Annotated in this window: 49 protein-coding genes and 1 pseudogene (2 of these 50 running past the window's edge); 21 read left to right on the forward strand and 29 right to left on the reverse strand. The window is 64.9% G+C overall.

Annotation, left to right across the window (positions count from 1 at the left end):
* A protein-coding gene (ptsP, locus tag SA190iCDA_RS22625; protein ID WP_070886168.1) for a phosphoenolpyruvate--protein phosphotransferase crosses the window boundary here: on the reverse strand, positions 1–1,425 show its beginning. The gene continues 1,449 nt to the left of window position 1, outside the view; the window shows 1,425 of its 2,874 coding nt (coding positions 1–1,425); its start codon is at positions 1,423–1,425; its stop codon lies beyond the left edge, outside the window.
* 151 nt (positions 1,426–1,576) lie between these two features.
* Here ptsP and cra point away from each other — a divergent pair, with 151 nt between their 5' ends.
* The gene (cra, locus tag SA190iCDA_RS22630) at positions 1,577–2,566 is read left to right on the forward strand and encodes a catabolite repressor/activator (RefSeq protein ID WP_070886167.1); all 990 of its coding nucleotides are present in this window, start codon (positions 1,577–1,579) and stop codon (positions 2,564–2,566) included.
* Here cra and SA190iCDA_RS22635 read toward each other — a convergent pair.
* Entirely contained in the window at positions 2,563–4,614 is a 2,052-nt protein-coding gene (locus SA190iCDA_RS22635; RefSeq protein ID WP_070886166.1) for an AsmA family protein, read from the reverse strand. The genes cra and SA190iCDA_RS22635 overlap by 4 nt on opposite strands.
* Positions 4,615–4,756: 142 nt before the next feature.
* Here SA190iCDA_RS22635 and SA190iCDA_RS22640 point away from each other — a divergent pair, with 142 nt between their 5' ends.
* Complete coding sequence (locus SA190iCDA_RS22640) at positions 4,757–5,539, forward strand: TatD family hydrolase (protein ID WP_070886165.1); 783 nt, start codon at positions 4,757–4,759, stop codon at positions 5,537–5,539.
* Here the strand turns inward: SA190iCDA_RS22640 and ampE are convergent.
* The 3 genes from ampE to SA190iCDA_RS22655 all read right to left on the reverse strand — a co-directional run bounded on the left by ampE (position 5,536) and on the right by SA190iCDA_RS22655 (position 9,361).
* Positions 5,536–6,372, reverse strand: coding sequence for a regulatory signaling modulator protein AmpE (ampE, locus tag SA190iCDA_RS22645; protein WP_070886164.1), 837 nt, complete (start codon positions 6,370–6,372; stop codon positions 5,536–5,538). The genes SA190iCDA_RS22640 and ampE overlap by 4 nt on opposite strands.
* A complete protein-coding gene (ampD, locus tag SA190iCDA_RS22650) occupies positions 6,369–6,932 on the reverse strand; it encodes a 1,6-anhydro-N-acetylmuramyl-L-alanine amidase AmpD (RefSeq protein ID WP_070886163.1) in 564 nt (187 codons plus the stop codon). Before ampD ends, ampE begins: the two co-directional genes overlap by 4 nt.
* 131 nt (positions 6,933–7,063) lie before the next feature.
* Complete coding sequence (locus SA190iCDA_RS22655; RefSeq protein WP_070886162.1) at positions 7,064–9,361, reverse strand: DUF1631 domain-containing protein; 2,298 nt, start codon at positions 9,359–9,361, stop codon at positions 7,064–7,066.
* Between the two features lie 290 nt (positions 9,362–9,651).
* Here SA190iCDA_RS22655 and nadC point away from each other — a divergent pair, with 290 nt between their 5' ends.
* Positions 9,652–10,500 (forward strand): carboxylating nicotinate-nucleotide diphosphorylase, encoded by an 849-nt coding sequence (gene nadC, locus SA190iCDA_RS22660; protein WP_070886161.1) that lies wholly within the window; start codon positions 9,652–9,654, stop codon positions 10,498–10,500.
* A 46-nt stretch (positions 10,501–10,546) separates the two neighbouring features.
* Here nadC and trpC read toward each other — a convergent pair whose 3' ends face one another.
* From trpC to SA190iCDA_RS22695, 8 genes are all read right to left on the reverse strand, one after another.
* Positions 10,547–11,383, reverse strand: a complete 837-nt coding sequence (gene trpC / locus SA190iCDA_RS22665; RefSeq protein ID WP_070886160.1) for an indole-3-glycerol phosphate synthase TrpC — start codon at positions 11,381–11,383, stop codon at positions 10,547–10,549.
* Complete coding sequence (gene trpD, locus SA190iCDA_RS22670) at positions 11,380–12,426, reverse strand: anthranilate phosphoribosyltransferase (protein ID WP_070886159.1); 1,047 nt, start codon at positions 12,424–12,426, stop codon at positions 11,380–11,382. Before trpD ends, trpC begins: the two co-directional genes overlap by 4 nt.
* Complete coding sequence (locus SA190iCDA_RS22675) at positions 12,423–13,019, reverse strand: aminodeoxychorismate/anthranilate synthase component II (RefSeq protein WP_070886158.1); 597 nt, start codon at positions 13,017–13,019, stop codon at positions 12,423–12,425. Before SA190iCDA_RS22675 ends, trpD begins: the two co-directional genes overlap by 4 nt.
* 692 nt (positions 13,020–13,711) lie before the next feature.
* Positions 13,712–13,864 (reverse strand): bacteriocin immunity protein, encoded by a 153-nt coding sequence (locus SA190iCDA_RS23600; RefSeq protein WP_205881600.1) that lies wholly within the window; start codon positions 13,862–13,864, stop codon positions 13,712–13,714.
* A gap of 239 nt (positions 13,865–14,103) precedes the next feature.
* Entirely contained in the window at positions 14,104–14,643 is a 540-nt protein-coding gene (locus tag SA190iCDA_RS22680) for a glycoside hydrolase family 104 protein (RefSeq protein ID WP_070886156.1), read from the reverse strand.
* 59 nt (positions 14,644–14,702) lie between these two features.
* Complete coding sequence (locus SA190iCDA_RS22685; RefSeq protein WP_070886155.1) at positions 14,703–15,839, reverse strand: glycoside hydrolase family 5 protein; 1,137 nt, start codon at positions 15,837–15,839, stop codon at positions 14,703–14,705.
* A gap of 123 nt (positions 15,840–15,962) precedes the next feature.
* Positions 15,963–16,322 (reverse strand): putative holin, encoded by a 360-nt coding sequence (locus SA190iCDA_RS22690; protein ID WP_070886154.1) that lies wholly within the window; start codon positions 16,320–16,322, stop codon positions 15,963–15,965.
* Positions 16,323–16,730: 408 nt separating this feature from the next.
* Positions 16,731–17,087, reverse strand: coding sequence for a hypothetical protein (locus tag SA190iCDA_RS22695; RefSeq protein WP_070886153.1), 357 nt, complete (start codon positions 17,085–17,087; stop codon positions 16,731–16,733).
* A 187-nt stretch (positions 17,088–17,274) separates the two neighbouring features.
* On the opposite strand from SA190iCDA_RS22695, the gene SA190iCDA_RS22700 reads away from it, so the two are divergent.
* On the forward strand, positions 17,275–17,931 hold the full coding sequence (locus tag SA190iCDA_RS22700) for an XRE family transcriptional regulator (protein WP_070886152.1): 657 nt from the start codon (positions 17,275–17,277) through the stop codon (positions 17,929–17,931).
* Positions 17,932–17,985: 54 nt separating this feature from the next.
* Positions 17,986–18,327 carry a pyocin activator PrtN family protein gene (locus tag SA190iCDA_RS22705; RefSeq protein ID WP_070886151.1) on the forward strand — a complete coding sequence of 114 codons (342 nt, stop codon included), beginning with the start codon at positions 17,986–17,988 and terminating at the stop codon, positions 18,325–18,327.
* Here the strand turns inward: SA190iCDA_RS22705 and SA190iCDA_RS22710 are convergent.
* Positions 18,306–18,968: a GntR family transcriptional regulator gene (locus SA190iCDA_RS22710; RefSeq protein WP_070886150.1), complete on the reverse strand. Its 663-nt coding sequence runs from the start codon at positions 18,966–18,968 to the stop codon at positions 18,306–18,308. The genes SA190iCDA_RS22705 and SA190iCDA_RS22710 overlap by 22 nt on opposite strands.
* 288 nt (positions 18,969–19,256) lie before the next feature.
* Here SA190iCDA_RS22710 and SA190iCDA_RS22715 point away from each other — a divergent pair, with 288 nt between their 5' ends.
* Genes SA190iCDA_RS22715 through SA190iCDA_RS22735 form a run of 5 tightly spaced genes read left to right on the forward strand, consistent with a single transcriptional unit; the run spans position 19,257 to position 25,438 of the window.
* Positions 19,257–20,486: an NRAMP family divalent metal transporter gene (locus SA190iCDA_RS22715; RefSeq protein WP_070886149.1), complete on the forward strand. Its 1,230-nt coding sequence runs from the start codon at positions 19,257–19,259 to the stop codon at positions 20,484–20,486.
* A 16-nt stretch (positions 20,487–20,502) separates the two neighbouring features.
* Complete coding sequence (locus SA190iCDA_RS22720) at positions 20,503–21,273, forward strand: LamB/YcsF family protein (RefSeq protein ID WP_070886148.1); 771 nt, start codon at positions 20,503–20,505, stop codon at positions 21,271–21,273.
* Entirely contained in the window at positions 21,270–22,076 is an 807-nt protein-coding gene (locus SA190iCDA_RS22725) for a putative hydro-lyase (protein ID WP_070886147.1), read from the forward strand. The genes SA190iCDA_RS22720 and SA190iCDA_RS22725 overlap by 4 nt, the downstream gene beginning before the upstream one ends.
* A gap of 9 nt (positions 22,077–22,085) precedes the next feature.
* Positions 22,086–23,699: a 5-oxoprolinase/urea amidolyase family protein gene (locus tag SA190iCDA_RS22730; RefSeq protein WP_070886146.1), complete on the forward strand. Its 1,614-nt coding sequence runs from the start codon at positions 22,086–22,088 to the stop codon at positions 23,697–23,699.
* A complete protein-coding gene (locus tag SA190iCDA_RS22735; protein WP_070886145.1) occupies positions 23,696–25,438 on the forward strand; it encodes an acetyl/propionyl/methylcrotonyl-CoA carboxylase subunit alpha in 1,743 nt (580 codons plus the stop codon). The genes SA190iCDA_RS22730 and SA190iCDA_RS22735 overlap by 4 nt, the downstream gene beginning before the upstream one ends.
* Positions 25,439–25,743: 305 nt before the next feature.
* On the opposite strand, the gene trpE is transcribed toward SA190iCDA_RS22735, so the two are convergent.
* The 12 genes and pseudogenes from trpE to SA190iCDA_RS22800 form a co-directional block, all read right to left on the reverse strand.
* Entirely contained in the window at positions 25,744–27,222 is a 1,479-nt protein-coding gene (gene trpE, locus SA190iCDA_RS22740) for an anthranilate synthase component I (RefSeq protein ID WP_070886144.1), read from the reverse strand.
* A 64-nt stretch (positions 27,223–27,286) separates the two neighbouring features.
* A pseudogene (locus SA190iCDA_RS22750) lies at positions 27,287–28,186 on the reverse strand (phosphoglycolate phosphatase).
* On the reverse strand, positions 28,183–28,857 hold the full coding sequence (rpe, locus tag SA190iCDA_RS22755; protein WP_070886142.1) for a ribulose-phosphate 3-epimerase: 675 nt from the start codon (positions 28,855–28,857) through the stop codon (positions 28,183–28,185). Before rpe ends, SA190iCDA_RS22750 begins: the two are co-directional and overlap by 4 nt.
* 175 nt (positions 28,858–29,032) lie before the next feature.
* The gene (locus tag SA190iCDA_RS22760) at positions 29,033–30,412 is read right to left on the reverse strand and encodes a hypothetical protein (RefSeq protein WP_070886141.1); all 1,380 of its coding nucleotides are present in this window, start codon (positions 30,410–30,412) and stop codon (positions 29,033–29,035) included.
* A 141-nt stretch (positions 30,413–30,553) separates the two neighbouring features.
* The gene (locus tag SA190iCDA_RS22765) at positions 30,554–31,702 is read right to left on the reverse strand and encodes an iron-containing alcohol dehydrogenase (RefSeq protein ID WP_070886207.1); all 1,149 of its coding nucleotides are present in this window, start codon (positions 31,700–31,702) and stop codon (positions 30,554–30,556) included.
* Between the two features lie 178 nt (positions 31,703–31,880).
* Positions 31,881–33,248 (reverse strand): sigma-54 interaction domain-containing protein, encoded by a 1,368-nt coding sequence (locus SA190iCDA_RS22770; RefSeq protein ID WP_070886140.1) that lies wholly within the window; start codon positions 33,246–33,248, stop codon positions 31,881–31,883.
* 161 nt (positions 33,249–33,409) lie between these two features.
* Positions 33,410–34,237 carry an ABC transporter permease gene (locus SA190iCDA_RS22775; RefSeq protein ID WP_070886139.1) on the reverse strand — a complete coding sequence of 276 codons (828 nt, stop codon included), beginning with the start codon at positions 34,235–34,237 and terminating at the stop codon, positions 33,410–33,412.
* A 158-nt stretch (positions 34,238–34,395) separates the two neighbouring features.
* Entirely contained in the window at positions 34,396–35,643 is a 1,248-nt protein-coding gene (locus SA190iCDA_RS22780) for an ABC transporter permease (RefSeq protein WP_070886138.1), read from the reverse strand.
* A gap of 114 nt (positions 35,644–35,757) precedes the next feature.
* Positions 35,758–36,792, reverse strand: coding sequence for an ABC transporter substrate-binding protein (locus SA190iCDA_RS22785; RefSeq protein WP_070886137.1), 1,035 nt, complete (start codon positions 36,790–36,792; stop codon positions 35,758–35,760).
* Between the two features lie 44 nt (positions 36,793–36,836).
* Entirely contained in the window at positions 36,837–37,946 is a 1,110-nt protein-coding gene (locus SA190iCDA_RS22790; protein ID WP_070886136.1) for an ABC transporter ATP-binding protein, read from the reverse strand.
* 217 nt (positions 37,947–38,163) lie between these two features.
* The gene (locus SA190iCDA_RS22795) at positions 38,164–38,793 is read right to left on the reverse strand and encodes a response regulator transcription factor (RefSeq protein ID WP_070886135.1); all 630 of its coding nucleotides are present in this window, start codon (positions 38,791–38,793) and stop codon (positions 38,164–38,166) included.
* 12 nt (positions 38,794–38,805) lie between these two features.
* On the reverse strand, positions 38,806–41,208 hold the full coding sequence (locus tag SA190iCDA_RS22800; protein WP_070886134.1) for a PAS domain-containing sensor histidine kinase: 2,403 nt from the start codon (positions 41,206–41,208) through the stop codon (positions 38,806–38,808).
* A gap of 134 nt (positions 41,209–41,342) precedes the next feature.
* On the opposite strand from SA190iCDA_RS22800, the gene SA190iCDA_RS22805 reads away from it, so the two are divergent.
* A complete protein-coding gene (locus SA190iCDA_RS22805) occupies positions 41,343–42,317 on the forward strand; it encodes an alpha/beta hydrolase family protein (RefSeq protein WP_070886133.1) in 975 nt (324 codons plus the stop codon).
* A gap of 3 nt (positions 42,318–42,320) precedes the next feature.
* Here the strand turns inward: SA190iCDA_RS22805 and SA190iCDA_RS22810 are convergent, their stop codons facing one another.
* From SA190iCDA_RS22810 to SA190iCDA_RS22820, 3 genes are read right to left on the reverse strand one after another with little or no spacing between them, the layout of a single operon-like run.
* A complete protein-coding gene (locus SA190iCDA_RS22810) occupies positions 42,321–43,079 on the reverse strand; it encodes a TerB family tellurite resistance protein (protein ID WP_070886132.1) in 759 nt (252 codons plus the stop codon).
* Positions 43,079–43,750 carry an N-acetylmuramate alpha-1-phosphate uridylyltransferase MurU gene (gene murU / locus SA190iCDA_RS22815; protein WP_070886131.1) on the reverse strand — a complete coding sequence of 224 codons (672 nt, stop codon included), beginning with the start codon at positions 43,748–43,750 and terminating at the stop codon, positions 43,079–43,081. Before murU ends, SA190iCDA_RS22810 begins: the two co-directional genes overlap by 1 nt.
* A complete protein-coding gene (locus SA190iCDA_RS22820; protein ID WP_070886130.1) occupies positions 43,747–44,772 on the reverse strand; it encodes an aminoglycoside phosphotransferase family protein in 1,026 nt (341 codons plus the stop codon). Before SA190iCDA_RS22820 ends, murU begins: the two co-directional genes overlap by 4 nt.
* A 124-nt stretch (positions 44,773–44,896) precedes the next feature.
* Here SA190iCDA_RS22820 and SA190iCDA_RS22825 point away from each other — a divergent pair, with 124 nt between their 5' ends.
* The 10 genes from SA190iCDA_RS22825 to SA190iCDA_RS22870 form a co-directional block, all read left to right on the forward strand.
* On the forward strand, positions 44,897–47,683 hold the full coding sequence (locus SA190iCDA_RS22825; RefSeq protein WP_070886129.1) for an LPS-assembly protein LptD: 2,787 nt from the start codon (positions 44,897–44,899) through the stop codon (positions 47,681–47,683).
* A complete protein-coding gene (locus tag SA190iCDA_RS22830) occupies positions 47,658–48,959 on the forward strand; it encodes a peptidylprolyl isomerase (RefSeq protein WP_070886128.1) in 1,302 nt (433 codons plus the stop codon). Before SA190iCDA_RS22825 ends, SA190iCDA_RS22830 begins: the two co-directional genes overlap by 26 nt.
* Positions 48,960–49,051: 92 nt before the next feature.
* Positions 49,052–50,068, forward strand: coding sequence for a 4-hydroxythreonine-4-phosphate dehydrogenase PdxA (gene pdxA / locus SA190iCDA_RS22835; RefSeq protein WP_070886127.1), 1,017 nt, complete (start codon positions 49,052–49,054; stop codon positions 50,066–50,068).
* A 92-nt stretch (positions 50,069–50,160) separates the two neighbouring features.
* The gene (rsmA, locus tag SA190iCDA_RS22840; RefSeq protein WP_070886126.1) at positions 50,161–50,973 is read left to right on the forward strand and encodes a 16S rRNA (adenine(1518)-N(6)/adenine(1519)-N(6))-dimethyltransferase RsmA; all 813 of its coding nucleotides are present in this window, start codon (positions 50,161–50,163) and stop codon (positions 50,971–50,973) included.
* Positions 50,974–50,987: 14 nt separating this feature from the next.
* Positions 50,988–51,368 (forward strand): Co2+/Mg2+ efflux protein ApaG, encoded by a 381-nt coding sequence (gene apaG / locus SA190iCDA_RS22845; RefSeq protein WP_070886125.1) that lies wholly within the window; start codon positions 50,988–50,990, stop codon positions 51,366–51,368.
* 267 nt (positions 51,369–51,635) lie between these two features.
* The gene (locus tag SA190iCDA_RS22850; RefSeq protein WP_070886124.1) at positions 51,636–52,460 is read left to right on the forward strand and encodes a symmetrical bis(5'-nucleosyl)-tetraphosphatase; all 825 of its coding nucleotides are present in this window, start codon (positions 51,636–51,638) and stop codon (positions 52,458–52,460) included.
* Positions 52,457–52,786 (forward strand): thiosulfate sulfurtransferase GlpE, encoded by a 330-nt coding sequence (gene glpE / locus SA190iCDA_RS22855; protein WP_070886123.1) that lies wholly within the window; start codon positions 52,457–52,459, stop codon positions 52,784–52,786. The genes SA190iCDA_RS22850 and glpE overlap by 4 nt, the downstream gene beginning before the upstream one ends.
* Before the next feature lie 461 nt (positions 52,787–53,247).
* Positions 53,248–55,170 carry a PrkA family serine protein kinase gene (locus SA190iCDA_RS22860; RefSeq protein WP_070886122.1) on the forward strand — a complete coding sequence of 641 codons (1,923 nt, stop codon included), beginning with the start codon at positions 53,248–53,250 and terminating at the stop codon, positions 55,168–55,170.
* 99 nt (positions 55,171–55,269) lie between these two features.
* Positions 55,270–56,541: a YeaH/YhbH family protein gene (locus SA190iCDA_RS22865; RefSeq protein ID WP_070886121.1), complete on the forward strand. Its 1,272-nt coding sequence runs from the start codon at positions 55,270–55,272 to the stop codon at positions 56,539–56,541.
* Positions 56,538–56,567, forward strand: the 5' portion of a protein-coding gene (locus tag SA190iCDA_RS22870) for a SpoVR family protein (RefSeq protein WP_070886120.1). It continues 1,533 nt past the right edge of the window; the window shows 30 of its 1,563 coding nt (coding positions 1–30); it begins with the start codon at positions 56,538–56,540; the stop codon falls past the right edge of the window. Before SA190iCDA_RS22865 ends, SA190iCDA_RS22870 begins: the two co-directional genes overlap by 4 nt.

Raw genomic sequence — 56,567 nt, forward strand, 5'->3', positions numbered from 1 at the left:
CGCCTGGTGAGTGACGAAAATATCTCGGATGCTGGCCTCTTCGCTGCGCTCGACCAAGCGCTGGATTTCGCCATCGATGTGCTGCAGGGCGGCGTCCAGGCGCTGGCGCTCGGCCGCCACGCCCTCACCACGCTCGGGGTAGTCGAGTTTCGGCATGCGCCGCACGAACGCCGGGCCACTGGCGATACCGGGCGAGGCCGCCACGGCATGCACACGCGAGCCGGCAACCGGGGCGACCACGGTGTCCGCGATCGGCGCCTCGGGGGCCGGCTCGGCGATGTTCTCGGCGTGCTCCGGCAGTGGCTCGACGTCCTCGCCCAGGCCGGCCCGCACCGCCGTTTCGATGGCCGGCAGCGCCTGCTCGGCGATGGCCGGATCGGCGCTGAATTCCAACACCTGACCACGCCGCGCGCCAAGAGCCAGCAACTTGCTCAGGCTTTTCGCCGATACGGTCGCATCCGCGCCATCGGCCAAGCGCACGCGAACCTCACCGTCGAACCCCTGGGCGATTTCGCTCAGCGTCTTGGCCGGGCGCGCGTGCAGACCGTGGGCATTGGCCAGGGTAATGCGCAGGCTCGGCCAATCGGCCGGCAGCTCGGCGCCCAGCGCCTCGAGCACGCCGCGGCTGCTGGTGGCCTGGGTCAATACATCGCCCTGCCCGGCGATCAGCAGGTCACACAGGCGCTCGAGCACCTGGCGGTGCCCCTCGCCCAGACAGGCCAGGCAGAACAGACCGGCCACCGGCTGGTCGCCACGCTGCAGCGGCTGCGCCGGGGTGACGAAGGCCAGGCCCGGACGCTCGACGCCCTGCTCGCTGCTCAGCCACCACAGCCCATTACCCAGCGGCAACGGCTCGGCCTGCACCAGGCTGGCGGCGAAACCGGCCGCCGAGCAACCGGCCTTCTTCAATAAACGCGCGCCTTGCCAGGTCAGCTCGTCGAGGTCCTCGGCTGCAACGCCCAGGTTCACCAGTTGCGCATCCAGGGCCAGCTCCGGCGCGGCGCCCTGTAGCAAGGCGAGAATCGCCTCGGCATCCGGCGCCTCGCGCAGCGCCTGACTCAGATCGCCCTCGCCCAGCGCGCGGGTGAGCAGCTGCAGCAGGTGCAGATGCTCGTCGGAACGCGCGGCAATGGCGATGGCCAGGTACACCCGCTGGCCGTCACCCCAGTCCACGCCTTCGGGAAACTGGATCAGCCGCATGCCGGTCTGGAACACCTGGTCGCGGGTTTCCGGGGTGCCGTGGGGGATGGCGATGCCCTGCCCCAGATAGGTCGACCCCTGACGCTCACGGGCCTGCATGCCATCCAGATATCCGGCGGCCACCAGGCCGTCGGCGACCAGGTTGTCGGCAAGCTGGGCCAGCGCCTGCTGCTTGTCGACGGCCTGGCGGCCCATCTGGATTTGCGAAGGGTGTAGTTCGAGCATGACGCTTCTCCTCAAGCAAGACCGGCTGCAGACGGGCTTGGCGGACATTCTTGTTAGCTTAGTCGACTCGTTTGCTGAATCGTTTCATCTAGCACTGGCACGTTACCTGATAATGGGTAATCCTTGAAGGCCCGGCAGAGGAGACAGCCACTTGAAGTTGACCGATATTGCCCGCCTGGCCGGTGTTTCCGTGACCACGGCCAGCTACGTGATCAATGGCCAGGCCGCCAGGCGGCGTATCAGTGCGGCCACCGTGCAGCGCGTGCTGGAAATCGTGGAGAAGCACGACTACCGCCCCAACACCCAGGCCGCCGGTCTGCGCCGTGGGGAAAGCCGCTGCCTGGGCTTCATCCTCCCGGATCTGGAAAACCCCAGCTACGCGCGCCTCGCCAAGTTGCTGGAACAGCGTGCCCGGGCAGCCGGCTACCAGTTGCTGATCGCCAGCTCCGACGATCAGCCGGACAGCGAACGCCAGCTGCTCGAATTGTTCCGCTCGCGCCGCTGCGACGCCCTGATCGTCGCCAGTTGCCTGCCCCAGGACGCCGCCGACTACCGTCAGCTGGTCGCCGCCGGCACTCCGGTGGTCGCCGTCGACCGCGCCCTGGATCCCGATTACCTGTATTCGGTGGTCAGTGATGACCGCCAGGCCGGCGAACAGCTGACCCGTAGCCTGGTGCAGGCGGGGCAGCGGCATGCGGCGCTGATCGGCGCGCGCCTGGAACTGCCGATCAGCCAGGCCCGCGAGCAGGGTTTTCGGGATGCTCTGGCCGGCTTCGAAGGCCTGATCAACGTCAGCCACGCCGAGCAGTTCAGCCGCCAGTGGGGCTACCGGCAAATGAAGCAGCTGCTGGCCAGCGATGGCCTGCCGGACGTGTTGGTAACCACCGCCTACGTATTGCTGGAAGGGGTGCTCGATGCGCTGTACGAACACCCCGAACTGGACAGTCGCAATCTGCGCCTCGGCACCTTTGGCGATGCGCAATTGCTCGACTTCCTGCCCCTGCGCGTGAACGCCATCTCCCAGCAGCACGAGCGCATCGCCGAGCGGGTGTTCGACCGGCTGCTCGATGCCCTGGACGGCAGCTACCACCCGGGCCTGGATGCCATCGAGCGGTGCCTGAAGATCCGCTTCAGCCCCTAGCCCCCCTGGCGGATCTGCTGCAGCAGCGGTTCGCACTCGTTCGGCTGGTCGCCACTCGGGGCCACCAGCGCCACCAGGCCGGCGGCTGGCGCCACCAGCGCGCCCAGAGCCAGCATGCCGGCACCCCGCAAGGCCAGCGGGCCGGCCTTCACGCCGGGGTTGGGGTTCTTGAAGGTGCCGCGTACGTACAGCGGCGAGCGCAGCGAGAAGATCCGCAGCCCCTTCGATTCGGGGGTAATGGTCAGGTCGAGTTGCTCAGTGCCGAAATTCACCGTGCCGTCGACGCCGATCAGCGCATTCTCGGTATCGATCACCATCAGTTGCGGGCGCATGACGCCCTGCTTGATGTCCAGGTTGGCGGCGGCGCAGTTGATTTCCACCTCGTTGTCACCGAACAGCCGGCCGACCAGGTAGTTCCCGACGTTGAGGCCGGCGATCTCCATCAGGTTACGGCTGACCCGACCGTCGTTGATCAGCAGTTTGACCTGCCCGTTGGCACCGCCCAGCAGGGTCGCCACCGAGTTGCCGGTACCACTGATGGCGGCATCGCCATTCAATGCGCCGAGGCTGCTCTGCATCACCTCGACATTGGGAAACAGCTGGCGCAGACGGAAATTGCGCGCGCGCAACTGGGCCTGGGCCCTGAGCGGCGCGGCGCTGCCGTCCAGACGCAGGGTGGAATCCAGCCGGCCACCCGCCACCCCGAAACGTAGCGGCTCCAGGCTGAGCCTGCCGTCATTGAGCACCACATGGGTAAACAGGTCGGTGAAGGGCAGTTGCTCGCTGTGTACGATGCGCTTGCCCGTGAAGCTGACGTCGGCATCCATGTCGCGCCAGCGCTCGGTGCGAAATTCCTCGACCGGCAGCGCCTTGTTGGCCGGCTGGACGCTGGTCGCGCCACGCTGCTTCTTCTCGGCGTTGGAGTCGGCGCCGATCAGCGGTGCCAGATCGGCGAAACGCAGCTGGTCGGACACCAGAGTTCCGGACAGTTTGGGGCGCGGCTTGCGGGCCACGAAGGTGAGGTCCCCATGAATGTCGCTGTCACCGATGCGCCCGTTGAACTTCTCGTAGCGAAACAGCGGGCCGTCCGGGTCCTGCAGCTGGGCGATCAATCGCCCGTCAGTGGAGTAGGCCGGGGTATCCGGTAACGTCACGCCAGTCAGCGGATACAGGTTGCCGAGGCTGACGCCCGACAGACGCAGGCGCAGGTCCAGGGCGCCCAGGTTCTTCGGGTCGGTCAGGGTGCCGGCCACCTGCACCCGGGTGGTGCCGGCGCGCACATCGGCCTGTACGGGAAATGGCAAGCGGGCGTCCTGCAGGGCCAGCAAGCCGCCGATACGACCGCTGCCGCTGAGCGCCTGCTCCTTGTAACGCCCCTTGGCCTGCCAGGCAAAGGCGTAATCCTGGGGCTGGGCAGCACCCTCGTCCGTCTGGCTGGCGGACTTGCCGACGATCTCGGCAAAGGCGATGGGCTCGCCGAGCGGCTCGACCTGCAGGTTCACGCTGGCCTGGGAAACCTGATCGTCGACACTGACCCGGGCCTTGTCGAAGCCGATGGTGCCGATGTCCATCACCCAGGGCGAGGCCGGTTCCTCTTCCGGCTGCTCTTGCTTGCCGAGATCGAAGGTCCAGTTGGCCCGCCCGTCGGCCAACCGCTCCAGGGCGGCGTCGGCGCCGGTCAGATGAATGCGCGGGATGGACAGGGTCTTCCACAGCAGCGGCACTGGCGACAGGCTGGCCTCGACACGCTCCAGGTAAACGAACTGCTCGCCCTTGGCCCACTCGGGATTGCCCAGGCTAAGCTGCTCGGCGGAAACATGGGGCCAGGGCATCCAGGCACGCAGGCCAGGCTCGTCGGGCTCGCGCTGCCAGGCGACGGCCAGATTGCCCTCGATCACGAAGGGCCGATTGAGTGCTTCGGAAACCCGCGCATTGATGGTCGGCTTGAGCAGGTTCCAATCGAAAAGCACCAGAAACAGCATCAGCGCTGCAATCAACAGCAGAAGACTGGCAAGGCACCAGCCAAGTATCTTGCGAAGGCGCATCATGCGGCGGCCCCTTTTTATCAGCGATCCCCACAACCGCCGTCCCTGATCGTTCGACTGGCCAATGCCAGGAATGACTCACAGAATGTTGTCACGCAGGTGTACAAACCTGCCGTTCATACAACCTCGACACCGGGCAGGCACCATGCAACTGATCGACACCCACACCCATCTCGACTTCCCAGACTTCGACGCGGACCGCCCCCAGGTGCTGGCCGCCGCTCGCGCCCTCGGCATCGAAAAGCTGGTGATACTGGGCGTCGAGCACGGCAACTGGCAGCGCCTGTGGGATCAGGTGCTGGTGCACGAGGGGCTGTACGCCGCCTTTGGCCTGCATCCGGTGTATCTGGACAGCCATCGGCCATACCACCTGCATGCACTGGAACAATGGCTGGAGAAGCTGCAGGGTCATGAGAAGCTGTGTGCGGTGGGCGAATTCGGGCTGGATTACTACCTGCCGGAGCTGGATCGGCAGCGCCAGCAGGTGCTCTTCGAGGCGCAGCTGGTACTTGCCCAGCGCCTCGAATTGCCCGTGCTGCTGCACGTGCGGCGCGCCCATGCCCAGGTGATCGCCACCCTCAAACGCTTCAAGCTGCAGCGGGCCGGCATCATCCACGCCTTCGCCGGCAGCTACGAGGAAGCCCGGGAATACATGAAACTGGGTTTCAGGCTGGGATTGGGCGGCGCAGCCACCTGGCCCCAGGCCAAGCGCCTGCGCCAGGTCGTGCCGCGTCTGCCGCTCGACGCCGTGGTGCTGGAAACCGACTCACCGGACATGGCGCCGGCGACCCATCCCAACATCCGTAACAGCCCGGTGCACCTGCTGGCGATCTGCCGTGAGCTGGCCACACTGTTGGCGGTGGAGCCAGAGGTGCTGGCCGCCGCCAGCAGCCGCAATGCGGCAGCACTGTTCGGCTGGCTGGATTAGAAGAACAACGTCCACAGTGCGATAGCGGCGTACCAGAGGATGGCCGCGCGCACCAGCAACTGCCACAGGCCGTCCAGCGTCGTCACGCCCGCCTCGCCGAGCACCGGTTCCGGCGTTTCGGCAGCGGCACGCGCCGCGCCGACTGCCAGTTGCGCAGCCGAGATGTCCCAGCTCAGCACTTCGTGCAACAGCGCGCGGCTGACCGCGATGAAATTGCCGACCAGCGCGAAGCTGGCTGCCAACACCCGCACCGGCAACCAGTCGAAGGCATGCCGTAGCTGGCCGGCGCGCTCGCGCAGTGCCTCGGACTGACCGTTCTCGACGATCAACGCCAGCAAGCGATAGGCCAGCGCGGCGAGCGGCCCCAGCAGCACATACCAGAAGATCACCGCGAAAAAGCTCTGATAGGCCTGCCAGACCAGGTAGGTCTGCACGTTCGGCAGCAGCGTCGCTTCACCGTCGGCCTGCACGCCCAGGTCGCGCTGGGCGACCAGGTAGGCCGCTTCGCCATCGCCGCGCCGCCAGCTGTCGCGAAACGGCCCGAGTGCCGCCAGCACATCGCCCCGGCCCAGGCTGTAGATCACCACCAGCAGATGGATCGGCAACAGCAACCAGCCGTACGCCAGGGGCGCCAGCAATTTAAGGACCGCCGCCAGAATCAGCAGCGGCACACCCACCAGCAGCGCGATGGCCAGCCAGGGCGAATCGCTGGTGGTACCGCCGCGCTCCATTCGCGCCAGGGCACGCAGCCAGGGTTCATCCTGCTGGATACGCTGACGCCAGGCGGAAAACTTCTCCACCCACAGCACCAGCAGCAACACCAGGAAACTCATGATGCCTCCTTATCAGTCATCAGTGACGAGCGCAGCCGCGCCCAGTCGAATGCCGGCCCGGGGTCGGTCTTGCGGCCCGGGGCGATATCGCTGTGCCCACAGATGCGCGCCAGGGTGATGGCCGGATAGGCCGCCTGCAGCGCTTGCGTCAGCTGCGTCAGGGCAGCGTACTGCGCGTCCGTGAACGGTAGATGATCCGTGCCTTCGAGCTCGATGCCCAGCGAAAAATCGTTGCAGTTCTCGCGCCCCTCGAAGCAGGACACACCGGCGTGCCAGGCCCGATCCAGGCAGGATACGAATTGCACCAGGGTGCCGTCGCGCTCGATCAGAAAGTGCGCTGACACCGTCATGCTGGCGATCTCCGCGAAGTAGGGGTGCGCCTCAGCCTGCAGCCGGTTGGTGAAGAACGCCTGCACCTGGCCGGTACCGAACTGACCCGGCGGCAGGCTGATGTTGTGAATGACCAGCAGGGAAATCTCGCCCTGCGGACGTTCGTTGAAGTTGGGCGAAGGACAGTGCTGAATCCCCTGATACCAGCCGTCTTCGAGTGGCTTGCGCATAGGTGCTCCTCGAACGAGCGCACACTCTAGGGGCTGTCGACGTTTCAGCGCAAGCCGCGTTGCAGCGACCACAACGACTCACGGCCCTGGCGGGCCGTGAGAAAATAACGGGTCAAACGAGCAACCGGGGTTCAGGCGCCCTTGAGACGCCGCAGGTTGCCGATCACCGACTCCAGGGCGCGGTCGAACAGCAGCGCATCGTCGAGCAGCCGCACCGCGTTGCGGCGGAACTCCACGGCCAGGCCCATGCGGGTCTTCTCGAGCACCTTCATGCCGGTACGGTTGACGAAGATGTACTTGCCGGTCGGCTTGATGATCGCCGCCAGTTTGCAGCGCAGCTTGTGCTCGTCGTCTTCCTGGAATTCGACCCAGCTGCCGACCCGCAAGCTATCGACGTGCAGCAGCGATTCATCGTCGTCGGCCAGGACCGGCTCGTCTTGCGGCTCGCTGCGCGGCTGACCCGGCGCTTCGAGCACGATCTCCTCAACGATCTCGACCATCGCCGATATGCCGCCGTCCTCTTCCGGTTGCAGGTCCAGCAATGGCAGCTCGATACCGACGGCAGAAAGCGCCGAGCGCTGCACTTCATCGGACTCGGTCGGCGCAGCGCGCTCGACGTCGGGGATGGCGCGCTTGAAGCGCTGAAAGGCCTGCACGTGGAGGGCTTCGAGCTGGCTGAAGAATTCACTGGTGGAGAACGGGTCGAACGCCGCGCTGGCCATGCCTTCGCGCAGCGCCTTGAGCAGGCCGGGCACCAGTTCCAGCAGGCGCAGGCGCGCCTCCGGATTGTCGTGGGGTTCCACGCTCCAGATCAGCTCGTCCATGGTGGCGAGGGTGCTCTGCCACTGCTCGGAGCCGGTACCGTGCTTGAGGCAGGTCAGCATCATGACCTTGCTCCAGGCCTCGCGCAGCAGACGCACCACCACCTCGGGCAGGGTCTTGCCGAGCAGGCGATCGTTCAGTGCCTGCTCCACTTCGCGGCGCGCCATCTCGGCGCGTGCACTGCCCTCTTCGGCGTCGCGAGTGCGCTGTTCGAGCAACTCGCTGCGGCGGCGTTCGTCACCGGTGAACGCCAGGAAATCGGCCAGCAACTCGGAGAAGATCGCCGGATCATCGGTGAAATCGTTGAGCAGACGCCCCACGACCTGCTCGATCTTCTGATAGAGGCTGTCGCGCTGATTGCTGTCGTGGTCACCCCAGCCAAGCGCGGCGGTGGCGATCTCGTTGAGCAGACGGCGCGCCGGGTGGCTGCCGCGGCTGAAGAAAGTCTTGTCGAGCACCGCGACCTTGAGCATGGGGATCTGCAGGCGGGCAATCAGCGCCTTCAGCGAATCCGGCAGGCTGCGGTCGTCGAGGATGAACTCGAACAGCATCGACACCAGGTTGATGACGTCTTCATCGACCTCGCCCACCACCCGCACACGGCCGCTCTTGGCGCTGGCGCGGGTCAGCAGGTGCTCGAGCTGAGCACGCAGGTCGACATCCGTGGGCGCCTGGATCGGCGCACGCTGCTGCAGATGGGAGAGCAGACGCATCAGGTCGTTGGTGGAAATCGGCATCGCATTGGCCGGCGCCTGGCGCCGCGGCGCCACGCCCTCACGGGTTTGCGACAGCAACTCCTGCAGCGCGCCGAACACCTCGCGCACCTCGTCGTCGACGAACCCGGCAGAGCGCTCGAAACCATCCACCGGATCACTGCGCTCGGGGCGGCCATGGGCGGATGCGCGGCGGGCCGCCACGGCCTTCAGCTCCGGCAACACGCCGGCTTCGATCAGCACCCCATTGGAGTCGCTGTACAACTGGTCGAGGCCACTGAGCACGTACTTCTCGAACAGTTTGAGGATGATCAGCTTGACCTTGATTTCCACGCCCAGACCGCTGCAGGACTCGAGGAACAGCTCGCTGAGCGAGACCGGGCCGAGGGGGTTGGACTTGTCGTCGAGCTTCTTGCTGACAATGGCATTCAGCCGCGTGGTCAGGTGAGTGAGCGCCACCTGGTCACGGCTCAGTACCTTGGCGATCATCGAGTCCAGCGCGACGGTTTCTTCCAGCTCGTCGTTCTGCACCAGAGACAGGCTGTCGAAGGATACGGCATCCAGGGTCGGCGTCTTGCCGACCACGTGCTGGTTCAGGCTGGCGAAGGACTCGAAGACCCGTTGCAGGAAACCGCGCTCGATGCCCTTGCGCTTGAGGCGCAGGTCGCGCATGGCTTCGAAAAAGGCGTTTTGCTCGGCATTGCTGGTGGCGCGATCCGCCATGTCGAACAGGGTGTCGTCGGCATTGTCGAACAATGCCTGCAACGCCTGCTTGAGCTGGGTGGCAGCACGGTCGCGAACCTGAATGAGCGATGCAGGCAACCTGGCGGCCGCCGGGTGGGCCGTTTCAGGAACCATCTTGTTCAGATGCACTACGTTGGCATCGGTCTTCATCAGGATCTCCTGCGCAGAGCGCTGGCGAAGCAAACTGAAACAGGAATGCGAGCACCGCTTCAACGTCAAGAGTATGACGTCAACACTTCTGTATTAAAACATATCGGATTGCTACAGGAGATGCCAAAGCTATTTCCTGCAGATATGAAATGCATCACAGCCCACCCGACGGGCTGCCGGCGAACTGCCCATGTGACCGATCGTTACAGGCAGGGTTCATTTTTACCCGATGAACGTAACAGTGGCAGTCGCAGCCCTTATACTCGCCGCCTCAGCCAATCGGAGGCGCCATGCCGAATTTACTGCTCGCCGAGCTTCGTGCCGAAATCGAGGCCAATGTCCGCCGCAGCCTGCGCGAAGACATTGGCAGTGGGGACATCACCGCCCAGCTGATTCCCGAGTCGCGCCTGGCCAATGCTAGCGTGATCACCCGTGACGGCGCGGTGATCTGCGGCACAGCCTGGGTCGATGAGGTGTTTCGCCAGCTCGATGCCCGGGTCGCCGTGCACTGGCAGGTGCAGGATGGGCAGCGGGCCGAACCCAACCAGGCGCTCTTCCACCTCGAGGGGCCGGCGCGCGCACTGCTCAGTGGTGAGCGCACGGCGCTGAATTTCCTGCAGACGCTGTCGGCTGTCGCCACACGCTGCCAGCACTACGCCGATCTGGTCGAAGGCACCGCGGTGAAGCTGCTCGACACCCGCAAGACCCTGCCCGGCCTGCGCCTGGCGCAGAAATATGCGGTCACCCAGGGCGGCTGCCACAATCACCGCATTGGCTTGTTCGACGCCTTCCTTATCAAGGAAAACCATATCGCGGCCTGCGGCGGGATCGCGGCAGCGGTGGCGAGCGCACGGACCATCGCGCCGGGCAAACCGGTCGAGGTGGAGGTGGAAAGCCTGGACGAACTGCAGCAGGCCCTCGCCGCCGGTGCCGATATCGTCATGCTCGACGAGCTGTCGCTGGACGACATGCGCCGCGCGGTGGCCCTCACCGCAGGCCGCGCCAAGCTGGAGGCTTCGGGCGGGATCGACGACAGCACCCTGCGCGGCATCGCCGAGACCGGCGTGGACTACATTTCCATCGGCACCCTGACCAAGGACGTCAAGGCGGTGGACCTGTCCATGCGCCTGTCGCTGTAACCATCACAGCGAATGAAAAACGGCGCCTCGAGGGCGCCGTTTTTTATCAGTCCACGTCCGGGCTGCCGAGCAGCCGCTTGCGTTCGGGAAAGAACAGGCGCTCCAGCTCGGAGCCCGGGTTCTCGGCGCGCATGAAGGCTTCGCCGACCAGGAAGGCATACACCTCGCTGATCTCCATCAGCTCCACATCGGCGCGGTTGAGGATGCCACTCTCGGTGACCACCAGGCGATCACGGGGGATGCGCGGCAGCAGGTCGAGGGTGGTTTCCAAACTGACCTCGAAGGTGTGCAGGTTGCGGTTGTTCACGCCCACCAGCGGCGTATCGAGCACATTGAGTGCACGCTCGAGCTCGTCGCCGTCATGCACTTCCACCAGCACATCGAGGTCGAATGCCTTGGCGGTCGCTGCCAGCTCGCCCATCTGCACATCGGACAACGCGGAGACGATCAGCAGCACGCAGTCGGCGCCCAGCGCCCGGGCCTCGACGATCTGGTAAGGGTCGATCATGAAATCCTTGCGGATCACCGGCAACGAGCAGGCGCTGCGGGCTTGCTGCAGGTAGCGGTCGGCGCCCTGGAAGAAATCGATATCGGTAAGAATCGACAGGCAGGTGGCGCCGCCCTCCTCATAACTGCGGGCAAGGTCCGCCGGCACGAAGTTCTCGCGCAGCACGCCCTTGCTCGGTGACGCCTTCTTGATCTCGGCGATCACCGCCGGCTGTTTGCTCTTGGCCTGCTCGATCAGCGCATTGGCGAAACCACGTACCGGGTCGGCAGCACGGGCGTCGCGCTCGACCTCGGCCAGGCTGACCACGGCGCGACGGGCCGCCACTTCTTCGGCCTTGCGGGCAAGGATGTTTTCCAGAACGGTGGGAATGCTCACCCTTCATTCTCCTGTTTGAATACCGCGGTAAAGGACACCAGCTCTTCCATCTTTTCCCGAGCCAGGCCGGTGTGCAGGGCGTCGTGGGCCAGGCTCATGCCGTCATGCAGGGTGTCGGCGTGATCGGCCGCATAGAGCGCCGCGCCGGCATTGAGCACGATGATCTCGGCGGCCTTCTGGCCGGCCTCGCTCTTGCGGCGGCCCAAGGCATCGCGAATCAGTTCCAGGGACTGCTCGGCGCCCTCGACGGTCAGGCCGATCAGGCTCTGGCTCTTGATGCCGAAATCCTCGGGCTGGATGCGATACTCGCTGACCACGCCACTCTTCAGCTCGGCGACGAAGGTCGGCGCCGCCAGGCTGATCTCGTCGAGACCGTCCTGGGCGTGCACCACCAGCACGTGTTCGCTGCCCAGGCGCTGCAGCACCTCGGCCATCGGCCGGCACAATGCCTGGCTGAACACGCCGACCACCTGGTGTCTGGCGCCGGCCGGATTGGTCATCGGCCCGAGCATGTTGAACAGCGTGCGCAAACCCAGCTCGCGACGCGGGCCGATGGCATGCTTCATGGCGCCATGGTGGGACGGGGCGAACATGAAGCCGACGCCGACGGTCTCTACGCAGCGCGCCACCTGCACCGGAGTGAGCCCCAGGTAGATACCGGCAGCTTCGAGCAGGTCGGCGCTGCCGCTCTTGCCCGACACCGCGCGGTTGCCGTGCTTGGCCACCTTGCCGCCCGCTGCCGCGACGACGAAGGCCGCGGCGGTGGAGACGTTGAAGATGTTCATACCGTCGCCACCGGTGCCGCAGGTGTCCACCAGGCGCTCGGCGGCGATCTCCACCGGCGAGGCAAGTTCGCGCATCACGCTGGCGGCGCCGACGATCTCGTCGATGGTTTCGCTCTTCATGCGCATGCCCATCAGGAACGCGCCGATCTGCGCGTCGGTGCACTGGCCGGTCATGATTTCGCGCATCACATCGCGCATTTCCTCGGTGCTCAGGTCGAGCTGGGCGACGATGCGGTTGAGGGCTTCCTTGATGTTCATGGGCGCACGCCTCCGGTCTGCTTGAGGAAGTTGGCAAACAGTTCGTGGCCTTGCTCGGTCAGGATCGATTCGGGATGGAACTGCACGCCCTCGACGTTCAGGGTCTTGTGGCGCAGGCCCATGATCTCGTCGACGGTGCCGTCCTCGTGCTGCGTCCAGGCGGTTACCTCGAGGCAGTCGGGCAGGGTCTCGCGCTTGACCACCAACGAGTGGTAGCGGGTCACGGTCACCGGCATCGCCAGGCCGGCGAACACGCCCTTGTTCTCGTGAAATACCGGGCTGGTCTTGCCATGCATCACCTGGCGTGCGCGTACCACGTCGCCGCCATAGGCCTGGCCGATGCTCTGGTGGCCCAGGCAGACGCCGAGGATCGGCAGCTTGCCGGCGAAATGCAGGATGGCCTCGATGGACACGCCCGCTTCGGTTGGCGTGCAGGGGCCGGGGGAGACGACGATGCGCTCGGGCCCCAAGGTCTCGATCTCGGCGATGGTCAGCTCGTCATTGCGGATGACGTGGACATCGGCACCCAGTTCGCCCAGGTACTGCACCACGTTGTAGGTAAAGGAATCGTAGTTGTCGATCATCAGCAGCATGTTGGATTTAACCCTTTGATGGACTGCTCTTGAGCCAGTCGCCCCGGTTTCGATATCCCCTCCTGTCTTCCAGGCTTCTACGGCTGGGAGAATGTCTGTTGAGGGTTCGAGCAGGGCAGAGAGAATCGTCCGGCTGGGCCGGAGAAAAGATCAGGCGCGCCAACGCCAACGGGCGTGGGCTTTGATGAGGCGCATCAGAAGGGTGCTGCTGGCGTTCACGAAGGAGGTCTCGCGTTTATCTTGCAGCACAGTAGCCCAGCAGAGCCTTGGCGTGCAACTGGCACAGCGCTCTGGACAGACAAGAGATCAGCGCTTTACGTCAGCTGAACCACACGCCGTTATTGGCCGACCTCGCTACCTCCTGGCAGACGCTCGGGGGCTTGCCGGTGCTGTCCAGGCGCAGCCGCGGACAACGCAGCTGCTGCTCGACCTGCTGGAGCACAGCGTGTAGAGCGCCATCCCCTACACCTGCCGCTTGCCGTGGTGATCGAGTAGAACGATCCGCACGCCCTGAGCGGGTCAGGCGCTGGCAACGTCAATGAGCCGCAGAGCGGGCCGGTGCCGGACGGACTCAATACACATAACGTCTCATCATGTCGCGGCCGCTCATGCCCTGCTCGAAAGGCGAGGCCAAGATTAAGTGGAGCCTTCGCAAAGGCTCCTAGACCTATAACATTTAGCGTTGAGGCGAACTACTCGCTCTTGAACAACGGTTTGCCATTGGCAGCTCGCCACTCCTTGATCTCCTGCAAAACACCCTCAGGTGTATCAGGGCGGGTAGCAGGAGGATAAAACAAAAGATCTGTGCCGCTAGGATGATCAGCGATCGCTACGAACTTGCGAATCGCCTCATCACTCTCAGCTTCACTTTTGAAATCAGCGCCACAGCTCTTTCAGGTACGCGAGAAACGCAGCTTCGGTGAACTCTTCAAGTTTACTGGGCAAGATAAGCCTCCCCTGGTTCGCCTGTATTTCAATTTAGTGCCTGGGTACCAGTGCTGCGCAACCGGTTCGATTGATGCGCTGGCCGCGTGAATAGCCGGAGAGCGGCTGACTCTCTGGCGTCGCGAATCCGTTGGCGAGGTCATGCCGCCACCTGCCCGCCGCAGGCGATGAACATGGCGAGCAGGTCATCCTGATCACGTGCCTGGGCTGCCAGTTCCTGACGGTAGATGCGCAGCAGTGCGCCAAGATCGTGCTCGCGCTGGCCATAGCCGGCGCCCGGCAAGCTGGCCCAGATGGGCGCTGCCGCCCTGATCGCTTCGGCCACCTGGCCGGCCTGAATGGGCGCGAGTGCGCCGCATTCTTCGAGCAGCTTCACGGCGGCCAGGTCCTGGGCCTCTGGCGTGAAGCGACCGCGAAAGTCATAGAGCTCTACGATGGCATCCCAGGTGCGGGCCAGGAACTGGTAGCGGCCAGCCGCCGTGGATTGAATGTCGTAGCGCGGCAGTTCGATGAGCTGACGCGGATGGGCGCTGTAGTCGTCGAACAGGCTGCCTCCCACCAGCACGTTGTAGCCGTCGTCGCTGTTGACGACGGTCGAGGTGCCTTCGCTCCAGGCGAGCATGTCGAGAAAGGCGAGTACGTTGTGGCCACCCGCCTGGGTGGCAGTAAGTCGGGCCATGGGAATTCTCCAATGCTATAAAAAAGGAATGACCCGCCGAAGCGGGTCATTGGGGTGGCTCAGCGGGGCCCATAGGCCGTGGTGGTGTTGCCGATGCGGGCCATCAGCGAGCGTGTATTGGGTTTCAGGGTGCCGTCGTCGCGGTCCATGCCGTTGGGGTTGTCGTCGTCATCGCCAGGGCCGGCGAGCCACTGGAAACGCAGGATGTGGTTGGCATCGAAGTACTTGTGCAGCTCGGCGAAGTAGGTGCGCATGCCCGCCACGTGATCCGGCCCGCCGAACTCACCGGCGATGCCACGCTTGCCATTGGCCTTGAGCCAGTCGATGAAGGGATACCAGTCGGCCACCCGGTCGCGGTAGGTGATCGAGTCGGCGGCCTGGTTCCACTTGCCGCCGCCCTGCCCGTTCTTGTCCGGGTATTGGTGCGCCTCGTAGAGCAGTCGGCCTCCAGGGTCCTGGAGATTCTTGAGAGCGTCGGAGCGCCGCGGCCAGTCCAGTGCCGAGGCGAAGGCATTGCCGGCCACGGTGATGAAGTGCCGCGGGTCGACCTCGCGCACCGCGGTGATCAACTGCTGCACGTTGTTGGTCCACAGGCTTTCGACGTTGACGCCACCGTCGGGCACGCTGCCCATGTTGTGCGGCTCGTTCATCAGGCCGTAGCCGAACAGCCCGGGCTCGTCGCGCAGTTCACGGGCGATGGCCGCCCAGATGCGCGCCAGCAGCGGGTAGTTGACCGGGCAGTCGGGCGCGCCGATGGCCGTCCACAGGGCGAAGCCGCCGTTCCATGCCTGCACCACGCGGCCGCTCACCGGTCCGTTGGCGCGCACGTACCAGCGGCAATAGTTGTGCATGTCGAGCAGCGAGAAGCCACCCCAGCTATGGATATGTCGGATGGCACGGCGAATCTCCTCCACGTAGCTCTGCCGCAGCGTGAAGCCGCCGGCGCCATCGAGAATGGCGATGCGCTCACCGGCGAACGGCAAGCGCACGGCAAAGGGCTTGCCGCCCAGGCCACCGGCATAGGACTTGATGTAGTCCGGCTGGTGACCGCGCGGCGCGACGGTCACGTAGTGGGTGTCCAAGCGCGCGGTGGCGATGACGTCGACATAGGGGTTGTTGCCCAGGCCCGCGGCGTTGAAGCCGATCAGCGGGAATTGGCCGGCAGCGGCCATTTGGTCAAAGGTCTTGATAGCCATGGTGTTTCCTCCAGACATGAAAAAGCCCGCACGGTGGCGGGCCAGGGTGAGTACGGCGGCACGGAATGCGCCGCTGTACGGGTTCAGGTAGCGGTTGTTGCCAGTTGCAGCCCGGCGGCCGAGTCAGGCGTCTCGGTCGCCTGGCGGCTTGTCGTGCATGCTGCCGCCACGGCGCCGAATGGCGGCCAGCATCAGCGTCACCACCAACCCGGCGCCGGCGAAGCCGGCAGGCCCCGGATAGGCGAAGGGGTGGATGCCGTGCAGCTGGAAGTCGGTGATGGCCGGGGCACAGAGGTACCCCATCACCGCCGACGTCAGGAAAAACGCCAGTCGATTCCACATGGGCAGATTCTGGATAGTGGTGAAGTACACCAGGGCCCCGCACAAGGCACCGACAGCTGCCTCGCCATTGATTGGAGCGATCAGCGCGGCGAGATGCTCGCCGAGCACGCCGAACAGCACGGCGCCGCTGTATTCAGTCATTGTTATCGTACTCCCCGAGGCCGACGGCCCCGACGATATTGAGGTTATGCCGCCCCCTGAAACGACAGAGCCCCGCACGGGCGGGGCTCTGCCAAAGGAAGGTCGGGTGTTGCAGCGCGCCATCGGGCGCAACGGGTAGCAATGGATGAGTCAGGAGGCGGGCTGACTGCTTGCCCACCTCTGTGACGGTGATCAATGTATACCCCCCGATTCTCGGGCTCTCAAGGGCACAGCGTGAATCAGCGCCGAGGCAATGGGAAATCAGCGGACATGCGACGAACTCAGGCTGCCTGCCCCAGGTAATGGGCGCGCGCAAAGGCGCCCCGTGCCTGACACGAGAGTGCAGTTTTCAACAGAGGATGCAGGCCGAACCGCGAGAACCGCTGCCGGCAGAAATGAAAAGCGCGCTCAGGCGGCGCGCTTCAGAAGCTGTGATTCGATGGCCTTATGGGCCTGACCCAGCCGTCGATAGAACTGCGCACGGCTGCACCCGCAGGCAGCCCATTTCTCACTCTGTGGCCGGTCGCTGCAGTACTGCTCGATGACCACCTGGCGCCGCTCGGGCGGGAGGTGCTTGCGGACGATCCAGTCGATCTCGGTAGCCCTGTCGACCAGCACGCGGCTGCCTCGGGCAGCGCGATTCAGCACACCTTGTGATGCCATCAGTGAGGCGATCACGCTGCTGCCCATGTTGGATGCGCAATCCGCTTCGCTTGCCTGCGCCTCGGCCCAACGCTGCAGTGCCTCGTCTATATAGGGAATCATTCTGCTTTCCTCCCGCCATCTCTGATGGCCCCGATACCAATTCGACCCGGCAGGCGAAGGCCCGACCCTGGGTCGCGCCAGGCACCTTACCGGTCATCGTTATCTCAAAGATAAACACGAAACGTGTTTTATTCAAGGCGGAAATTGCGCTATAAATATTTCACAACGTGATTACTGGAGGAGCGTGATGGAAACCCTGGGCCAACGCATCAAACACCTGCGCAAGAGCAAGGGCCTCAGCCAGCAGCAGCTGGCGGAAGCCTGCGGCTGGTCGTCCCAGTCACGTATCGGCAATTACGAAAGCGACCTGCGCGAACCGGGCTTGTCCGACCTGTTGGTGCTCGCCCCGGCACTGGGCGTCAGCCTCGCCGAGCTGGCCGGCACCGATGACCTGCCGGAAGCACCGCCAGCCGATACCCTGGCCGTCGGCCACGCTCGCGGCGGTGCCGTGCCGGTGGTGGGGCATGCGCAACTGGGCACCCATGGGTATTTCGAGGAGATCGACTTTCCCGTCGGCCATGGCGACGGCTACCTGCGCATTCACAGCGACGACCCCAATGCCTACGGCTTGCGGGTAAACGGCGACAGCATGCACCCGCGGATCAAGAACGGCGAATACGTGCTGATCGAGCCGAACAAGCCGTTTCACGCCGGCGACGAGGTAATGGTTCGCACCCTCGACGGCCAGGCGATGATCAAGGAGTACATCTACCTGCGCGACGGCATGTACCGCTTCGACAGCGTCAACCAGAACCACCCGCCCATCCATATCCACCAGGACAACGTCACCAAGATTCACCTGGTGGGCGGCATCCTCAAATCGTCGCGTTTCACCGAAGAATGATGACGTACCGAATGATCCCTGACAGCGAGACCTGACCCCATACCGAGCGCAATCATGAACACTCAGCCTGAGCCGCACCTGCCGCTCCCGACGCTGGAGCTCCTATTCCGCACCCATGGCGACGTGCTGGTGCCCATCGACCGGGTGCGCACCGTGTATTTCCGTCACCTGAGCCCGGACAACTTCATCCGCGCCATCGCCTGCGGGCGCCTGAACCTGCCGATCACCACCCTGGACAGCAGTGCCAAGGCACCCAAGTTCATAGAACTGCATCACCTGGCGGCCTATATCGACAGTTGCGCCAGTGCCGCCAACCCCAGTGGCGAAGGCGCCCTGTGTGCCGAAACCCAGGGCGGTTATTCGCTGGAAAGAACTCAGGAACCGCGCCGCGCGTAGGCCGCCAGGATGGTGCGCTCCGACTGCACCAGGTAGGCATCCAGCGCCTTGGCGGCGTCGTGCGGGCGGCCGGCTTCGAGGTGTTCGAGAATCGAGGCATTCATGTCGATGTAGGGCGCATGCAGGAATTCGGCGTCGTTGAGCAGGCCGAACACCAGGCGCAGCTCGGCGGACAGATGCCGATAGAAGGTATTCAGCCGCTGGCTGTCGGCCAATTCGACGATGGCGGCGTGAAAGGCCATGTTGGCCGTACCCACCGCGCCCCAGTCCGCCACCTGGGCGCTGCGCTGCGCCGCCTTGACCGCCTCGCCCATGCGCTTGACCCCAGGGTGCTTGGGATAGGCCTGGGCCAGTGCCTGGCACTCGACGAAGCGCCGTGCCCGGTAGATCTCGATGATCGAGGCCATGTCGGGCACCGACACGAATACGCCGCGGTTGGGTTCGTGCTTGAGCAACCCCTCCTGGGTCAGCACCCGAAAGGCTTCGCGCAGGGTATTGCGCGAGATATTCAGGCTTTCGCTGAGCGCCGCCTCGGACAGCCGCTGCCCCGGCACCAGCTCGCCTTCGACCAGCTTGCGGCGGATTTCCGCGGTCACGGTTTCGCCGAGCGTGCGCGGGTTGTCAGATACGTCGTTGTTCATCATCGATCCATCAGGCCTGGCCAGACTCCATGCCATCGAAATGGAGCCAAAGGGACTCGATGGTCTCCGAGCGACGCGCTCCAGGCAAGTGGGCAGGTTGTCACCGCGCGCACCATGGTGAATCACCACTGGGTATCGCAGTAACAAAACAGTGCAAATAGATCATCAATTCAAAATACATTGTTGAACAATAAAACCGTCTAGAATCAACAGATCCCGCCTCTTCGTTGCACGTGGCATGTTGCTTGCCTTACCCCCTGCACCGTTACCCCGTCCCAGGAGTGTTCCATGCAGGCCCAGACCACCGGCGACTTCGCCCGCTCACGCCGCTCATCGCTGATCGCGGCCATCTTCCTGATGGCCACTTCGGCCATCGGCCCTGGTTTCATCACCCAGACCGCCACTTTCACGGCCACCATGGGCGCCGCCTTCGCATTCGGCATCCTCGCTTCGATCCTGATCGACTTCGTGGTTCAGCTGAACGTCTGGCGCATCGTCACCCTGACCCGCATGCGCGCCTCGGACATCGCCAACGCGGCGATTCCCGGCAGCGGCTACCTGCTGGCGGTGCTGGTGATCTTCGGCGGGCTGGTGTTCAACGTCGGCAACATCGCCGGGGCCGGCCTGGGCCTGAACGCGCTGATGGGGCTCGATCCGAAATGGGGCGGCGCGTTGAGCGCCCTGGTGGCCATCGGTATCTTCCTGTCCAAACGTGCAGGGGTTGCCGTCGATCGGCTGATCGTGGTGCTGGGCCTGTTGATGATCCTGCTCACCCTGTTCGTCGCCATTGCTTCCAATCCGCCCGTGGGCGAAGCGCTGCGCCAGACCGTCTGGCCGGACGAAATCAACTTCGCGATCATCACCACCATCGTCGGCGGCACCGTGGGCGGCTACATCACCTATGCCGGCGCCCATCGCCTGCTGGATCGCGGCCTGGTCGGCGAGGAGCACGTCAAGGAAGTCACCAAGGCGGCGCTCAGCGGCATCGCGGTAACCGGCCTGATGCGCTACGTGCTGTTCCTGGCGATCCTCGGCGTGGCCGCCAGCGGCGTGGTCATCGACACCTCGGGCCAGGGCGCCAACCCGGCTGCCCAGGCGTTCCAGGCTGCCGCCGGTGAACTCGGCCTGCGCGCCTTCGGCCTGGTGCTCTGGGCGGCGGCCATCACCAGCGTGATCGGTGCGGCCTATACCTCGATGTCGTTCATTACCGCCTTCGTGCCCGCTATCAGCGAACGCGGCCGCAACCACGCCACCGTGGCGTTCATCGCCGTGTCACTGAGCATTTACGTGGCACTGGGCACCGCACCGGCGGCCCTGCTGCTGTTCGCCGGCGGCTTCAACGGCCTGATCCTGCCGATCGGCCTGAGCATCTTCGTCTACGTGGGCTGGCGCCGCAGCGACCTCATGGGCGGCTACCACTACCCGCGCTGGCTGCTGGCACTCGGCGCCCTGACCTGCCTGCTGACCTGGTACATGGCGGCCAAGTCCATCGGCCCGATCTTCGCCTTCATCGCCTGACTCTAGGAGACCCGACATGCCAACCATCGACCTCAACAGCGATCTGGGCGAGAGCTTCGGCCAGTGGTCCATGGGCGACGATGCCGCGATGCTCGACATCGTCACCAGCGCCAACGTCGCCTGCGGTTTCCACGCCGGCGATCCGGCTGGCATCCTGCGTACCCTCAAGGCGGCCTCCGCCAAGGGCGTGACCATTGGCGCCCACGTCGCCTACCCGGACCTGGTCGGCTTCGGCCGCCGCAACATGGACGTGGCCAGCGACGAGCTGAGCGCCGACGTGATCTACCAGATCGGTGCCCTGCAGGCCCTGGCCACTGCCGCCGGCACCGCGGTGCGCTACGTGAAGCCCCACGGCGCGCTGTACAACACCATCGCCCACGACACCCGCCAGGCCCTGGCGGTGATCGAGGCGATTCGTGCCGTGGATGCACGCCTGGTGCTGGTCGCCCTCGCCGGCTCGCCGCTGATCGAGCTGGCCCGCCGCGAAGGCCTGACCTGCATCGCCGAAGCCTTCGCCGACCGTGCCTACACGCCCCAAGGCACCCTGGTGTCGCGCCGTGAGCCGGGGGCCGTGCTGCACGATGCCGCACAGGTGGCCCGGCGTATGCTGCGCCTGGTGCAGAGCGGCGAGGTCGAGGCCATCGACGGCAGCGTCGCCCGCATCGAGGCCAACTCCATCTGCGTGCACGGCGACAGCCCCGGCGCCATCCAGATGGCCCGCGAGGTGCGCCAGCTGCTGGAGCGATCCGGCGTATCCCTCAGCGCGTTCGCAGGAGCCAACCAATGAATGCCATTCAACGCGCCCAGCAAGCAGCGATAGCTGCAGCTCGCCAGGCTCGCGCCGAGTACCGCAACGGCCGCATCGCACCGTCAGCCGGCGTCGCCCCCGGTATGACCCAGGCCAACCTGATCGCCCTGCCCCGCGACTGGGCCTACGATTTTCTGCTCTATGCCCAGCGTAATCCCAAGGCCTGCCCGGTGCTCGACGTGACCGATGCCGGCAGCCCGACCACCGTGCTGGCCGAAGGCGCCGACCTGCGCACCGACCTGCCGCTGTACCGCATCTGGCGTGATGGCAAGCTGGCCGAGGAAGTCAGCGACGCCACCGCCGCCTGGGCCGAGCACACCGATATGGTGACCTTCCTGATCGGCTGCAGCTTCACCTTCGAGACCGGCCTGCAGGAGGCCGGCATCGACGTGCGGCATATCACCGACGGCTGCAACGTACCGATGTACCGCAGCAACCGCGCCTGTCGCCCGGCGGGCCGCCTGCATGGCGAGATGGTGGTGTCGATGCGGCCGATCCCGGCGGATCGCGTCGCCGAGGCCGCCGGCATTTCCGGGCGCTACCCCTCGGTGCACGGCGCCCCGGTGCATATCGGCGAGCCGCAACGTCTGGGCATCGTCGACCTGCACAAGCCGGATTTCGGCGACGCGGTGCGTATCGAGCCCGGTGAAGTGCCGGTGTTCTGGGCCTGCGGGGTGACGCCCCAGGCGGCGGTCATGGCCTCCGGCGTGCCCTTCGCGATCACCCATTCGCCGGGCCATATGTTTATCACCGACGTGCCTGACAGCACCTATCACGTCTAGGAGGTGGTCTTGCGTTTTCTCCCAGCCAACCTCGATACGCTGCTCGTCGAACTGCAGGATCTCGACGAAACCCTGGCACTGTTCGACGCGCTGCAGGCCCGGCCCATCGCCGGCGTCGAGGAAATCGTCCCGGCGGCCCGTACCCTGCTGATCCAGTACCGCCCAAGTGCCATCGACCGCCAGGCGTTGATCGATGATCTTGCCCGTCGCGACCTGAGCCAGCGCAGCGCCCGTGAAAGCCGCCGCGTGGAGATTCCCGTGCACTACGACGGCGAGGACCTCGACGAGGTCGCCGGGCTGCTCGGCCTCAGCCGCGAGGAAGTGGTGCGCCGCCACACCAGCGCCGATTACGAGGTGGCCTTCTGCGGCTTCGCCCCCGGCTTCGGCTACCTGACCGGCGGCGCCGACTTCCAGGTGCCGCGCCGGCAGACCCCGCGCACCCGAATTCCGGCTGGCGCCGTGGCCCTGGCCGGCAATTTCAGCGGCATCTACCCCAAGGCCAGCCCCGGTGGCTGGCAGATCATCGGCGTCACGCCCTTGCAGATGTGGGACCTGGGCCGCGACCAGCCGGCCCTGCTGCGCCCCGGCTACAAAGTGCGCTTCCAGGATGCCGGCCCGCTGCCGGCCGGTGGCCTGCCAGCTCATGAACAAACGACGGCCAGCGAGCCGCCTGCCGGTGCCCACCTGGAAATTCTCAGCCCCGGCCTGCAGACGGTCTTGCAGGACCTGGGCCGCGCGGGCCATACCGACCAGGGCGTGTCGATGTCCGGCGCGCTGGATCGCGGCGCCCTGCGCGCCGCCAACCGCGTGGTGGGCAACGACTCGGCCTGCGCCTGCCTGGAAGTGGTGCTCGGCGGCCTGAGCTTCGTCTGCCACGGCCGTACCCTCATCGCCCTCACCGGTGCGCTGACGCCGGTCACCGTGACCACCGCTAGCGGCCTGCGCTGGCAACCCGCCAACTATCAACCCATCGAACTGGAAGACGGCGACCGCGTCAGCCTCGGTGCACCCCAGGCCGGGCTGCGCAGCTACCTGGCGATTCGTGGCGGTTTTCAGGTGGCGCCGGTGCTGGGCAGTCTTTCCTACGACAGCCTGGCCCAGGTCGGCCCGCCGCCGCTCAAAACCGGAGACCGTTTGAGTTTCCAAGAAGTGGGCACCGGCACCAGCGTGTCGGTACATGAAGCCCCCGCCTTCGATCTGCCGACCAGCACGGACATCATCACCCTGGATGTGCTCATGGGCCCACGCAGCGACTGGTTTACCCAGGCGGCCATCCAGCGCCTGAGCAGCCAGCTCTGGCGCGTCACCCCGCAATCCAACCGGGTCGGCATTCGCCTCGAGGGCGAGGTGCCCCTGGAGCGCTGCAACCATGACGAGCTGCCCAGCGAAGGCACCTCACTGGGCGCCATCCAGGTGCCCGCCAGCGGCCAGCCGGTGCTGTTCCTCGCCGACCACCCGCTGACCGGCGGCTATCCGGTGATCGCCGCAGTGGCCAGCCACCACCTGGATCTGGCCGGGCAAATCCCCATCAACGCGCAGATCCGCTTCAACCCGATCGAGGCGTTCGTTGAGCTGCAGCCCGACGCCTCCCTTCCCACTGCCGATGCGAAGAACCAACCATGAAAAAAGTCCTGATCGCCAACCGCGGTGAAATCGCCGTGCGTATCGCCCGCGCCTGCCACGACCACGGTGTGGCCTCCGTGGCCGTGTATGCCAATGCCGATATCGACGCCCTGCATGTGCGTCACGCCGACGAAGCCTACGGGCTGGACGGCGAGCGCCCGGCCGACACCTACCTGAACATCGAAAAACTGCTGGCCATCGCCAAGCGTGCTGGCGCCGATGCCGTGCACCCCGGTTACGGTTTTCTCTCCGAGCGCGCCGACTTCGCTCGGGCCGTGCAAGGCGCCGGGCTGGTCTGGATCGGCCCGAACCCGGAAACCATCGACGTGCTCGGCGACAAGGTCGAAGCCCGCAAGCTCGCCCAGCAGGTCGGCGCGCCCCTGGTGGCCGGCACACCCGGCCCGGTGCAGAGCGCTGCCGAGGTGCTGGCCTTCGCCGAGCAGCACGGCCTGCCGGTCGCCATCAAGGCCGCATTCGGCGGTGGCGGGCGCGGCATGAAGGTCGCCTGGCGCATGGACGAAGTGGCTGAGCTGTACGCCTCGGCGGTGCGCGAAGCCGAAGCGGCGTTCGGCCGCGGCGAGTGTTTCGTCGAGCAGTTCCTCGACCGCCCGCGCCATATCGAAGCCCAGGTGATCGCCGATACCCACGGCACCGTGGTGGTGGTCGGCACCCGCGACTGCTCCCTGCAACGCCGCAATCAGAAACTGGTGGAGGAAGCGCCGGCGCCCTTCATCAGCGAGGAGCAGCGCCAGCGCATTCATCAGTCTGCCCACGACATCTGCGCCAAGGCCGGCTATGTCGGCGCCGGCACCGTGGAATACCTGCTCAGCGCCGATGGCACCCTGTCGTTCCTGGAAGTGAACACGCGCCTGCAGGTCGAGCACCCAGTGACCGAGGAAACCGCCGGCGTCGACCTGGTGATCGAGCAGCTGCGCGTCGCCGACGGCCTGCCGCTGTCGTTCACGGAAACGCCGACGCCCCGCGGCCACAGCTTCGAGTTCCGCATCAACGCCGAAGATGCCGGCAAGGGCTTCCTGCCCACTCCCGGCAAGATCAGCGAATTCCGCGCACCGAGCGGCCCCGGCGTGCGCCTGGACAGCGGTGTGGAAAGTGGCTCGACGGTGCCCGGCAGCTTCGACTCGATGATGGCCAAACTGATCGTCACCGGTGCCACCCGCGAGCAGGCCATCGCCCGCGCCCGCCGCGCCCTGGCCGAGTTCCGGATCGACGGCATCGCCTCGGTGTTGCCCTTCCACCGGGCGGTGATGGATCACGAGGATTTCACCGGCCCCGAGCGCTTCGCCGTGCACACCCGCTGGATCGAGACCGACTTCGCCGAGCAGATCACCCTGGCGCCGCGCACCCTGCCGGTGGCCGGCGACGCGGTGCTGCGCACCTTTATCGAGATCGACGGCAAGCGCCACGAACTGGCCCTGCCGGGGGCCCTGCTGCAAGGCCTGGCGCCATTGAGCGGCGGCGTCCAGGCGGCTCAGGTAGCAACTCGGGCCGCCGCGCCAGCTGGCGAAGAAGGTCTGGTCAGCGCGCCGATTTCCGGCAACCTGCACGCCTGGCTGGTCGAAGATGGCGCCCAGGTAAAGGCCGGCGAGGTGATCGCGGTGATGGAAGCCATGAAGATGGAAACCCAGGTCACCTCGCCGGCAGACGGCACCCTGCGTATTCGTGAACAGGCCGGGGCCTATCTGGAGGCAGGGGCGGCGTTGGCCAAGCTGGAAGGCTGAGATAAGCCCCGGGTATCGCTGCGCTCCACCCAGGCTATACCCGTGGGAACGGGCCATGCCCGTGATTTCGCGCGCGTGGCGCGCTCCCACAGGATGTAGACAACTCGCATTTGGTGCTCAAAAGAAAGGGCAGCCGTAGGGTGGATCGGGGCGCGTAGCCGACGCTCTTTTCATCCACCATGCCGAACTGATGGTGGACGGATAAAGCGCCGTCCACCCTACGGTTTGGGTTTAGGCGCAGCGATACCCAGGAAGTCGAAAGCAAGAAGGGCAGCCTAAGCTGCCCTTCTTGTTATTCGCTCGGATCAGAGCGAGCCCTGCTCCGCCAGGGCCACGGCCTTGAACATGGCGCGGCGTTTGTTGAGGGTTTCTTCCCATTCCAATGCAGGCACCGAGTCGGCGACGATGCCGGCGCCGGCCTGCACGTGCAGCTCGCCGTCCTTGATCACCGCGGTGCGGATGGCAATGGCGGTGTCCATATTGCCGTTCCAGGCGTAGTAACCGACCGCGCCGCCGTAGACGCCGCGCTTGACCGGCTCCAGCTCGTCGATGATTTCCATGGCACGGATCTTCGGCGCACCGGACAGGGTGCCGGCCGGCAGGATGGCGCGCAGGGCGTCCATCGAGGTCAGGCCCTGCTTCAGCTCGCCGGTGACGTTGGAAACGATGTGCATGACGTTGGAATAGCGCTCGATGACCATCTTCTCGGTCAGCTTCACCGAGCCGATCTCCGAGACGCGGCCGGTGTCGTTGCGGCCCAGGTCGATCAGCATCAGGTGCTCGGCGACTTCCTTGGCATCGGCCAGCAGGTCTTCTTCCAGCGCCAGGTCCTGCTCCTCGGTGGCACCACGCGGGCGGGTGCCGGCGATGGGCCGCACGGTGACCAGGTTGTCCTCGACGCGCACCAGCACTTCGGGCGACGAGCCGACCACGTGGAAATCGCCGAAGTTGAAGAAGTACATGTACGGCGTCGGGTTGATACAGCGCAGCGCACGGTACAGGTCGATGGGCGCGGCCTTGAAGGGGATCGACATGCGCTGGGAAATCACCACCTGCATGCAGTCGCCGGCCAGGATGTAATCCTTGATGGCATCCACCGAGCGCTCGTAATCCTCGCGACTGAAGCTGGAGCGGAACGCCGGCTCTTCGCCCGCCGGCTTGTTCAGATCCACGCCCAGGCGCGGCGTGAACGGCTGACGCAGCTTGTGCAGGATGTCCTGCAACTGCTGCTGACCACGGGCGAACGCATCGGCTTCGGCCGGGTCGGCCAGCACGATGGCGTGCATCTTGCCGGCCAGGTTGTCGAACACCACCACCGCATCGGATACGTTGAGCAGGATGTCCGGCGTGCCCAGCGCGTCGGGGTTCACCCCGGCGGCCAGCTTGGGCTCGACGTAACGCACGCTGTCGTAGGCGAAATAACCGACCAGGCCGCCATTGAAGCGCGGCAGACCGGCAATGGTCGGCACCCGGTAACGGGCCTTGAACGCCTCGACGAAGGCCAGCGGGTCGGCACAGTCATGGCGCTCGACTTCCACGCCATCGGTGGTGATCACCACCTCGTGGCCGTGCACGCGCAGCACGGTGCGCGCCGGCAGGCCGATGATCGAGTAGCGGCCCCATTTTTCGCCGCCCTGCACCGATTCGAGCAGGTAGGAGTTGGGTGCGTCGGCCAGTTTCAGGTAGATCGACAGCGGCGTGTCGAAGTCGGCGATGGTTTCGCAGGCGAGCGGAATGCGGTTATAGCCTTCGGCGGCCAAACGCAGGAATTCTTCGTGGATCATGATCAGCCTCGTGGCGTGAGAAATCGGTCAGGTGCAAACGGGCCGCTCATGGCGGCGGAGACTGTCAGGCGCGCCAGCGCCAACGGGCCAGGGCCTTGATGACTTTCATCCAGAGTTTGCAGCTAACCACCACGGTGCGATCTCGACAGGCGGGGAATAAGGAGAGCGGCCAAGGTAGCAGTTGCGAGCGCCAGGCTGCAAGCGCCAGGCTAGGGTGGCTCGCGCACTACACGCTCGAGCCTTTGCTTTTCGCCTTTGCCTGTCGCCTGTCGCCTACCGCTGCTCAAAGCAGCTCGGCGAGGCTGTCGACCACCAGCTGCGGCTCCTCATCGGCCACCGGGCGACCGTGGTTGTAGCCGTAGCTGACCGCCACGCAGGGTACGCCGGCGGCACGGGCCGCCAGCACGTCGCTGCGTGAATCGCCGACGAACAGCGACTGCTCCTTGGTCACCCCAGCCAGGCGCATCACCTGCAGCAGGGCGGCCGGGTCGGGCTTCTGCTGCGGCAGGGTATCGCCGCCGATGATCCAGCGAAAGTAACCGCCGAGGCCGACCTGCTCCAGCAGCGGCGCGACGAAACGCTCCGGTTTGTTGGTGACCACCGCCAGCTCGACGGCGGCGGTGCTCAGGGCTTCCAGCAGTTCATGCACGCCCGGGTACAGGGTGATCAGGTCGTGGCAGTCGGCATAGATATCGAGAAAGCGCGCCAGGGCGATCTCCGTCTCGGCATCACTGACCTCGGCGTGGTCGATGTCGTCGGCCAGGGCACGGCGCACCAGCACGCGGGCACCATTGCCCACCCACTTGCGCACCTTCTCGACACCGGCAGCCGGCCGCCCCAGTTCGCCCAGCATACGGTCGACGGCGGTGGCCAGGTCCGGCACCGAGTCGACCAGGGTACCGTCCAGGTCGAACATCACCAGGCGCGGCAGCTCATCGCCGCACAGCGCACGCAGCGGTTTCATCCACGCACCTGGGCCAGCTCGGCGCGCATGGCGTCGATCACGGCTTTGTAGTCCGGCTGATTGAAGATGGCCGAGCCGGCGACGAAAGTATCGGCGCCCGCTTCGGCGATCTCACGGATGTTCTGCACGTTCACCCCGCCGTCGATTTCCAGGCGGATCTCGCGACCGCTGGCGTCGATCAGCGCGCGGGCTTCACGCAGCTTGTCGAGGGTGCCGGGAATGAACTTCTGCCCGCCGAAACCGGGGTTGACGCTCATCAAGAGGATCATGTCGACCTTGTCCATCACGTACTTGAGCACGTCCAGCGGGGTGGCCGGGTTGAACACCAGGCCGGCCTTGGCGCCGCCGGCCTTGATCAGCTGCAGGCTGCGGTCGACGTGCTCGCTGGCTTCCGGGTGGAAGGTGATGTACGAAGCGCCGGCCTCGATGAAGTCGCCGATGATGCGATCCACCGGCTTGACCATCAGGTGCGCGTCGATGGGCGCGGTGATGCCGTACTTGCGCAGCGCCGAGCAGACCATCGGGCCGATGGTCAGGTTGGGCACGTAGTGGTTGTCCATGACATCGAAATGCACGATGTCCGCCCCGGCGGCGAGTACGTTGTCGACTTCCTCACCCAGGCGGGCAAAGTCGGCGGAAAGGATCGACGGGGCGATGGCGAAGGGTTGCATGGCGCACCTCTGAGTGCTGGGTCACGGTGGCGCGCATTGTAGCGGCTCGATCATCATCTGGCAGCGTCGCCTGACGGCGGCGCGCGCAAAATGCCTCAGCCTGGCACTCCGCAGCCTGCGCTTGAGCGCAGCGAAACCCAGGGCATTCCCGGGTGTCGCTGCGCTCGCCCGGGGATCACTCGCCCGGCGGCAGATCCTTGGTAAAGGTCTGGTCGTTCTCGCCGCGGAACATCTGCGCGCCGTAGATCAGCGCGCACAGGCCGACACCGATGGCGAAGGCCCAGCCAGCACCCTTGATCGCCAGCACCGCGCCGATCACCCCGGCGATGCCCAGGTCGCGCTGGCTGCGCGCTTCCATGATGCCCAGGCGTACGCTGACGTAGCCCTGGATCAGCAGGGTCAGCGCCAGCGCCACGCCGAGGATCGGCTGCAATAGGGTGACCACTGGCAGCAGCAACAGGCCGGTGTTGGTGCCCCAGCGGAACGAGCCGACGCCACCGTAGATGGACTTCATCGCCTGGGCGCCGCCCTTGAAGCGCTCGGTGATCACCACCTGCATGGCCGACCACTGGGGGCCGCACATGGCCACGTCCGGGCCGAGGATGCTCATCAGGGCGTTGCGTCCGCCAAAGATCAGGTGCGAACGGTTGGGGTTGAAGTCGACCTTCTCGTCACTGCGGATATGGTCGGCCTCGGAGAGGATCGCCCTGGCGCCCAGCACGTCGCCGAACACCACCAGGTAGGCGGCGAACACGGTGGGAATGGCGGTGACGAACATCATCAGCGGCGGCATGCCGAGCCCGAACACGGTGTACTCGTTCCACAGGGTGACGAAGTCCGGCTTGCTGATGCCCCACTCGATGTTCGGCCACGGCGCCTCGCCGAAGATCGGTGCGACGAACACGGCCAGCAGGATGATCGGGAAGATGCCCAGCTTGGCGAAGTTCCACCAGAAGCGGCTGCGCTTCTTCAGTTGCTGGAAGTGCAGGGAGAACACCAGGTAGAAGGCGATGCCGACCGCGATGGAAATGGTCCAGGGGAAGGCGTCGAAACGCCCGCCTTCCTTGAACACGGTGACCACCGCACTGAGGCCGGCGCCCATGATGATGCCGGCCTTGAGCGCTGAGGGCACCAGGGACACCACCTTGCGCGCCATGCCGGTCATGCCCAGGCCGATGGAAAATATCCCCAGCATCAACTGGAAGGCGATCAGCGCATGCACCCGCTCCGGTCCCTCAGGGAACTGGCTGCAGTAGGCCATCAGCAGGGGGATCGCCGGGGTGATCCAGCCCGGCACCACCGGATCGCCCAGCAGGTGGTGGGTCAGGTACAGCAGGCCGTTGAGCATGACCACCGCCAGCGCTACCTCGAAGGGCATGCCGAGGAATTCGGTCATCAGCGGGATCGCCGCCAGGTCCACCGCGCACATGAGCAGGCCCTGCATGTAGTCGGAGAGCTCGAAGCGGTAATGAATGAAAGGCAGACGTACCTTGAACGGCCCCAGCGGCCAGTACGGGGCTTCGACGCCCAGGTCTTGTTGATGTGGTTCGGACATGTGAATCACCAATCTTATTAGAGTTGTAAGCAGCGAGCCCCGGACGGGCATCTCTAAAAACTACCTTCGTTGCCATCACGGTACGTTTTTACAGGTGCGCGGACATGGCCGGGGCTGTTGGTCAGCGGTTGTGAAACGGGATCAGTAGGCGGCGCGGTAGATCTGCTCGATATCGCCGGCGGTCAGGCGCCGCGGGTTGTTGCGCATCAGGCGGTCGATCTTGCTGGCCTCCTCGGCCATGGCCGGGATGGCGTCCTCGGGCACGTTGAAACTGCGCATGCCCTTGGGAATGTCGACGCTGGCGCACAGCTCGGCCATGGCCTCGACGGCCAGGTCGGCGGCGGCCTTGTCGCTCAGGCCATGAGTCTGCACTCCCAGGGCGGTGGCGATCTCGGCCATGCGCTCGATGCAGGCCAGCTTGTTCCAGGCCATCACGTAGGGCAGCAGCAGGGCGTTGCTGACGCCATGGGCGATGTTGAAGCGCCCGCCCAAAGGGTAGGCCAGGGCGTGCACGGCGCCGACCCCGGCGTTGCCGAAGGCCATGCCGGCCATCAGGCTGGCGGTGGCCATGTCTTCACGCGCCTTGAGGTCGGCCGGGTTGGCGTAGGCCTTGGGCAGCGCCTTGGCGATCAGCTTGATGGCGCCGATGGCCAGGGCGTCGGTGATCGGCGAGGCATTCACCGACAGGTAGGATTCCACCGCGTGCACCAGGGCATCGACGCCACTGGCAGCGGTCACACTGCGCGGACAGGTCAGGGTCATCACCGGGCTGACCAGGGCCACGTCGGGCAGCAGATGGTCGCTGACGATGCCCTTTTTCAGCTGCGCCTGCTTGTCCGAGAGGATCGACACGTTGGTCACTTCCGAGCCGGTGCCGGCGGTGGTCGGGATGGCGATCAACGGCGGGCCCTTACGCTTGATCTGATCGACGCCGAACAGCTCTTCCAGCGCACCGTCATGACCGACGTAGCCGGCCACCGCCTTGGCGATGTCGATGGCGCTGCCGCCACCGACGCCGATCAGGCCATCATGGCCGCCGTCGCGATAGACCTTGGCGCAAGCCTCGACGATGGCGATCTCCGGCTCCGGCTCCACCCCATCGAAAATGCCGTAGGCACGCTCGCCAAGCTGCTCGAGCACGTGATCCACGGTGCCGGACTGGATCAGGATGGCGTCGGTGACGATCAGCGGGTTGTGGACCTCAAGGCGGGACAGCTCGTGTGCCAGTTGCTCCACGGCGCCTTGGCCGGTGAGCAGCTTGTTGGCGATCTTGAAGGCAGCGATACTCATCATCAGGGCCCTTTTATGCATTGTAAAAACTGGACGGGTTCGGGCCTGTCTTAGCGAGTCCTGTGCCAGTTGAACGAAACCCTTGCGGTACAAGGGCTGCGTCGATCCGACACAGGTGTGGAGCGGTCAGCTGCGAACAGGAAATGGATCAGAAAAGCCTGTTTGATCCATTTTCCAATCAGCCCTGCTCCCAGCGCTTCATCTTCTGCACCAGGGTCGCCTGGCTGAGGCCGAGGGCCTTGGCGGCCGCGCGGGTGGTCTTGTGCTGCACCAGGGCGTTGCGGATCAGCCGCCGCTCGAGCTGCTCGACCTGCTTGCGCAGCGGCAGGCTTTCACTGCCCGCATCCGACGCAGACAGGCGCATCTCCTCGGGCAGGTCGAACAGTTCCACGGCCTCGCCGCTACAGGTGACCACCAGCCGCTCGACCAGGTTGATCAGCTCGCGGATATTGCCGGGCCAGGGGTAATCGGTGAGTGCATCGAGGGCTTCCAGCTCCCAGGTCAGTTCCCGCCCGTAGCGAGCGTTGAACTCGGCCAGGTAGAAATCGAGCAGCGGCTGGATCTCGTCCGGCCGCTCGCGCAGCGCGGGGATATGGATCGGCACCACGTTGAGACGGTAATAGAGGTCGGCGCGAAAGCGCCCCTCGGCGACCATCTGGCGCAGGTCGTGGTGAGTGGCGGTGATGATGCGCACATCCACTTCCTTGAGCTCCAGGCCGCCCACGGGAATGAAGCGACTCTCCTCGATCACCTTGAGCAGCTTGACCTGCAGAGGCAACGGCAGGTCGCCGATCTCGTCGAGAAACACCGTGCCGTGGTGGGCGAGCTCCAGCAGGCCGCGCTTGCCCTTGCTGCCGGCGCCGGTAAAGGCGCCCGCCACGTAGCCGAACAGCTCGGCCTCGATCAGGTTCTCCGGCAGTGCGCCGCAGTTGAGCGCCAGGAACGGCTGGGCCGCGCGCGGGCTGCGCTTGTGGATGTACTGGGCGATCAGCGTCTTGCCGACGCCGGTTTCGCCCTGCAGCAGCACCTTCACGTCACTGGCGGCCACCTGCCGGGCCTGGGCGAAGATGCGCCCGGAGGCCGGGTGATTGGCCACCGGCGAGGCATGGAGCAGGTCACCGCGCTGGCCGGCGTGCAGTTTCGCGGTGCTGCTGCGCAGCTCCTTGAGTTGCTGCAGCTCGTCACGCTCGTGCTTGATGCGCAACAGCTCGGTCATGTCGCGCACCGTGCTGACCACGTAGCGCACCTGGCCGGCGCTATCGAGAATCGGCGTGCCACTGACCAGCAGGCGCTTGCCCTGGCTGACGCTCTGCATCAGCGACAGCGCCCTGCCCTCCTTGAGCACCCGCAACGAAACCGACTGGGAGATCACCCCCTGCTCGACCAGTGCCTGCATGTGCTGGCCGACCACATCCTCGCTGCGCAGGCCGGTCAGCCTTTCGTAAGCGCCGTTGACCTTGAGGGTAATGCCATCGGCGTCGGTGATATAGACGCCGTCATGCAGCGCATCGAGCAACTCGCAAAAACTGGGGTCGTCGAAATCCATGAGCTTTCCAGGTACGGGCAGAAGACCTGGCAGTGTACTCGCAGACGCGAGAGGCATAACAAAGGGCGGGCAGCGAGTCGGGTCATCGCCGGCAATGACGGCGATAAAAAACCGCCGCAACCCGAGGGGCGGCGGCGGTTACGGCTACGCCGTGAAAGCGCTTATTCGTTGACCTGGGTACGCAGCTTCTCGCTGCGCCCGCGCAGCCATTCCAGAGTCAGCAGTAGCAGGATCGAGAAGCCGATCAACAGGGTCGCCGCAGCGGCGATGGTGGGGCTGAGATTCTCGCGGATGCCGCTGAACATCTGCCGCGGCAAGGTGACCTGCTCCGGGCCGGCGAGGAACAGGGTCACCACCACCTCATCGAACGAGGTGGCGAAGGCGAACAGTGCGCCGGAGATCACGCCCGGCGCGATCAGCGGCAGGGTCACCCGGCGGAACGCGGTAATCGGCGAGGCGCCGAGGCTGGCTGCGGCGCGCACCAGGTTGTAGTTGAAGCCCTGCAGGGTCGCCGACACGGTGATGATCACGAAGGGCACGCCCAGCACCGCGTGTACCACGATCAGCGACAGGTAGCCGTTGGCCAGGCCCAGCGGCGCGAAGAACAGGTAGCTGGCAACGCCGACGATCACCACCGGCACCACCATGGGCGAGATCAGCAGGCTCATCACCAGCGCCTTGCCGCGAAACTCCGAGCGGGTCAGGCCAATGGCCGCCAGGGTGCCGAGGATCATCGCCAGCACGGTCGCCGCCGGGGCGATGATCATGCTGTTCTTCAGCGCGCGCATCCAACCGGCGGAGCCGAAGAAGTCCTCGTACCAGCGCAGCGAGAACCCTTGCATCGGGTAGATCAGGAAGGTGCCGGAGTTGAACGACAGCGGCACGATGACCAGGATCGGCAGCACCAGAAACAGCAGCACCAGGCCGCAGAGCAGGCGCAGGCCGTAGTACCAGGCGCGCTCGACGGGAGACATATAGGGACTCAACATTTCTCAATCTCCTTCCGTAAGCAGGTCGCTGAAAAACTACCTGCGTTGCCGCTACTTCGTTGAACCATCCTCAAAATGCTCATGTACAAAAGTACACTCAGCTTTTTCGTCTGGTTCGCCTCGTAGCGGCTGCCTCGCTAACGTTTTTCAATCGCCTGCTAACCCAGACGCAACCGACCCGCACCCACCAACCAGCTGTACACCACATAGAGCAGCAGCGTGGCGACCAGCAGCAAGCCGCCCAGCGCAGTGGCCATGCCCCAGTTGATGGTGGTGTTGGTGTAGAAGGCGACGAAGTAGCTGACCATCTGGTCGCTCGGGCTGCCGAGCAGCGCCGGCGTGATGTAGTAGCCGATGGACAGGATGAACACCAGCAGGCAACCGGCGCCGACGCCGGCCAGGGTCTGCGGGAAATACACCCGCCAGAAGCTGGCGAACGGGTGGCAGCCCAGGGAGATCGCGGCGCGCATATAGGTCGGCGAGATGCCCTTCATGACGCTGTAGATCGGCAGGATCATGAATGGCAGCATGATGTGCACCATGGAGATGTATACGCCGGTGCGGTTGAACACCAGTTCCAGCGGCTGGTCGATGACGCCGATCTTGATCAGCGCCGAGTTGATCAGCCCGCCCGACTGCAGCAGTACGATCCAGGCCGCCACACGCACCAGGATCGAGGTCCAGAACGGCAGCAGCACCATGATCATCAGCAGGTTGCCCTGGCGGGTCGGCAGGTTGGCCAGCAGATACGCCAGCGGATAGGCCAGCGCCAGGCAGATGGCGGTGATCACCGCGCCCATCCAGAAGGTGCGGGCGAAGATGTCGAGATAAATGGCCTGGTCCGGGGTGGTCTTGACCACAGCGCCGGCGTCGTCAACACGATGATCCAGGGCGGCGAGCAGGTAGTAGGACGTCCAGGAACTGCTGTTGCGGCGAATCACCTGCCAGTAAGCCGGGTCGCCCCAACGCTCGTCGAAGGACTCCAGCGCCTCCTTGTAAGAGGCAGGTTCGGCCTCGAACGGCAGCGCGCGGCCGGTCTTGGCCAGCAGGCTGCGGTAGCCGGCCAGCTCCATGTTCAGGCGCTTGGACAGGTCGCCCAGCTTCTGCTGTTCACGGGCGTCGGCCAGGTCCAGGGCCAGCGCCTTGTAGACGGGTTCTTCGGGCAGGCCGCGGCCGTCCCAGCTGTCGATGGCCTCGACGGTGCGCGGCAGCGAGCCGACCACGTCCGGGTTATCCACGCTGCGGTTGAGCAGCGCCACGATCGGCACCAGAAAGGTGAACACGAGAAACAGCACCAGCGGCAGGATCAGGGCCTGGGATTTCAGGCGATTCATCCGCTCGGCGCGCGCCAGGCGCTGCTTGAGCGTGGGGCCGGCGACCTCGGCATTGGGCACTGCTAGGGCCATGGGGATAACTCCGGTGAAACAGATAAGGAATTCGGGGTACAGCCAGAGCGCCCATCACAGGCGCTCCTTGCAGCGTCTGAAAGCAGGTGCTTTCAGGCTTATTACGCCGAGCCGTTACTTGGCAGCCCAAGAGTTGAAACGCTGCTCCAGTACTTCGCCGAAGTCGGCCCAGAAGGCCACGTCCATGGCCACCTGATTGGCGATGTTCTGCGGGGCAGTGGGCAGGTCGGCAGCGACCTTGGCGTCGAGCAGGTCGACGGCTTTCGGGTTCACCGGGCCGTAGGCGATGTTTTCGGAATAGGTTTTCTGGTTTTCTGCCTGCAGGGTGAAGGCGATGAACTTCATGGCCTCATCCTTGTTCTTGGCGCCCTTGGGGATGGCCCAGGCGTCGAAGTCGTAGATGCCACCGTCCCACACCACTTTCAGGCTGCTGCCCTCCTTCTGGGTGGCGGCAATGCGGCCGTTGTAGGCCGAGCTCATGACCACGTCACCGGAGGCGAGGTACTGCGGCGGCTGGGCGCCGGCTTCCCACCACTGGATGTACGGCTTGAGTTCGTCGAGTTTCTTGAAGGCGCGCTCCTGGCCGTCCTTGCTCGCCAGCACCTTGTAGACGTCCGCAGGCTTGACGCCGTCGGCCATCAGGGCGAACTCGAGGGTGTACTTGGCGCCCTTGCGCAGGCCGCGCTTGCCCGGGAATTTCTTCACGTCCCAGAAATCCGCCCAGCCGGTCGGCGCGGTGCTCAGCTTGTCGGCGTTGTAGGCCATGACAGTGGACCAGACGAAGAAGCCGACGCCGCACATCGAGGCGGCGCCCGGTACCAGGGCACTCTTGTCACCGACTACGGCGTAGTCGATCTCTTCGAACAGGTCTTCGTCGCAACCACGGGCCAGCTCGGGGGACTCCACCTCGACCAGGTCCCAGGACACGCTGTTGGTGTCGACCATGGCTTTGACCTTGGCCATTTCACCGTTGTACTCGCCGGCGATGATCCTGCCGTTACCGGCCGCTTCCCACGGCTGGTAGTAGGCCTTGACCTGGGCATCTTTGTTGGCGCCACCGAAGTTGATGACGGTGAGGTCTGCAGCCTGAACCTGTGCAGCGCAAACCAGGCCCAGTGTCAGCGCGGAAAGGGAGAATAGCTTCGACATTTTTATGTTGGCTCCAAGTGCTGTGGTAAAGCGCAAAACGCCGATCATTCCGCCGACAGCGGATCGAGGGCGCGAACGTGCTCGACCTGCCAGCCGAGCGGGATCACATCACCGACCGCGAGCGCGGGGTCGAGCTCGGCGATCGGTTGCTTGACGAAGAAGTCGGTCTTGCCACAGACCTCCAGGCGCACGCGCACGTGGTCGCCCAGGTAGATGAATTCCGAAACGCGCCCGGAAAAGCGGTTGTCGCAGCCCTCGGCCGCGGCATTCAGACGAATGCGCTCCGGGCGGATCGACAGGCTGACCGCATCGCCCGGCTGGCCGACATTGACGGCCAGGGCCTGGACCTTCTCGCCACGCGCCAGCTGCACGGTGCAGGTGTCGCCTGCGCGCTCGACCAGCTCGCCGGCGAAGCGGTTGTTCTCGCCGATGAACTGGGCCACGAAGGTGTTGCGCGGCGACTCGTAGAGTTCCCGCGGCGGTGCGATCTGCTGGATCTCGCCCTGGTGGAACACGGCGACGCGATCGGACATGGTCAGCGCCTCGCTCTGGTCGTGGGTCACGTAGACCACGGTCACGCCCAGGCGCTGGTGGATGTGCTTGATCTCCATCTGCATGTGCTCGCGCAATTGCTTGTCGAGCGCACCCAGCGGCTCGTCCATCAGTACCAGTTGCGGCTCGAACACCAGGGCGCGAGCCAGCGCCACGCGCTGCTGCTGGCCGCCGGAGAGCTGCGCCGGGTAGCGGCCGGCGAAGGCGTCCAGCTGCACCATGGACAGCGAGCGTTTGACCTTCTCGCCCACGTCGGCCTTGCTCATGCCGCGCACGCTGAGCGGGAAGGCCAGGTTCTCGGCCACGGTCATGTGCGGGAACAGCGCATAGTTCTGGAACACCATGCCGATGTCGCGCTTGTGCGGCGGTACGTTGTTCAGGCGCTTGCCGGCCAGGGTGATCTCACCGGCGGTGGGCGTCTCGAAGCCGGCCAGCATCATCAGGCTGGTGGTCTTGCCGGAGCCGGAGGGCCCGAGCAGGGTCAGGAACTCGCCCTTGCGAATATCCAGGTTGAGATCTTTGACGATCAGGTTCTCGCCGTCGTAGCTCTTTTGCACGCCACGAAAGCTGACCAGGATGTCGCTCGAAGAAGTGTCGCCCATCACCGCACCTGCCTGTTGTTCTACCGTGAGCCAAGACTAGAACCGGCATTGGAGGATGAAAATCGGGCGTAATGACACTTTGCTATAAGGCAGGCGGAAAGGTGCTTGTAGGGCGATCCCTACAGCGATGTCGCGTTTGGATAAGTATCGGCGTGACGATGACGACGCCATGCTGCGTCGCGCGGCAGATGATGTCGCGGATGGATACGTGGCGCGATCAGACCAGCTTGTGCTCGACCGCGTAGCGCACCAGGTCGGCCACCGAGTGCAGGTTGAGCTTCTGCATCAGCCGCGCCTTGTGGGTGCTGATGGTCTTGCTGCTGAGCGCCAGATGGACGGCGATCTCGTTGACGCCCTCGCCCTGCACCAGGCGCTCGAACACCGAGAACTCACGCTCCGACAGCAACGCATGGGGCGGCCGGGAATCGGTCAGGCCGACCTCGAAGACCATGCGGTCGGCCAGTTCGGGATCGATGTAGCGCCCACCAGCGGCGACCTTGCGGATCGCGGTGAGCAGCAGGGCCGGGTCGCTGTCCTTGGTGGCGTACCCGGCGGCGCCGATCTTCAGGGCGCGGGCGGCCATCTGCGCCTCGTCGTGCATCGACAGGACCAGAATCGCCGGCGCCTGGCTCAGCGCGCGAATCCGCGGAATCGCCTCCAGGCCGTTGACGCCGGGCATGGAGATGTCCAGCAGCACCACCTCGCAGGGCGTGTGCCGCAGGGTTTCCAGCAACTGCTCGCCGTTGCTCGCCTCGCCGACCACCTGCAGGTCACGGGCCATGCCGATCAGTTGCTTGATGCCCTCGCGGACGATGGTGTGGTCTTCGGCCACCAGTACTCGGATCACGGGCTCAACCTCCTAGTCATCGGATGCACACTCGCTCAGCGGCACCCGCACGCGCAACAGAGTACCTTCGCCGGGCCGGCTGTCGAGGCTCAATTGCCCGCCGAGCATCAGCACCCGCTCGCGCATGCCCACCAGGCCGAAGGAATCGGCACGGATGGCAGCCGGGTCGAAGCCGCGGCCATCGTCGCTAATCGACAGGCGCAGGCTGTCGCCCAGCAGTTCCAGGCGCACCGTCACGGTATGCGCCTGGGCGTGGCGCATGACGTTGGTCAGCGATTCCTGAAGGATGCGGAACAGCCCGGTGGCCTTGGCGTCGCTCAGCGGCGGCAGGTGCTCGGGCACTTCGACCAGGCAGGGAATCTGCGTGCGCGCCTCGAAGCGTCGGGCCTGCCATTCGATGGCCGAGGCGATGCCGGCATCCAGGATCGGCGGACGCAGGGCGGTGGCCACGTCACGCACCAGCTGGAACAGGTTGGCGATCAGCTTCTTCATGTTGTCCAGGCGCTCGCGCAGGCCGGGGTCGAGGTCGGCGAAGCCCAGTTCGCACATCGAGGTTTCCAGCTTGAGCACGGTGAGCACCTGGCCAAGCTCGTCGTGCACCTCGCGGGCGATCCGGGCCTTTTCCTCTTCGCGCACGCTTTCCAGGTGGGCGGACAGGTCGCGCAGGCGCGCCTGGGATTCGGCCAGCGCCAGCTCGTTGCGCTTGTTGTCGCTGATGTCCCAGACCACGCCGTCCCAGATCACCCGGCCATCGGCCAGGCGCCGGGCCATGGCCTTGATGTCCACCCAGCGCGATTCGCCGGCCTGGGTGAGCATGCGACCCTGCCAATGCCAGTCGCTGTCGCTGTCGAAGGCCTGGTCCTGGGTGCGGTGGTAGTCGGCCTTGTCGTCCGGGTGCACCAGGCTGCGCAGGCCGTGGCCGGGCGCCAGCAGTGTCGATGCCCGATAGCCGACCAGGCTTTCGCTGCCCTCGCCGATAAAGGCGAACAGCGCCGGGTCGCGCGGCCGCGCGCGCTCCAGGCGAAACACCACGCCCGGCACATTGGCGGCGATGCCCTGCAGGCGCGCCTCGCTTTCCTGCAAGGCGGCCAGGGCGCGGCGGCGTTCGGTCACGTCGGTGATGAACACCACCAGGTATTCGGTATCGCGGTACTGCAGAAAGCTCAGCGACACATCCACCGGCAGGCGGCTGCCGTCGGCGCGCAGGCATTCGGTCTCGAAGCTCGGCGGCCCTTCGTCACCCTTGCGGGCCAAGCGCCACAGGTTGAGCCAGCGATCCATGCTCATGCCCGGTTCGAAATCGCGCAGCGGCCGATCCACCAGCGCGCCGCTGCGGTAACCGAGCATGGTTTCGGCGGCGTGGTTGGCATAGCGCACGTGGCTGTCCCAGTTGACCCAGAGGATGCCCACCGTGCTGTTGTCGATGGAGAACTGCGACAGGCGCAAGGCGTCGCGGGCGATCTCCCGCAGCTCCACCTCGTGGCGCGCGGCGAGCAGGCGAAACTCCAGGGTGTCGCGCTGGCGGCGCAGCCACAGCGCCAGCGCCAGCGCGAACGCCAGCAACAGACCGAGCAGCAGGCTGATGGCACGCCAGAAGCTCGCCGAGCTTTCCTGTTGCAGGTAGCTCGGCGGCAGCCAGCGGTTGTGCAGGTCATCGAGCTCGCGGGCCGACAGGTTGCGCAACGCGACATCGATGATCGCCGACAATTCTGGCAGGTCGCGCCGTGTGGCCACCCGTAGCAGCTGCGGGAAGCCGATATCACCGACGATGGCCAGGCCGAGAAACTCCGGTTCCCGGGACAGGCGACCCAGCTGGGCTTCATCGAGCACCGCGTAGCTGGCTTGCTGATTGACCACCCGCTGCAGCGCCTGGCGCGGGGAATTGGTGATGTCCAGCTTGAGCTTCGGGTAGCTGCTGCGCAGGTAGTCGAGCACCGCATCGGAGCCCTTCAGGGCAACCGGTGAGCGGCCATCGAGCTGTTCCAGATCGACCGCGCCACCGCCGTCACGCTCGCCAACCAGCAGGTGCGAGACACGCAGAAAGGGATCGGAAAACACCCAGCGCCTCAGCCCGGCCGGGGTCTGGCTAAGGCCCGCGGCCAGATCGAGCTGATCGCTGCGCAGCGCCTGTTCCAGTTCCTCCGGCGTTTGGAAGGTGCGCCAGCGCACCTGCACGCCCATCAGCGCGGCCAGGGTGTTGACGATCTCCACGTTGGCGCCGGTCAGACGATGCAGGCGGCGGTCGAGCTGGGCGTAGGGCGGCTGCAGCACCACGCCGGCACGCAGCAGCGGATTGGCGGTGAGCCATTGCTGCTGCGCAGCATCGAAGATGGCCGCCGGCGCCGCTGGCGGCTGATCCGCCCATAGCGTGGTGGGCAGGCTCAGGATCAGGAGGAACAGCCAACGGCGGATCATGCACGGGCACCGAAAACGATTGGGAAGCCGCCGAGCAGAACGCTCGCGGCAGATGCCGCATTAAGCTACATCAGGATCTGACAAATCCACGACAAGTGATTAGGCTGGTTTGACCTACCCGTTCAGGCTTTGCCATGACCCGCCTTCGCCACCTGCCCCGCTACGCCCTGTGCCTGACCCTACTGGCCAGTGTCCTGGCCGCGCACGCCGAACAGAGCCCACCCGCCGAAACCGCCGACAAGGGCGAGGCCAAGCCCGCGCAGCGGGCGCCACTGATCGAGCGCAGCGACCTGGAAGCATCGGCCCTGGAACGTCAACTGGCGGCCAGCGAACAGCAGCAGCTCGATGCCGCCGGCACGACCTTTCTCGCCCTCTGGCGACCGGCCAACGATCCGGCGCCCATGGGGGCGGTGATCCTGATTCCCGGGGATGAAGAGAGTGCCGACGCACCGCCGACCATCGGCCCGCTGCGCCGCAGGTTGCCAGACGCCGGCTGGCACAGCCTGAGCCTGACCCTGCCGGACCCGCAGGGTCCGAACCTGCCCGTGCGAGTCGCCGAGCCGCCTGCGAGCGGCGACGGCAAAGCTGCCGAAGCCCCGGCTGAAAAGGCCCCAGAGCCGGCCACCCCGGCCCCGCCAAGCGAAGCGCCATCGGCTGACGCAGAGGCGGCACGCGCAGCTCACGTGGAACGGGTCTTCGCACGTATCGACGCCGGCATCGCCTTTGCCGGCCAGCAGCAGGCCAAGGTCGTGGTGCTGCTCGGCCATGGCAGCGGCGCCTACTGGGCGGCGCGTTACATCGCCGAGCGCAAGCCCGCCAATGTCACTCATCTGGTGTTGGTGGATACTCGCCAGCCGGAGGGTTTCGACGCGCCGTTCAACGACCTGCTGGCGCAGCTCACCGCCAAGGTCGGCGATTTCTATTACCGCGACGGTGCCAGTGCTCGGCAGGCGGCACTGGCACGCAAACAACTGAGTCAGCGGCAGAAACAGCCTGCCCTGGTGCAGATCAGCCTGGATGCCCTGCCGGGCAATCCCGATGTCGCCCAGGAGCAGCTGTTCCGTCGCCTGCGCGGCTGGCTGGACAAGCACGCCGGCGGCGCCAAGTAGCGCTCAGCGGAAACCGCGGCGCTGGCGAATCAGCGCATAGGCATTGTGCAGTTCACGGGTCGCGTCGGTGGCCTCACGGACCTTCTCGGGCGCCGCACCACTGCCGGCCAGCTTGTCGGGGTGGTGGCGGCTGAGCAGGCGGCGATAGGCCTTCTTGATCTGCTGCACGTCACTTTCCGCCGTCACGCCGAGCAGACGCAGGGCCTGCTGATAGGCGTCGGCGCCCGCGGTCGGCGGGCCGCGACGCGGCGAGTAGCCGGCGCTCAGCGCCTCCTGGGCTTCGGCGGAAACGCCCAGCCACTTGCCCCATAACAGGATCAGTTCGCGCTCGGCCTGGCCCACCTTGCCATCGGCCCAGGCCATGCGCCAGCAGGCGCGCAACAGTTCCTGGGCCTCGCTGCGGCGGCGTTGCAACGGGCCACGCAGGCTGTCCTGGCCGGTCTTGCCGCGCGAGAAGGCCTCGATGGCTGCCGCCCTGCCTGCCTCGCCCAGCGCCAGGCGCTGCATCTCGGCGCGGGCCTGACGAATGTGCGCCTGCTGCACCACGCCATCGCTCTTGGCCAGGCGCCCCAGCATGACGAACAGCAAGGCGTCATCAGCCACGGCGGACCTGCCCACCAGCCGCTCGCCCAGGGTTTTCCAGCCGCGCAGGCCCAGGCGCCGATCCAGCACCTGGCCGAGCAGGCCGCCGAGCAACAGACCGGGAATGCTTGCCAGGGCGTAGCCGGCCAGCGCCCCCACCAAGGTCAGCGGCCAGTACATCAGCACTCGTCCTGCAGCAGCGATTCCACTTCGGCCAGGCGCTCGTGGGTGCCGACATCCACCCAGCGGCCGGTGAAGCGCTCGCCCGTCACCTGCCGGCCTGCCATCGCCTGCCTCAATAAGGGCGCGAGCTTGAACGCGCCGGGCTGGCAGCCGGCGAACAGCACCGGGCTGAGCACCGCGATGCCGCTGTAGGTGAGGCTGTCAGCATCCGCTGCGGCATCCGCTACCCGCCCCTCGGCGAGGCAAAAGTCCCCCGTCGGGTGATGGGCGGGATTGTCCACCAGCACCAGGTGAGCCTTTTCGGAAAAGGGCCTGCGCAGGGCCGAAAAATCGTAGTCGGTGAAGATATCGCCGTTGACCACCACGAACGGCTCCTCGCCGAGCAGCGGCAGCGCCTTGAAGATACCGCCGCCGGTTTCCAGCGGCTCGCCTTCGGCCGAGTAACGGATGCGCACGCCGTAGCGTTCGCCCTCACCCAGATAGTCCTCGATCTGCTGACCGAGCCAGGCGTGATTGACCACCAGCTCGCTGAATCCAGCACGAGCCAGGGCGCGTACGTGGTATTCGATCAACGGCACGCCGGCGGCCCGCACCAGGGGTTTGGGTGTATGCAAGGTCAGCGGCCGCAGCCGCTCACCCTTGCCGGCGGCCAGAATCATCGCCTTCATCGAGTGGCCTCCGCAGCGCTTTTCAGCTGCGCGATCAGCTCGCCAAGCTCGGCCAGCTCCGGACGTCGCTCGAGCACCGCGTCTATATAGGCGAAGAAGCGTGGCACGTCGCTCAGGTAACGCGGCTTGCCGTCACGGTGGCAGATGCGCGCGAAAATGCCGATCACCTTGAGGTGGCGCTGCACGCCCATCAGGTCGCTGGCGCGCAGGAAGTCTGCGATGTCTTCCTGAACAGCAACGCCCGCCGCAAGGGCCTTGCGCCAATACCCCTCGAGCCAGCCCTGCACACGTGCCTCCGGCCAGCTGAGAAAGGCGTCCTTGAACAGGCTGGTGATGTCGTAGGTAACCGGGCCGTAAACGGCATCCTGGAAATCCAGCACGCCGGGGTTGGGCACGCTGAGCATCAGGTTGCGTGGCATGTAGTCGCGGTGCACCAGCACCTTGGGCTGCGCCAGGGCGCTGTCGATCAGCAAGGTGCAGATGCGCTGCCAGGCCGCCTGCTGATCGGCATCGAGGGTAAGGCCGAGCTCGCGGGCGACGTACCAATCCGGAAACAATTGCAGCTCGCGGCGCAGCAAGGCGTCGTCATAGTGCGGCAGGCCGGCGTCCATCGGCAGTTGCTGATAGGCCAGCAAGGCATCGATGGCGGGCGCAAACAGCTGATCGGCATTGTCGCTGTCGATCACCTCCAGGTAGGTCTGGCGGCCCAGGTCACTGAGCAGCAGAAAACCCTGTTCGAGATCCGCGGCATGGATCTGCGGTACGTTCAGCCCGGCGCGGGCGAGCAGATTGGCCACCTCGACGAAGGGCCTGCAGTTCTCCTGAGGCGGTGGCGCGTCCATCAGGATCAGGCTGCGATCATCCGCCTCCCAGCGGAAATAACGGCGAAAACTGGCGTCGCTGCTGGCCGGCTGCAGCACGGCAGCCGGCACCTCGCCCCAGCCGTTGGAAGCGAACAGGGCCTGCAGCTGCGGCTCGAGCCATTGCTGCAGGCGTTGCAAACGTACATCGTGATCAGGCATTGCAAGGGTCTCCGACGGCGCTAGCCGTTGCGCGGGTCATGCTTTATTATCCAGCATCTTTTTCAGCCCATCGAGAGGCGTGCGGCCCCTGGGCCAAAAGCGCACAGGAAGCCCGGAAAACAAGATGGCAGTAAAATACCCCGCTTTTCGCAAGAAATTCCCGCTTCTGGTAACGGGTGGCCTGTTGGCCCTGCAGCCCTTCGCCAGCCCATTCGCCACCGCTGCCGAACAATTCGACTGCCAGGCTTCGCCAACCGGCGGTTGGGCCTGTGCACCGAAATCCAGCACCGCCAACCTGCCGAGCCGACCGACCCACAGCGCCAACTCGGTCAGCGCGGGTACGGGGGCGACGGCTGCCGCCCAACCTGATACCAAGGCCGCACCAACGCAAGTGACCGAAGCCGGTGGCCGTGCCCTGGCCTCGCGCAGCGCCGACTATAGCCACCTGGACTGGGTACCGCGCGAGGAGCTGACCAGCGCACAGCTGGCGGAGATCGGCCCGGCCTGCTCCGGCGCTTACATCGAGCCTAGCCGCCCGGGCATGAACGACACCACGCCGATGAGCGAAGCGCCGATGTTCGTCTCGGCCAAGGCTTCGCGCTATCAGCAGGAAGAGCAGGTCGCGACCCTCGCCGGTGACGTGGTGGTGCACCAGGCCGGCATGCAGGTCGAGGCCGACGAGGCCAACCTGCACCAGGCCGAGAACCGTGGCGAGCTGGTCGGCAATGTCCGCCTGCGCGACAAGGGCGCCCTGGTGGTGGGTGACCGTGGCGAGCTGCAACTGGACAACGGCGAAGCGCGCATCGACAACGCCGAGTTCGTGATGCACGCCGCCCACGTGCGCGGCAGCGCCGCCTACGCCAAGCGTGAAGAAACCGCGATCATTCGCCTCAAGGACGGTACCTATACCAGTTGCGAACCGGGCAGCAATGCCTGGCACCTGACCGGTAACAACATCACCCTGAACCCGGCCACCGGCTTCGGCACCGCGACCAACGTCACGCTGCGGGTCAAGGATTTTCCGGTGTTCTACACGCCGTACATCTACTTCCCGATCGACGACCGTCGCCAGTCCGGCTTCCTGCCGCCGAGCTTCGGCAGCTCGGGCAGCAACGGCCTGACCCTGCAGACCCCGTACTACTTCAACCTGGCGCCGAACTTCGACGCCACGCTGTACCCGACCTACATGGCCAAGCGCGGCCTGCTGATGGAAGGCGAGTACCGCTACCTGACCCGCAATAGCGAGGGCCAGGTCGGCGCCGCCTACCTGGACGACCAGGAAGACGAGCGCGAGCTGCAGTCGGACTACAAGGACCAGCGCTGGATGTACAGCTGGCAGCACAAGCAGGGCCTCAATGATCGCCTGCTGGCCGAGGTCGACTACACCGATATCAGCGACCCCTACTACTTCCAGGACCTAAATACGGATCTGGGTATTGATAACACGCGATACGTCAATCAGCGCGGCACCCTGACCTGGCGCGGCGATAGCTACACCGCGCGGTTCAATGCCCATGCTTACGAGCTGGCCACCATTACCGATCTGACCCCTTATAACCGTCTGCCGCAGATCACCCTCGATGGCAAGCTGCCCTTCCAGCCAGGTGGTTTGAACTTTACCTATGGCACGGAGCTGGTGCGCTTCGATCGTGATCTGCGCAGCGGCAATTTCGTCAACGAAGACGGTGTATCCGAGGGGCTTTGGTATGACGCCCGACTACGCGGCCTGAAACGCGCCAACGGTACGCGCCTGCACGTCGAGCCAGGCGTCAGCCTGCCGCTGGACTGGAGCTGGGGCTTTATCATACCCCAGGTCAAGTACGCCTACACCCAGTACGACCTCGACCTCGACTCCATTGGGAGAGATCCAAGCCGCGGTGGTATCGCCGACTTCGACAGCAACCAGAACCGCAGTGTGCCGATCCTCAGCGTCGACAGCGGCCTGTATTTCGACCGAGGTACCACGCTCTTTGGCAACCCAACCCGGCAAACGCTTGAACCGCGCCTGTTCTATCTCTACGTCCCCGAGGAAGATCAGTCCGATATTCCGGTTTTCGACACTGGCCTTAGTAGCTTCAATTATTCCTCGCTGTGGCGCGAAAACCGTTTCAGCGGCAAGGATCGTATCGGTGACGAGAACAAACTGTCTTTGGGCGTGACCAGTCGCTGGATCGAAGCGAACGGCTTCGAGCGCCAGCGCTTCAGCATCGGCCAGGCCTTCTATTTCGAAGACCGAAAGGTGCAGATGCCGGATATCGACTATCGCACTCGCGACGAAGCGCAGTCGTCGGTATCGCCCTACGCTCTGGAGTATATGTATCGCTACAATCAGGACTGGCGCTTTACGTCAGACTTCAATTGGGATCCCGATACCCATCGTACCCGCTCCGGTAGCGCGATGTTCCACTACCAGCCCGCAGACAACCCACGCAAAGTGATCAACGCTGGGTATCGTTATCGCAACGACACTTTGAGGTACGACCAGAGTACAGGCGAGTGGAGTTACGGCGGCGACTATGGCAGGCCTACCCTGCCAAATGGCTCACCGAACCCGAACTACATCAAGGACTACTACAAGATCAGCCAGCATGACTTCTCGGTCATCTGGCCAATCGGCCCGCAGTGGAGCCTGATCTCGCGCTGGCAGTACGACTACGGCCGCAACCGCACCCTGGAAGCCTTTGGCGGCTTCGAGTACGACAGTTGCTGCTGGAAGCTGCGCGTCATCAACCGCTACTGGATCGACTACGACGAGGTCAGCCTCAACCCCTCGCGCAACGACGAACCAGACAGCGGCATCTTCCTGCAGATCGTCCTCAAAGGCCTGGGTGGCGTGACTGGCAACAACGTTGAGACATTCCTCGACCAAGGCATTCAAGGTTACCGTGAACGTGAAGAGCAAGCTCGCTGAGTGCGTGCGCCCGCTGCTGCTGGGCGCACTGTTTCTGGGTACCGCGGCGCACGCCGATGTACAGCCTCTCAACCGCGTGGTGGCGATCGTCGATAACGACGTGATCATGCAGACCCAGCTCGACGCCCGGGTGCGCGAGGTGCAACAGACCATCGCCAAGCGCGGCGCCGAGGTGCCGCCGGCCAACGTACTGACCCAGCAGGTGCTGGATCGCCTGATCCTGGAAAACATCCAGTTGCAGATGGGCGAGCGCTCCGGCATTCGCATCAGCGACGAAGAACTCAACCAGGCCATGGCCACCATTGCCCAGCGCAACGGCATGACCCTCGAGCAATTCCGCGACGCCCTGGCGAAGGACGGCCTGTCGTTCAACGACGCCCGCGACCAGGTGTCCCGCGAGATGATCATCAGCCGTGTGCGCCAGCGCCGTGTGGCCGAGCGCATTCAGGTCACCGAGCAGGAAGTGAAGAACTTCCTCGCCTCCGACCTGGGCAAGATGCAGTTGTCCGAAGAGTTCCACCTGGCCAATATCGTCATTGCGGTTCAGGAAGATGCCTCCTCCGATGCGCTGCAAGCTGCCGAGCGCCGCGCCCAGGACATCTACCAGCAAGCGCGCCAGGGCGCCGAGTTCGGTCAGCTGGCGATCGCCAACTCGGCCAGTGAAACGGCGCTGGACGGTGGCGACATGGGCTGGCGCAAAGCGGCACAGTTGCCGCCGCCATTCGACGCCATGATCAGCGCCATGAACGTTGGCGATGTCACCGAGCCGATCCGCACCCCAGGTGGTTTCATCCTCCTCAAGGTGCTGGAAAAGCGTGGCGGTGAGGCCGCGGCGGTGCGCGAGGAAGTGAACGTGCGCCACATCCTGATCAAGCCGAGCGAAATCCGCACCGACGCGGAAGCCAAGGTACTGGCCGAGCGCCTGTATCAGCGCATCGAGTCCGGAGAGGACTTCGCCGAACTGGCGAAGAACTTCTCCGAAGACCCGGGCTCGGCCCTCAACGGCGGCAGCCTGAGCTGGATCGACCCGAATGCCCTGGTACCGGAGTTCCGCGAGGTAATGAACAACACCGCCAGCGGCGAGGTTTCCAAGCCGTTCAAGAGCCAGTTCGGCTGGCACGTGCTGCAGGTCATGGGCCGTCGCGCAACCGACAGCAGCGAGCAGATGCGCGAGCAACAGGCGCTGAATCTGCTGCGCAACCGCAAGTACGAAGAAGAGCTGCAAACCTGGCTGCGTCAGATTCGCGACGAAGCCTATGTGGAGATCAAGCTGTAAACCAGCCTGAAACCACGAAGCCCGGCCCTGTGCCGGGCTTTTTCATTTGCGCGTAAGCTAGCATCACCAGCGCCTGCCCTCGAGACCGGATCATGCCCCATAACCTGCGCTTCGCCCTCACCCCTGGAGAACCTGCCGGCATCGGCCCGGATCTGTGCCTGCTGCTTGCCCGGCAGCAACAGGCCCACGCGCTGATCTGCGTGGCCAGCCGTGCACTGATGCAAGCGCGCGCGCTGGAGCTGGGGCTGCAGATCAAGCTGATCGACACCGCGCCTGATGACTGGCCAGCCCAGCCCGCCCCAGCAGGCAGCCTGTACGTCTGGGATACGCCGCTCGGCGAGCCGGCGGTCGCCGGTGAGCTCAACAAAGCCAATGCCGCCTACGTTCTGCAAACCCTGACCCGAGCGGCCCAGGGCTGCCTGGACGGCAGCTTCGCCGGGCTGGTCACCGCCCCGGTGCACAAGGGCATCATCAATGAGGCGGGGACGGCGTTCTCCGGTCATACCGAATTTCTCGCCGACCTGACCGGTACCCCCCAGGTGGTGATGATGCTGGCAACCCGCGGCCTACGGGTCGCCCTGGTCACCACCCACCTGCCGCTCAAGGACGTGGCCAGTGCCATCACCACCGAGCGTCTGCAGCGGGTGACGCGCATCCTCCACGCCGACCTGCGCGACAAGTTCGGCATTGCATCACCGCGCATCCTGATCTGCGGCCTCAACCCCCATGCCGGCGAAGGCGGCCACCTGGGGCGCGAGGAGATCGAGGTCATCGAGCCTGCGCTGCAGCAGCTGCGCGGCGAAGGTATGGACCTGATCGGCCCGCTGCCGGCCGATACGCTGTTCACCCCCAAGCACCTGGAACACTGTGATGCGGCGCTTGCCATGTATCACGACCAGGGCCTGCCGGTGCTCAAGTACAAGGGCTTTGGTGCGGCGGTGAACGTGACCCTGGGCCTGCCGATCATCCGCACCTCGGTCGACCACGGCACAGCGCTGGACCTTGCCGGCACCGGGCGCATCGACTGCGGCAGCCTGCAGGTCGCCCTGGAAACCGCCTACGAGATGGCTCAAGGCAGCCGCAAGCTGCAAGCGACAAGCCACAAGTAGAAGCGCTTTCCCTGCTAAACTGGGCGTTTTCGCCTGACCGCTTTACGCGCTTGCTTGATGCTTGCAGCTTGAAGCCTGGAGCTGCTTCTCAGATGTCCGAGCCTTACCAACACCGCGCGCGCAAGCGCTTCGGCCAGAACTTCCTCCATGACGCCGGGGTGATTCACCGCATCCTGCGCGCCATCCACGCCCGCGACAGCGAGCACCTGCTGGAGATCGGCCCGGGCCAGGGCGCACTCACCGAGGGTCTGCTCAACAGCGGCGCGCAGCTCGACGTGATCGAACTGGACCTCGACCTGATTCCGATCCTGCAAGCCAGGTTCGCAGAACAGCCGCGCTTTCGCCTGAACCAGGGCGATGCCCTGAAATTCGACTTCTCCAGCCTGCAGGCAGCGCCCAACAGCCTGCGGGTGGTCGGCAACCTGCCCTACAACATCTCCACGCCGCTGATTTTCCATCTGCTGGACAACGCCCACCTGATCCGCGACATGCACTTCATGCTGCAGAAGGAAGTGGTCGAGCGCCTGGCTGCAGGCCCGGGTGGCGGCGACTGGGGGCGGCTGTCGATCATGGTGCAGTACCACTGCCAGGTGGAGCACCTGTTCAACGTCGGCCCCGGCGCGTTCAACCCACCACCCAAGGTCGACTCGGCCATCGTGCGTCTGGTGCCCCATCAGGTGCTGCCGCACCCGGCCAAGGATCACCGACTGCTCGAACGCGTGGTGCGCGAAGCCTTCAACCAGCGCCGCAAGACGTTGCGCAATACCCTCAAGGCGCTGCTGCCGGCCAGCGAGATCGAGGCAGCCGGCGTCGACGGCAGCCTGCGCCCGGAACAGCTGGACCTGGCCGCCTTCGTGCGCCTGGCCGACCAGCTGGCCCAGCAACCCGCGCCTTCGCCCACCTGATTGATCGAGTGCCCATGTCCGACCCTCGTTACCAGATCGACGTCACCATCGTCACCCGCTACCTGGCGGAGCAGTCGCAGCCCGAGCAGAGCCGTTTCGCCTTTGCCTACGACGTGACCATCCATAACGCCGGTGAGCTGCCAGCCCAGCTGCTGGCGCGCCACTGGGTGATCACCGATGGCAATGGCCAGGTTCAGGAAGTGCGCGGCCCGGGCGTGATCGGTGAACAGCCGCTGATCGCCCCCGGTGAAAGCCATCGCTACAGCAGCGGCACGCTCCTGGCCACCCAGGTCGGCACCATGCAGGGCAGCTATCAGATGCTGGCTGACGATGGCCAGCGCTTCGATGCACCCATCGCGCCCTTCCGTCTCGCCGTCCCCGGGGCGCTGCACTAAGGGTCTACCCCCGTTTCGTTCGTGGCCGCGCCGGAGCCATTTTTTGCGCGAGGCAAGGCATGAGGAGAGAAGTTTGGTTATTCCAAATGAACGACGAATAACGCAGCATCGCGCAAAAAGTGGCCCGGCCCTTCGGGTTGCGCGAAAAATTGCACCATGCCGCGTTGCGAGGCTTGGCAAGGGAGCGACCATTACCTGCGCCTCACGCCTTACCTGGTGCAATTTTTCGCAGCAACGCGGCTCACGACGAAACGGGGGTAGACCCTAATGGCTACCTATGCCGTCGGCGACCTGCAGGGTTGCCTGAAACCGCTGCAATGCCTGCTTGAACGCGTGGCCTTCGATCCTGCCCGCGATCGGCTGTGGCTGGTGGGTGACCTGGTCAACCGCGGTCCGGCGTCCCTGGAGACCCTGCGCTATCTCTATGGCATGCGCGAGGCGCTGGTCTGCGTACTGGGCAATCACGACCTGCACCTGCTCGCCGCCTCGCGCAATATCGAACGCCTCAAGCGCGGTGACACCCTGCGCGAGATCCTCGAGGCGCCGGATCGTGACGAGCTGCTGGATTGGCTGCGCCAGCAGAAGCTGCTGCATTATGACGGGCAGCGCGATACCGCCCTGGTGCACGCTGGCATACCGCCGCAATGGACCATCGACAAAGCGCTGCGCCGCGCTGCCGAAGTCGAGAACGCGCTACGCGACGACGCCCTGTACCCGATGTTCCTGGACGGCATGTACGGTAACGAGCCGGCACGCTGGGACAAGGAACTGCACGGCATCGCCCGGCTGCGGGTGATCACCAACTATTTCACCCGCATGCGCTTCTGCAAGGCCGACGGCACCCTGGACCTGAAGAGCAAGGAGGGCCTGGACAGCGCACCACCCGGCTACCTGCCCTGGTTCAGCCACCCACAGCGCAAGACCTACGCTCAGAAGATCATCTTCGGTCACTGGGCGGCCCTGGAAGGCCACTGCGACGAACCCGGCGTGTTCGCCCTGGATTCAGGCTGCGTGTGGGGCGGTACCATGACCCTGATGAATATCGATAGCGGCGAGTATCATCGCTGCGACTGTAGCGAGGAGACAGCATGAGCGAGTTCAAACGCATCGCCCCCGAGCAGGCCCAGGCACTGCGAGAGAGAGGCGCCGTGGTCGTCGATATCCGCGATCCGCAGAGTTTCGCCGCCGGGCACATCTGCGACTCCGAGCACCTGGACAACTATTCGCTGGCCGATTTCATCGCCAAGGCCGACCTCGACGCGCCGCTGATCGTCACCTGCTATCACGGCAACTCCAGCCAGAGCGCCGCCGCTTATCTGGTCGGCCAGGGCTTCTCCGAGGTGTACAGCCTCGACGGCGGCTTCGAGCTGTGGCGCAGCACCTACCCGCAGGACACTGAATCCAGCCAGGCGGACTGAACGATGCCGGCCGGCCATCGCCCTCAGTTGCCGCAATGGCCGGTCATAAATATTTTCCCCGCCCAGCCCCCGCCAATGCTGGCTTTGCCCACTGCGGCAACGTCGCAAGGACGTTTTGCACGGTTATTGCGCCTTGACCTTGCCGATTACCAACTATCCTTGTCCTAGGCCATCCCAATCCAGGTAGCCGGCCAATCGGCCGAATGGGCCATCGGTACTCACCTTCAGCAGCCAGCCAGCGCCACGCAACACAGGGTCAGGCAGGGGAAGGCAGCCGATACGCCTTGCGCGAGAGACGCAAGGCGGCTGTCCTCGATCTGCCAAGCAACGGACGGCCGACCATGAGGTTCTGACTGACCAAGGGGTGTTCGGGGGATTCATCTCGGTAGCGCGAGCGCCGGGTCTGCATGCACCCGCTCGACCGATCCCGGCCGGCTCCCAGCATCGAGCGAGGTGAAGTCATGAGCATTTTCAGTCACTTCCAGCAACGATTCGAGGCGACGCGCCAGGAGGAGTACTCGCTGCAGGAGTACCTCGAACTGTGCAAACAGGATCGCAGCGCCTATGCCAGCGCGTCCGAGCGCCTGCTGATGGCCATCGGCGAACCGGAGTTGCTCGATACCTCCCACAACCCACGGCTGTCGCGCATCTTCTCCAACAAGGTGATTCGCCGTTACCCGGCCTTTGCCGATTTCCACGGCATGGAAGAATGCATCGAGCAGATCGTTTCCTACTTTCGCCACGCCGCCCAGGGCCTGGAAGAGAAGAAGCAGATTCTCTATCTGCTGGGGCCGGTGGGCGGCGGCAAGTCCTCGCTGGCGGAAAAACTCAAGCAATTGATGGAAAAGGTGCCCTTCTACGCCATCAAGGGATCACCGGTGTTCGAGTCGCCCCTGGGGCTGTTCAACGCCGCCGAGGACGCGGCGATTCTCGAGGAGGACTACGGCATTTCCCGGCGTTACCTGGGCAGCATCATGTCGCCCTGGGCCAGCAAGCGCCTGGCCGAGTTCGGCGGTGATATCAGCCAGTTCCGGGTGGTCAAGCTCTACCCCTCGATCCTCAACCAGATCGCCATCGCCAAGACCGAGCCGGGCGACGAGAACAACCAGGACATCTCCGCCCTGGTCGGCAAGGTGGATATCCGCAAGCTCGAGGAATTTCCGCAGAACGATGCCGACGCCTACAGCTACTCGGGCGCGCTGTGCCGGGCCAACCAGGGCCTGATGGAATTCGTCGAGATGTTCAAGGCGCCGATCAAGGTGCTGCACCCGCTGCTCACCGCCACCCAGGAAGGCAACTACAACAGCACCGAGGGTTTGGGTGCCATCCCGTACAACGGCATCCTGCTGGCCCACTCCAACGAATCGGAGTGGCACACCTTCCGCAACAACAAGAACAACGAAGCCTTCATCGACCGCATCTACATCGTCAAGGTGCCCTACTGCCTGCGCGTCAGCGACGAGATCAAGATCTACGACAAGCTGCTGGTCAGCAGCTCCCTGGCCAACGCCCATTGCGCGCCCGACACCCTGAAGATGCTCGCGCAATTTTCCACCCTGTCGCGCCTCAAGGAGCCGGAAAACTCCAACATCTACTCGAAGATGCGCGTCTACGACGGCGAGAACCTCAAGGACACCGATCCCAAGGCAAAGTCGATCCAGGAGTACCGCGACGCCGCTGGTGTCGACGAAGGCATGAACGGCCTGTCGACCCGCTTCGCCTTCAAGATCCTCTCCAAGGTGTTCAACTTCGACCCGCACGAGGTCGCTGCCAACCCGGTGCACCTGCTCTACGTACTGGAACAGCAGATCGAACAGGAACAGTTCCCCGGCGAAACCCGCGAGCGCTACCTGCGTTTCATCAAGGAATACCTGGCGCCGCGCTATATCGAGTTCATCGGCAAGGAAATCCAGACCGCCTATCTGGAGTCCTACAGCGAATACGGCCAGAACATCTTCGACCGCTACGTGCTGTACGCCGATTTCTGGATTCAGGATCAGGAGTACCGCGACCCGGAAACCGGCGAAATCCTCAACCGGGTGGCCCTCAACGAGGAACTGGAGAAGATCGAGAAGCCGGCCGGTATCAGCAACCCGAAGGATTTCCGCAACGAGATCGTCAACTTCGTGCTGCGTGCCCGGGCCAACAACAACGGCAAGAACCCGACCTGGCTCAGCTACGAGAAGCTGCGGGTGGTGATCGAGAAGAAGATGTTCTCCAACACCGAGGACCTGCTGCCGGTCATCAGCTTCAACGCCAAGGCCAGCAAGGAGGATCAGCAGAAGCACAACGATTTCGTCAAACGCATGGTCGAGCGCGGCTATACCGAGAAGCAGGTGCGCCTGCTGTCCGAATGGTATCTGCGCGTACGTAAATCGCAATAAAGCAGCCGCGAGCTGCAAGCCGCAAGCTGCAAGCGAAAGCGCCTGGCTTTTCACTTGTGACTTGTAGCTTGCGGCTTGCAGCTGCCCCGGGAGGGGCATATGAGTTACGTGATCGACCGTCGCCTCAATGGCAAGAACAAGAGCACGGTGAACCGCCAGCGGTTCATTCGTCGTTACCGCGACCATATCAAGAAGGCGGTGGAGGACGCCGTCAGCCGCCGCTCCATCACCGATATGGAGCACGGCGAGCAGATCAGCATTCCCGGCCGGGATATCGATGAGCCGGTGCTGCACCACGGCCGCGGCGGCAGGCAGACCGTCGTGCACCCGGGCAACAAGGAGTTCGTTGCCGGTGAACGGATTCCCCGTCCCCAGGGTGGCGGCGGCGGCCAGGGGGCCGGTAAGGCCAGCAACTCCGGCGAGGGCATGGATGAGTTCGTGTTCCAGATCACCCAGGAGGAATTTCTCGACTTCATGTTCGAGGATCTGGAACTGCCCAACCTGGTCAAGCGCCACCTGACCGGTGCGGAAACCTTCAAGACCGTGCGCGCCGGCATCAGCAGCGAGGGTAACCCGTCGCGCATCAACATCGTGCGTACCCTGCGCTCGGCCCATGCCCGGCGCATCGCGCTGTCCGGCAGCAGCCGGGCCAAGCTGCGCGAGGTGAAGGCCGAGCTGGAGCGCCTGCGCCGCGAGGAGCCGGACAACTTCAGCGACATCCAACTGCTCGAGGCCGAGATTGAACGCCTCAGCGCGCGCATTCACCGCATCCCCTTTCTCGATACCTTCGACCTCAAGTACAACCTGCTGGTCAAGCACCCCAACCCCAGCTCCAAGGCGGTGATGTTCTGCCTGATGGACGTCTCCGGCTCCATGACCCAGGCCACCAAGGACGTCGCCAAGCGCTTCTTCATCCTCCTGTACCTGTTTCTCAAGCGTAACTACGACAAGATCGACGTGGTTTTCATCCGCCACCACACCAGCGCCAAGGAAGTCGACGAAGAAGAATTCTTCTACTCCCGGGAAACCGGCGGCACCATCGTCTCCAGCGCCCTGAAGATGATGCAGGAGATCATGGCCGAGCGTTACCCGGCCAACGAGTGGAACATCTACGGCGCCCAGGCTTCCGACGGTGACAACTGGAACGACGACTCGCCGTTATGCCGGGATATCCTGATCAAGCAGATCATGCCCTTCGTGCAGTACTTCACCTACGTGGAGATCACCCCGCGCGAGCACCAGGCGCTGTGGTTCGAGTACGAGCGAGTGGCCGAAGCCTTCGGCGAGACCTTCGCCCAGCAGCAACTGGTATCGGCGGGTGATATCTACCCGGTATTCCGCGAACTGTTCCAGCGGAGGCTCACCCCATGAGCAGCAGCAAGAAACGCCAGCCCCTG

The sequence above is a fragment of the Pseudomonas argentinensis genome, from assembly GCF_001839655.2.
Taxonomy (GTDB): domain Bacteria; phylum Pseudomonadota; class Gammaproteobacteria; order Pseudomonadales; family Pseudomonadaceae; genus Aquipseudomonas; species Aquipseudomonas argentinensis_B.

What these genes read in the sequence shown, in the direction of transcription:
- SA190iCDA_RS22635 (WP_070886166.1), bottom strand. Translation starts at nt 4,614, where the DNA reads ATGATGCGCCTTCGCAAGATACTTGGCTGGTGCCTTGCCAGTCTTCTG.
- SA190iCDA_RS22640 (WP_070886165.1), top strand. Translation starts at nt 4,757, where the DNA reads ATGCAACTGATCGACACCCACACCCATCTCGACTTCCCAGACTTCGAC.
- ampE (WP_070886164.1), bottom strand. Translation starts at nt 6,372, where the DNA reads ATGAGTTTCCTGGTGTTGCTGCTGGTGCTGTGGGTGGAGAAGTTTTCC.
- ampD (WP_070886163.1), bottom strand. Translation starts at nt 6,932, where the DNA reads ATGCGCAAGCCACTCGAAGACGGCTGGTATCAGGGGATTCAGCACTGT.
- SA190iCDA_RS22655 (WP_070886162.1), bottom strand. Translation starts at nt 9,361, where the DNA reads ATGAAGACCGATGCCAACGTAGTGCATCTGAACAAGATGGTTCCTGAA.
- nadC (WP_070886161.1), top strand. Translation starts at nt 9,652, where the DNA reads ATGCCGAATTTACTGCTCGCCGAGCTTCGTGCCGAAATCGAGGCCAAT.
- trpD (WP_070886159.1), bottom strand. Translation starts at nt 12,426, where the DNA reads ATGAACATCAAGGAAGCCCTCAACCGCATCGTCGCCCAGCTCGACCTG.
- SA190iCDA_RS22675 (WP_070886158.1), bottom strand. Translation starts at nt 13,019, where the DNA reads ATGCTGCTGATGATCGACAACTACGATTCCTTTACCTACAACGTGGTG.
- SA190iCDA_RS22680 (WP_070886156.1), bottom strand. Translation starts at nt 14,643, where the DNA reads ATGGCCCGACTTACTGCCACCCAGGCGGGTGGCCACAACGTACTCGCC.
- SA190iCDA_RS22685 (WP_070886155.1), bottom strand. Translation starts at nt 15,839, where the DNA reads ATGGCTATCAAGACCTTTGACCAAATGGCCGCTGCCGGCCAATTCCCG.
- SA190iCDA_RS22690 (WP_070886154.1), bottom strand. Translation starts at nt 16,322, where the DNA reads ATGACTGAATACAGCGGCGCCGTGCTGTTCGGCGTGCTCGGCGAGCAT.
- SA190iCDA_RS22695 (WP_070886153.1), bottom strand. Translation starts at nt 17,087, where the DNA reads ATGATTCCCTATATAGACGAGGCACTGCAGCGTTGGGCCGAGGCGCAG.
- SA190iCDA_RS22700 (WP_070886152.1), top strand. Translation starts at nt 17,275, where the DNA reads ATGGAAACCCTGGGCCAACGCATCAAACACCTGCGCAAGAGCAAGGGC.
- SA190iCDA_RS22705 (WP_070886151.1), top strand. Translation starts at nt 17,986, where the DNA reads ATGAACACTCAGCCTGAGCCGCACCTGCCGCTCCCGACGCTGGAGCTC.
- SA190iCDA_RS22710 (WP_070886150.1), bottom strand. Translation starts at nt 18,968, where the DNA reads ATGAACAACGACGTATCTGACAACCCGCGCACGCTCGGCGAAACCGTG.
- SA190iCDA_RS22715 (WP_070886149.1), top strand. Translation starts at nt 19,257, where the DNA reads ATGCAGGCCCAGACCACCGGCGACTTCGCCCGCTCACGCCGCTCATCG.
- SA190iCDA_RS22720 (WP_070886148.1), top strand. Translation starts at nt 20,503, where the DNA reads ATGCCAACCATCGACCTCAACAGCGATCTGGGCGAGAGCTTCGGCCAG.
- SA190iCDA_RS22725 (WP_070886147.1), top strand. Translation starts at nt 21,270, where the DNA reads ATGAATGCCATTCAACGCGCCCAGCAAGCAGCGATAGCTGCAGCTCGC.
- SA190iCDA_RS22735 (WP_070886145.1), top strand. Translation starts at nt 23,696, where the DNA reads ATGAAAAAAGTCCTGATCGCCAACCGCGGTGAAATCGCCGTGCGTATC.
- trpE (WP_070886144.1), bottom strand. Translation starts at nt 27,222, where the DNA reads ATGATCCACGAAGAATTCCTGCGTTTGGCCGCCGAAGGCTATAACCGC.
- rpe (WP_070886142.1), bottom strand. Translation starts at nt 28,857, where the DNA reads ATGCAACCCTTCGCCATCGCCCCGTCGATCCTTTCCGCCGACTTTGCC.
- SA190iCDA_RS22760 (WP_070886141.1), bottom strand. Translation starts at nt 30,412, where the DNA reads ATGTCCGAACCACATCAACAAGACCTGGGCGTCGAAGCCCCGTACTGG.
- SA190iCDA_RS22765 (WP_070886207.1), bottom strand. Translation starts at nt 31,702, where the DNA reads ATGAGTATCGCTGCCTTCAAGATCGCCAACAAGCTGCTCACCGGCCAA.
- SA190iCDA_RS22770 (WP_070886140.1), bottom strand. Translation starts at nt 33,248, where the DNA reads ATGGATTTCGACGACCCCAGTTTTTGCGAGTTGCTCGATGCGCTGCAT.
- SA190iCDA_RS22775 (WP_070886139.1), bottom strand. Translation starts at nt 34,237, where the DNA reads ATGTTGAGTCCCTATATGTCTCCCGTCGAGCGCGCCTGGTACTACGGC.
- SA190iCDA_RS22780 (WP_070886138.1), bottom strand. Translation starts at nt 35,643, where the DNA reads ATGGCCCTAGCAGTGCCCAATGCCGAGGTCGCCGGCCCCACGCTCAAG.
- SA190iCDA_RS22785 (WP_070886137.1), bottom strand. Translation starts at nt 36,792, where the DNA reads ATGTCGAAGCTATTCTCCCTTTCCGCGCTGACACTGGGCCTGGTTTGC.
- SA190iCDA_RS22790 (WP_070886136.1), bottom strand. Translation starts at nt 37,946, where the DNA reads ATGGGCGACACTTCTTCGAGCGACATCCTGGTCAGCTTTCGTGGCGTG.
- SA190iCDA_RS22800 (WP_070886134.1), bottom strand. Translation starts at nt 41,208, where the DNA reads ATGATCCGCCGTTGGCTGTTCCTCCTGATCCTGAGCCTGCCCACCACG.
- SA190iCDA_RS22805 (WP_070886133.1), top strand. Translation starts at nt 41,343, where the DNA reads ATGACCCGCCTTCGCCACCTGCCCCGCTACGCCCTGTGCCTGACCCTA.
- SA190iCDA_RS22810 (WP_070886132.1), bottom strand. Translation starts at nt 43,079, where the DNA reads ATGTACTGGCCGCTGACCTTGGTGGGGGCGCTGGCCGGCTACGCCCTG.
- murU (WP_070886131.1), bottom strand. Translation starts at nt 43,750, where the DNA reads ATGAAGGCGATGATTCTGGCCGCCGGCAAGGGTGAGCGGCTGCGGCCG.
- SA190iCDA_RS22820 (WP_070886130.1), bottom strand. Translation starts at nt 44,772, where the DNA reads ATGCCTGATCACGATGTACGTTTGCAACGCCTGCAGCAATGGCTCGAG.
- SA190iCDA_RS22825 (WP_070886129.1), top strand. Translation starts at nt 44,897, where the DNA reads ATGGCAGTAAAATACCCCGCTTTTCGCAAGAAATTCCCGCTTCTGGTA.
- pdxA (WP_070886127.1), top strand. Translation starts at nt 49,052, where the DNA reads ATGCCCCATAACCTGCGCTTCGCCCTCACCCCTGGAGAACCTGCCGGC.
- rsmA (WP_070886126.1), top strand. Translation starts at nt 50,161, where the DNA reads ATGTCCGAGCCTTACCAACACCGCGCGCGCAAGCGCTTCGGCCAGAAC.
- apaG (WP_070886125.1), top strand. Translation starts at nt 50,988, where the DNA reads ATGTCCGACCCTCGTTACCAGATCGACGTCACCATCGTCACCCGCTAC.
- SA190iCDA_RS22850 (WP_070886124.1), top strand. Translation starts at nt 51,636, where the DNA reads ATGGCTACCTATGCCGTCGGCGACCTGCAGGGTTGCCTGAAACCGCTG.
- glpE (WP_070886123.1), top strand. Translation starts at nt 52,457, where the DNA reads ATGAGCGAGTTCAAACGCATCGCCCCCGAGCAGGCCCAGGCACTGCGA.
- SA190iCDA_RS22860 (WP_070886122.1), top strand. Translation starts at nt 53,248, where the DNA reads ATGAGCATTTTCAGTCACTTCCAGCAACGATTCGAGGCGACGCGCCAG.
- SA190iCDA_RS22865 (WP_070886121.1), top strand. Translation starts at nt 55,270, where the DNA reads ATGAGTTACGTGATCGACCGTCGCCTCAATGGCAAGAACAAGAGCACG.